The sequence below is a fragment of the Pseudomonas sp. P8_229 genome (assembly GCF_034008635.1).
Taxonomy (GTDB): Bacteria; Pseudomonadota; Gammaproteobacteria; order Pseudomonadales; family Pseudomonadaceae; genus Aquipseudomonas.
In genome coordinates this window covers 5,607,428-5,663,844 of record NZ_CP125378.1, presented here as the reverse complement: position 1 = coordinate 5,663,844, position 56,417 = coordinate 5,607,428, and the positions used below count along the sequence as shown (strand labels likewise).

At 57.5% G+C, this 56,417-nt stretch carries 56 protein-coding genes and 2 pseudogenes (2 of these 58 running past the window's edge); 30 read left to right on the top strand and 28 right to left on the bottom strand.

Annotation, left to right across the window (positions count from 1 at the left end):
* The 3 genes from gspI to QMK55_RS25600 all read left to right on the top strand — a co-directional run.
* A protein-coding gene (gene gspI / locus QMK55_RS25610) for a type II secretion system minor pseudopilin GspI (RefSeq protein WP_320328061.1) crosses the window boundary here: on the top strand, positions 1–253 show its 3' portion. The gene continues 122 nt to the left of window position 1, outside the view; 253 of the gene's 375 nt are visible here — the last part of the coding sequence; the start codon falls outside the window, past its left edge; its stop codon occupies positions 251–253.
* 323 nt (positions 254–576) lie between these two features.
* Positions 577–1,680 carry a hypothetical protein gene (locus QMK55_RS25605; RefSeq protein ID WP_320328060.1) on the top strand — a complete coding sequence of 368 codons (1,104 nt, stop codon included), beginning with the start codon at positions 577–579 and terminating at the stop codon, positions 1,678–1,680.
* A gap of 3 nt (positions 1,681–1,683) precedes the next feature.
* A complete protein-coding gene (locus tag QMK55_RS25600) occupies positions 1,684–2,253 on the top strand; it encodes a LemA family protein (protein ID WP_320328059.1) in 570 nt (189 codons plus the stop codon).
* 165 nt (positions 2,254–2,418) lie between these two features.
* Here QMK55_RS25600 and QMK55_RS28670 read toward each other — a convergent pair.
* Positions 2,419–2,576 (bottom strand): annotated as a pseudogene (locus QMK55_RS28670) (DUF6124 family protein); the annotation flags it as partial.
* 242 nt (positions 2,577–2,818) lie between these two features.
* Here QMK55_RS28670 and QMK55_RS25595 point away from each other — a divergent pair.
* On the top strand, positions 2,819–3,301 hold the full coding sequence (locus tag QMK55_RS25595) for a GNAT family N-acetyltransferase (RefSeq protein ID WP_320328058.1): 483 nt from the start codon (positions 2,819–2,821) through the stop codon (positions 3,299–3,301).
* 125 nt (positions 3,302–3,426) lie between these two features.
* On the opposite strand, the gene QMK55_RS25590 is transcribed toward QMK55_RS25595, so the two are convergent.
* The 3 genes from QMK55_RS25590 to QMK55_RS25580 are packed head-to-tail and all read right to left on the bottom strand — an operon-like array spanning position 3,427 to position 6,496.
* Positions 3,427–3,843, bottom strand: coding sequence for a hypothetical protein (locus QMK55_RS25590; protein ID WP_305438259.1), 417 nt, complete (start codon positions 3,841–3,843; stop codon positions 3,427–3,429).
* Positions 3,843–4,469: a pesticin C-terminus-like muramidase gene (locus tag QMK55_RS25585; protein ID WP_320328057.1), complete on the bottom strand. Its 627-nt coding sequence runs from the start codon at positions 4,467–4,469 to the stop codon at positions 3,843–3,845. The genes QMK55_RS25590 and QMK55_RS25585 overlap by 1 nt, the downstream gene beginning before the upstream one ends.
* 44 nt (positions 4,470–4,513) lie before the next feature.
* A complete protein-coding gene (locus QMK55_RS25580; protein WP_320328056.1) occupies positions 4,514–6,496 on the bottom strand; it encodes a hypothetical protein in 1,983 nt (660 codons plus the stop codon).
* A 245-nt stretch (positions 6,497–6,741) separates the two neighbouring features.
* On the opposite strand from QMK55_RS25580, the gene QMK55_RS25575 reads away from it, so the two are divergent.
* The gene (locus QMK55_RS25575) at positions 6,742–7,131 is read left to right on the top strand and encodes a hypothetical protein (RefSeq protein ID WP_320328055.1); all 390 of its coding nucleotides are present in this window, start codon (positions 6,742–6,744) and stop codon (positions 7,129–7,131) included.
* A gap of 157 nt (positions 7,132–7,288) precedes the next feature.
* Here the strand turns inward: QMK55_RS25575 and QMK55_RS25570 are convergent, their stop codons facing one another.
* A complete protein-coding gene (locus QMK55_RS25570; RefSeq protein ID WP_320328054.1) occupies positions 7,289–7,648 on the bottom strand; it encodes a DUF6124 family protein in 360 nt (119 codons plus the stop codon).
* Between the two features lie 533 nt (positions 7,649–8,181).
* On the opposite strand from QMK55_RS25570, the gene QMK55_RS25565 reads away from it, so the two are divergent.
* The 3 genes from QMK55_RS25565 to QMK55_RS25555 all read left to right on the top strand — a co-directional run bounded on the left by QMK55_RS25565 (position 8,182) and on the right by QMK55_RS25555 (position 10,168).
* The gene (locus QMK55_RS25565; protein WP_320328053.1) at positions 8,182–9,378 is read left to right on the top strand and encodes an S-type pyocin domain-containing protein; all 1,197 of its coding nucleotides are present in this window, start codon (positions 8,182–8,184) and stop codon (positions 9,376–9,378) included.
* A 17-nt stretch (positions 9,379–9,395) separates the two neighbouring features.
* Positions 9,396–9,734, top strand: coding sequence for a DUF6572 domain-containing protein (locus tag QMK55_RS25560; protein WP_102359158.1), 339 nt, complete (start codon positions 9,396–9,398; stop codon positions 9,732–9,734).
* Between the two features lie 80 nt (positions 9,735–9,814).
* A complete protein-coding gene (locus tag QMK55_RS25555) occupies positions 9,815–10,168 on the top strand; it encodes a DUF6572 domain-containing protein (RefSeq protein WP_102359159.1) in 354 nt (117 codons plus the stop codon).
* Positions 10,169–10,236: 68 nt separating this feature from the next.
* Here QMK55_RS25555 and QMK55_RS25550 read toward each other — a convergent pair.
* A protein-coding gene (locus QMK55_RS25550; protein WP_090175779.1) for an IS3 family transposase occupies positions 10,237–11,399 on the bottom strand; the annotation gives its coding sequence in 2 pieces (ribosomal slippage) (positions 10,237–11,144 and positions 11,144–11,399; 1,164 coding nt in all).
* Positions 11,400–11,485: 86 nt separating this feature from the next.
* Positions 11,486–11,917 carry a type II secretion system protein N gene (locus QMK55_RS25545; protein WP_320330224.1) on the bottom strand — a complete coding sequence of 144 codons (432 nt, stop codon included), beginning with the start codon at positions 11,915–11,917 and terminating at the stop codon, positions 11,486–11,488.
* Between the two features lie 120 nt (positions 11,918–12,037).
* Here QMK55_RS25545 and gspH point away from each other — a divergent pair, with 120 nt between their 5' ends.
* The gene (gspH, locus tag QMK55_RS25540; RefSeq protein WP_064392940.1) at positions 12,038–12,484 is read left to right on the top strand and encodes a type II secretion system minor pseudopilin GspH; all 447 of its coding nucleotides are present in this window, start codon (positions 12,038–12,040) and stop codon (positions 12,482–12,484) included.
* Positions 12,481–13,089 (top strand): prepilin-type N-terminal cleavage/methylation domain-containing protein, encoded by a 609-nt coding sequence (locus QMK55_RS25535; protein WP_320330223.1) that lies wholly within the window; start codon positions 12,481–12,483, stop codon positions 13,087–13,089. Before gspH ends, QMK55_RS25535 begins: the two co-directional genes overlap by 4 nt.
* A gap of 555 nt (positions 13,090–13,644) precedes the next feature.
* Here QMK55_RS25535 and QMK55_RS25530 read toward each other — a convergent pair.
* The 3 genes from QMK55_RS25530 to QMK55_RS25520 are packed head-to-tail and all read right to left on the bottom strand — an operon-like array spanning position 13,645 to position 15,828.
* On the bottom strand, positions 13,645–14,583 hold the full coding sequence (locus QMK55_RS25530; protein WP_320330222.1) for a FecR family protein: 939 nt from the start codon (positions 14,581–14,583) through the stop codon (positions 13,645–13,647).
* Positions 14,584–14,614: 31 nt separating this feature from the next.
* Positions 14,615–15,166, bottom strand: a complete 552-nt coding sequence (locus tag QMK55_RS25525; protein ID WP_027613107.1) for an RNA polymerase sigma factor — start codon at positions 15,164–15,166, stop codon at positions 14,615–14,617.
* Positions 15,163–15,828 (bottom strand): secretin and TonB N-terminal domain-containing protein, encoded by a 666-nt coding sequence (locus QMK55_RS25520; protein ID WP_320330282.1) that lies wholly within the window; start codon positions 15,826–15,828, stop codon positions 15,163–15,165. The genes QMK55_RS25525 and QMK55_RS25520 overlap by 4 nt, the downstream gene beginning before the upstream one ends.
* A gap of 207 nt (positions 15,829–16,035) precedes the next feature.
* Here QMK55_RS25520 and QMK55_RS25515 point away from each other — a divergent pair, with 207 nt between their 5' ends.
* The gene (locus QMK55_RS25515) at positions 16,036–16,350 is read left to right on the top strand and encodes a hypothetical protein (RefSeq protein ID WP_102356507.1); all 315 of its coding nucleotides are present in this window, start codon (positions 16,036–16,038) and stop codon (positions 16,348–16,350) included.
* Positions 16,351–16,479: 129 nt separating this feature from the next.
* Here the strand turns inward: QMK55_RS25515 and QMK55_RS25510 are convergent, their stop codons facing one another.
* Positions 16,480–16,920, bottom strand: coding sequence for a carboxymuconolactone decarboxylase family protein (locus QMK55_RS25510; protein WP_102356508.1), 441 nt, complete (start codon positions 16,918–16,920; stop codon positions 16,480–16,482).
* A gap of 433 nt (positions 16,921–17,353) precedes the next feature.
* On the opposite strand from QMK55_RS25510, the gene QMK55_RS25505 reads away from it, so the two are divergent.
* The 4 genes from QMK55_RS25505 (at position 17,354) to QMK55_RS25490 (ending at position 20,802) form a co-directional block, all read left to right on the top strand.
* Positions 17,354–18,787: a PLP-dependent aminotransferase family protein gene (locus QMK55_RS25505; RefSeq protein ID WP_320330221.1), complete on the top strand. Its 1,434-nt coding sequence runs from the start codon at positions 17,354–17,356 to the stop codon at positions 18,785–18,787.
* Between the two features lie 123 nt (positions 18,788–18,910).
* Entirely contained in the window at positions 18,911–19,204 is a 294-nt protein-coding gene (locus tag QMK55_RS25500) for a putative quinol monooxygenase (RefSeq protein ID WP_102356511.1), read from the top strand.
* 239 nt (positions 19,205–19,443) lie between these two features.
* Complete coding sequence (locus tag QMK55_RS25495; protein ID WP_320330220.1) at positions 19,444–19,848, top strand: cupin domain-containing protein; 405 nt, start codon at positions 19,444–19,446, stop codon at positions 19,846–19,848.
* Positions 19,849–20,088: 240 nt separating this feature from the next.
* Positions 20,089–20,802, top strand: a complete 714-nt coding sequence (locus tag QMK55_RS25490; RefSeq protein ID WP_102356513.1) for an ATPase — start codon at positions 20,089–20,091, stop codon at positions 20,800–20,802.
* Between the two features lie 165 nt (positions 20,803–20,967).
* Here the strand turns inward: QMK55_RS25490 and QMK55_RS25485 are convergent, their stop codons facing one another.
* Complete coding sequence (locus tag QMK55_RS25485; protein ID WP_320330219.1) at positions 20,968–25,863, bottom strand: NAD-glutamate dehydrogenase; 4,896 nt, start codon at positions 25,861–25,863, stop codon at positions 20,968–20,970.
* Positions 25,864–26,558: 695 nt separating this feature from the next.
* On the opposite strand from QMK55_RS25485, the gene QMK55_RS25480 reads away from it, so the two are divergent.
* Together QMK55_RS25480 and cui are read left to right on the top strand one after the other, a co-directional pair.
* Complete coding sequence (locus QMK55_RS25480; RefSeq protein ID WP_320330218.1) at positions 26,559–27,749, top strand: colicin-like pore-forming protein; 1,191 nt, start codon at positions 26,559–26,561, stop codon at positions 27,747–27,749.
* An 85-nt stretch (positions 27,750–27,834) separates the two neighbouring features.
* A complete protein-coding gene (cui, locus tag QMK55_RS25475; RefSeq protein ID WP_320330217.1) occupies positions 27,835–28,410 on the top strand; it encodes a colicin immunity protein Cui in 576 nt (191 codons plus the stop codon).
* Between the two features lie 54 nt (positions 28,411–28,464).
* On the opposite strand, the gene QMK55_RS25470 is transcribed toward cui, so the two are convergent.
* Complete coding sequence (locus QMK55_RS25470; protein ID WP_320330216.1) at positions 28,465–30,027, bottom strand: hypothetical protein; 1,563 nt, start codon at positions 30,025–30,027, stop codon at positions 28,465–28,467.
* A 191-nt stretch (positions 30,028–30,218) separates the two neighbouring features.
* Between QMK55_RS25470 and QMK55_RS25465 the strand changes: the two genes are divergently transcribed.
* The 10 genes from QMK55_RS25465 to QMK55_RS25420 all read left to right on the top strand — a co-directional run bounded on the left by QMK55_RS25465 (position 30,219) and on the right by QMK55_RS25420 (position 43,308).
* The gene (locus QMK55_RS25465) at positions 30,219–30,572 is read left to right on the top strand and encodes a hypothetical protein (protein WP_102356517.1); all 354 of its coding nucleotides are present in this window, start codon (positions 30,219–30,221) and stop codon (positions 30,570–30,572) included.
* Between the two features lie 268 nt (positions 30,573–30,840).
* A complete protein-coding gene (locus QMK55_RS25460; protein ID WP_003218556.1) occupies positions 30,841–31,800 on the top strand; it encodes an AAA family ATPase in 960 nt (319 codons plus the stop codon).
* Positions 31,801–31,805: 5 nt separating this feature from the next.
* Positions 31,806–32,750, top strand: a complete 945-nt coding sequence (locus QMK55_RS25455) for a DUF58 domain-containing protein (protein ID WP_102356518.1) — start codon at positions 31,806–31,808, stop codon at positions 32,748–32,750.
* Positions 32,747–33,244 (top strand): DUF4381 domain-containing protein, encoded by a 498-nt coding sequence (locus tag QMK55_RS25450; protein WP_064587858.1) that lies wholly within the window; start codon positions 32,747–32,749, stop codon positions 33,242–33,244. Before QMK55_RS25455 ends, QMK55_RS25450 begins: the two co-directional genes overlap by 4 nt.
* The gene (locus tag QMK55_RS25445; protein ID WP_102356519.1) at positions 33,237–34,316 is read left to right on the top strand and encodes a vWA domain-containing protein; all 1,080 of its coding nucleotides are present in this window, start codon (positions 33,237–33,239) and stop codon (positions 34,314–34,316) included. The genes QMK55_RS25450 and QMK55_RS25445 overlap by 8 nt, the downstream gene beginning before the upstream one ends.
* The gene (locus QMK55_RS25440) at positions 34,313–36,049 is read left to right on the top strand and encodes a tetratricopeptide repeat protein (RefSeq protein ID WP_320330215.1); all 1,737 of its coding nucleotides are present in this window, start codon (positions 34,313–34,315) and stop codon (positions 36,047–36,049) included. Before QMK55_RS25445 ends, QMK55_RS25440 begins: the two co-directional genes overlap by 4 nt.
* Positions 36,046–37,683 carry a BatD family protein gene (locus tag QMK55_RS25435; RefSeq protein ID WP_102356521.1) on the top strand — a complete coding sequence of 546 codons (1,638 nt, stop codon included), beginning with the start codon at positions 36,046–36,048 and terminating at the stop codon, positions 37,681–37,683. The genes QMK55_RS25440 and QMK55_RS25435 overlap by 4 nt, the downstream gene beginning before the upstream one ends.
* A gap of 161 nt (positions 37,684–37,844) precedes the next feature.
* Entirely contained in the window at positions 37,845–39,089 is a 1,245-nt protein-coding gene (locus QMK55_RS25430) for an exonuclease SbcCD subunit D C-terminal domain-containing protein (protein ID WP_320330214.1), read from the top strand.
* Positions 39,086–42,727, top strand: coding sequence for an SbcC/MukB-like Walker B domain-containing protein (locus QMK55_RS25425; protein WP_320330213.1), 3,642 nt, complete (start codon positions 39,086–39,088; stop codon positions 42,725–42,727). The genes QMK55_RS25430 and QMK55_RS25425 overlap by 4 nt, the downstream gene beginning before the upstream one ends.
* Entirely contained in the window at positions 42,724–43,308 is a 585-nt protein-coding gene (locus QMK55_RS25420; protein WP_320330212.1) for a glutathione S-transferase, read from the top strand. Before QMK55_RS25425 ends, QMK55_RS25420 begins: the two co-directional genes overlap by 4 nt.
* Before the next feature lie 7 nt (positions 43,309–43,315).
* Here QMK55_RS25420 and QMK55_RS25415 read toward each other — a convergent pair whose 3' ends face one another.
* From QMK55_RS25415 to QMK55_RS25405, 3 genes are all read right to left on the bottom strand, one after another.
* Positions 43,316–43,573: a hypothetical protein gene (locus QMK55_RS25415; protein WP_242206075.1), complete on the bottom strand. Its 258-nt coding sequence runs from the start codon at positions 43,571–43,573 to the stop codon at positions 43,316–43,318.
* Positions 43,570–43,782, bottom strand: a complete 213-nt coding sequence (locus QMK55_RS25410) for a hypothetical protein (protein WP_150652182.1) — start codon at positions 43,780–43,782, stop codon at positions 43,570–43,572. Before QMK55_RS25410 ends, QMK55_RS25415 begins: the two co-directional genes overlap by 4 nt.
* 348 nt (positions 43,783–44,130) lie before the next feature.
* A complete protein-coding gene (locus QMK55_RS25405) occupies positions 44,131–44,310 on the bottom strand; it encodes a hypothetical protein (protein WP_242206079.1) in 180 nt (59 codons plus the stop codon).
* Between the two features lie 394 nt (positions 44,311–44,704).
* On the opposite strand from QMK55_RS25405, the pseudogene QMK55_RS25400 reads away from it, so the two are divergent.
* Both QMK55_RS25400 and QMK55_RS25395 read left to right on the top strand, forming a co-directional pair.
* Positions 44,705–45,076: pseudogene (locus tag QMK55_RS25400) on the top strand (autoinducer binding domain-containing protein); the annotation flags it as partial.
* The gene (locus QMK55_RS25395) at positions 45,059–45,325 is read left to right on the top strand and encodes a helix-turn-helix transcriptional regulator (protein WP_279636296.1); all 267 of its coding nucleotides are present in this window, start codon (positions 45,059–45,061) and stop codon (positions 45,323–45,325) included. The pseudogene QMK55_RS25400 and the gene QMK55_RS25395, both read left to right, overlap by 18 nt.
* A 50-nt stretch (positions 45,326–45,375) precedes the next feature.
* Here QMK55_RS25395 and QMK55_RS25390 read toward each other — a convergent pair whose 3' ends face one another.
* Genes QMK55_RS25390 through QMK55_RS25355 form a run of 8 tightly spaced genes read right to left on the bottom strand, consistent with a single transcriptional unit; the run spans position 45,376 to position 51,728 of the window.
* Entirely contained in the window at positions 45,376–45,927 is a 552-nt protein-coding gene (locus QMK55_RS25390; protein WP_320330211.1) for an N-acetyltransferase family protein, read from the bottom strand.
* The gene (dapF, locus tag QMK55_RS25385; RefSeq protein WP_320330210.1) at positions 45,920–46,783 is read right to left on the bottom strand and encodes a diaminopimelate epimerase; all 864 of its coding nucleotides are present in this window, start codon (positions 46,781–46,783) and stop codon (positions 45,920–45,922) included. The genes QMK55_RS25390 and dapF overlap by 8 nt, the downstream gene beginning before the upstream one ends.
* Complete coding sequence (gene argC / locus QMK55_RS25380) at positions 46,780–47,739, bottom strand: N-acetyl-gamma-glutamyl-phosphate reductase (RefSeq protein ID WP_320330209.1); 960 nt, start codon at positions 47,737–47,739, stop codon at positions 46,780–46,782. Before argC ends, dapF begins: the two co-directional genes overlap by 4 nt.
* A 20-nt stretch (positions 47,740–47,759) precedes the next feature.
* On the bottom strand, positions 47,760–48,839 hold the full coding sequence (locus tag QMK55_RS25375) for a pyridoxal phosphate-dependent aminotransferase (protein WP_320330208.1): 1,080 nt from the start codon (positions 48,837–48,839) through the stop codon (positions 47,760–47,762).
* A 26-nt stretch (positions 48,840–48,865) separates the two neighbouring features.
* The gene (locus QMK55_RS25370) at positions 48,866–49,669 is read right to left on the bottom strand and encodes a ThiF family adenylyltransferase (protein WP_127652265.1); all 804 of its coding nucleotides are present in this window, start codon (positions 49,667–49,669) and stop codon (positions 48,866–48,868) included.
* Between the two features lie 16 nt (positions 49,670–49,685).
* Positions 49,686–50,375, bottom strand: coding sequence for a 2OG-Fe dioxygenase family protein (locus QMK55_RS25365; protein WP_134173681.1), 690 nt, complete (start codon positions 50,373–50,375; stop codon positions 49,686–49,688).
* 11 nt (positions 50,376–50,386) lie between these two features.
* Complete coding sequence (locus tag QMK55_RS25360; RefSeq protein WP_320330281.1) at positions 50,387–51,421, bottom strand: iron-containing redox enzyme family protein; 1,035 nt, start codon at positions 51,419–51,421, stop codon at positions 50,387–50,389.
* A 37-nt stretch (positions 51,422–51,458) separates the two neighbouring features.
* On the bottom strand, positions 51,459–51,728 hold the full coding sequence (locus QMK55_RS25355) for an indolepyruvate ferredoxin oxidoreductase subunit alpha (protein ID WP_102356528.1): 270 nt from the start codon (positions 51,726–51,728) through the stop codon (positions 51,459–51,461).
* Between the two features lie 264 nt (positions 51,729–51,992).
* Between QMK55_RS25355 and QMK55_RS25350 the strand changes: the two genes are divergently transcribed.
* The gene (locus QMK55_RS25350; RefSeq protein WP_102356529.1) at positions 51,993–52,661 is read left to right on the top strand and encodes a glutathione S-transferase family protein; all 669 of its coding nucleotides are present in this window, start codon (positions 51,993–51,995) and stop codon (positions 52,659–52,661) included.
* 96 nt (positions 52,662–52,757) lie between these two features.
* On the opposite strand, the gene QMK55_RS25345 is transcribed toward QMK55_RS25350, so the two are convergent.
* The 4 genes from QMK55_RS25345 to araD1 form a co-directional block, all read right to left on the bottom strand.
* Positions 52,758–53,933 (bottom strand): lactonase family protein, encoded by a 1,176-nt coding sequence (locus tag QMK55_RS25345; RefSeq protein ID WP_320330207.1) that lies wholly within the window; start codon positions 53,931–53,933, stop codon positions 52,758–52,760.
* Positions 53,920–54,231 carry a DUF5629 family protein gene (locus QMK55_RS25340; RefSeq protein ID WP_102356531.1) on the bottom strand — a complete coding sequence of 104 codons (312 nt, stop codon included), beginning with the start codon at positions 54,229–54,231 and terminating at the stop codon, positions 53,920–53,922. Before QMK55_RS25340 ends, QMK55_RS25345 begins: the two co-directional genes overlap by 14 nt.
* Before the next feature lie 167 nt (positions 54,232–54,398).
* Positions 54,399–55,979 carry an aldehyde dehydrogenase (NADP(+)) gene (locus QMK55_RS25335; RefSeq protein WP_102356532.1) on the bottom strand — a complete coding sequence of 527 codons (1,581 nt, stop codon included), beginning with the start codon at positions 55,977–55,979 and terminating at the stop codon, positions 54,399–54,401.
* A gap of 9 nt (positions 55,980–55,988) precedes the next feature.
* Positions 55,989–56,417 carry the 3' portion of an AraD1 family protein gene (gene araD1, locus QMK55_RS25330; RefSeq protein WP_320330206.1) on the bottom strand. Its footprint extends 564 nt past the window's final position, so only the last 429 of its 993 coding nucleotides appear in the window; its start codon lies beyond the right edge, outside the window; the stop codon is at positions 55,989–55,991.

Sequence of the window (56,417 nt, the reverse complement as noted above, 5' to 3'; positions counted from 1 at the left end):
GATTTTGCGGGATCGCTCGGTGGCGCTGATTGCGGCGCAGAGTCGGATGGCGGAGTTGCGGTTGGAAGGCAGGTTGCCGATGGGGATGAAAGTGCAGGATTGTGATCAGGGGCGATTGTTGCTGCGCTGTGAACAGCTGATCGCAGCGGCTGAGCATGGTCGATTGCTAAAAATCGGCATCCAGGTATTCGACCGCAACCAGGATGCGCCGCCCCTGGCAAAACTCGAAACCCTACTCACCCGCCCCCTGTAGGAGCTGCCGCAGGCTCGGGCCGCGATCGGACGATCTTTTGATCTGGCTTTTAAAAGGCAAAATCAAAAGATCGCAGCCTTCGGCAGCTCCTACATGAATATTTCGGGCAGCGGAAACAGCGCATGTGCTTCGCTTTAACAGGGGATTGCCTGTCGCAATGCTCGACCATTGCCAATGCCTGCTATCCGCCAGAAGCAGTGATGGCACAACAATGGTATCGTCCACTCCTTTTCAACATTTCTGACAGTTTATGAACAAAGCCGAATCCTCAATCCAGGCCGTTGCTCGCGCATCAGGCATCCCTGAATCAATGGATACCTGACATGGCCAACACATCGCAGAACGCGAAATTAAACAAGTTGCTGGCTGACAGCGAAGCCAGTCTTGCCACGGCTCAATCCAATACCGACCTATTGAAGACGATCCAAGAGTTCGTCTCGTACAACGGCCCGCTCAAATTCAGTTTCACACGCGCATGGTGGTTTTTCGGCGCGGGCCTGCTATTGATCGCGAGCGCTGTGGCCTTTCCCAAGTATGCGAACACCTACACCGTCGCTTCTTTTTTTTACCGTCTGCAAATTGACCCCGACTTGTTCCCCGTGATCCTTGGTGTGCTCGGCATCGTTTCTACCGGTGGAAGTCTGGCATGGATGAAGACCAAATCTGATCGTTTGCCTTCACTCAGTAGCAGAATCGCTCGCCTGTCATCCTACTTCCACAACGGATTGACCCGCCTGGCAGAAGACCCGCGCTATACCCTCAGCAAGTTGGATGCGCAATTTGCTGATTACCGGCGGGGCAACTACAGCCGCGAGTTGCTGCAGTCGATGCAGGGTGTATTTACCGGCCCGCTGCACAACCTCGCTTACGAGTACCACCGCCTGCACTACGTCGACAAACGAAAGGTAAAAACCACTGTTAACGACGGCAAGGGAGGCACCAAAACAGAGACTCGAGTGGTGTATGACCACTACGACCGCTACAGTCTGGTCATCGACTTTCCGTGGGTCACCGGCGTATCGGTCAGAACTGACGGGCAATCACAAAACGACTATCCGAGCCGCATGGACACGGCGTCTCCGGATTTTAATAAAGCGTTTCGTTTGACCGGGCGCAGCGAGATGACCTGTGCGAAGTTCATCAAACCTTCGACGGTGCTGCACTTGTTGAAGGTATTCAACGTACTCAAGGTTCCGAACCTGGAGTTCGCCGACAGTGGAAAACTCTGCCTCAGCTTCGCCAACAGCGATCTGCTCACTTACGGTACTCAATACTCGCTGTCTTCGCCCAACGAGTTTTACGCAGAAATTGCTGCGGGTGTCGAACTGCCGGGCCTGGTGTCTGCACTCCAATGGAGCCATGCACTCGGTGAACTGCACGATGACAACTTTGCCGCCTCTCCCCTAACAAGCCGCCAAGAGAAGTAAGACATGGACACTACACTCACCCTCGCCATTGTTATCGCTGTAGTCATCATCGTAGCGGGCGTCGTCATCTATAACGGCATTGTTGGCGGTCACAACCGAGTTCAACGTGCCTGGTCGGACGTCCTCGTGTACGAACGCCAGAAGACAAAGGTGCTCGACCAACTGCAAAAAGTGCTCGCAGACTTCATGGTCTTCGAGTCCAGCCTCCTCGAAAAAATCGCCGGCCTGCGCAGCGCGATCCACAGCCTGCCTGCTGGAGCGGACGGCAATGCCCTCGCGACAGTAGAAACCGCTTCAAGGGAGCTTATGGGTGGCTTGCGCGTCACCTTCGAGGCATACCCTGACCTGAAAGCATCTGAATCGGCGAACAACATGATGCGTGAAATTACCGAACAACAAGAAAACGTCGGCGCGGCCATCACCATCTACAACCGCAACGTCGAACTGTTCAACAACTCCATCGAAATGTTCCCAGGCTCCGTCGTCAATGGCCTGTTCAACAAGAAATCGCCGGTAATACCGTTCTCCGATACCGAAGCGTCGCAAGGCTTCTCCTACACCCCAAATTTCTAATTCGCACAATGCGTCGACCATCACCCGTAAAGGAGATGGTCGACCACTCCCCCCCTTATCCGAACACAATACCCGTGCCCCACCCAAAACCCCTGTAGGAGTGAGCTGCTCGCGAAAGCGCCAGAACCAACACCGCTCAATCACCCGGTGATCCCGCCCCCCGCATCACTCCGGCAACTGCAAATTATCCAACGCCCGATTCACCGCCAAATCCCCAAGCATGATCAACTGCGCAACCCCCAACACGCCCGACGCTACGACGCCGGCAACAGACCGGTGACGTTCTACGCAATGGTCTTGGCCGAAGCGAGCATTTCGCTGGCGGCTTCGTGGTATTTTTTTGAGTCGGGAGATGTCTTTTTAACCATTGGCATCTATCGGAATCTTCATTGCGTCTCGACCCCCACCACAGATCCGTCCCCTTGCCTCAACAGACGTAAGCGTCCGGCGAACACATCCCCCTGAAGCTAACAAGGAGCCATCGCCTCACCTGAAACGAGGCAGTAGTGGTTATGCGGATTCTGTTCTCTATAATCACCGACCGGCCATGTTTAGGGTGCCTGTTATGCCAGCCTCCGCTGATCAAAACTCCGCTGTCGTTTTATGCGCAGCTTCCAGTAACGACCTGGAAGATCTGGTAACCATCAGGATTGAGGCCATGCGCGAGAGCCTTGAACGGCTTGGACGATTTAACCCGGATCGCGCGCGCGAACGATTTATTGCTGGGTTCGACGCTAACAGCACACGCCGCATAGAAGTATCAGGTGATCTGGTCGGTTTTGTCGTAATCAAAGACCAGCAGAGCGAGCTCCTGCTTGACCACTTGTATGTGATACCCAGTGCTCAAGGAGCAGGAATCGGCTCTGAAGTGCTTACTCGGATGTTCAGAGAGGCAGATGAGGTCGGGCGTCCCATCAAGGTGGGTGCTCTCAAGGAAAGCGCTTCAAATCGCTTTTACACTCGCCATGGCTTCGTGTTCGTCGAAAGCGGTGAATTCGATAATTATTATGTCCGGGCTAGCGGTCATGCCGTTGATTTGGGCGACTAGGCAGATCTTGATACGGTGCCCCCGTCAAAGGTTGCACCGTTAGATGGACATCCACCTGTGCGGCAGATGGGACGGATCTATTTTTCAAAAATAAATTCGTCCCCTTTTCCTCCAGAGCTTTCAACTCACGGCGTTATCGTTTCACAAACAAGATCCTGAGGCGCGCCATCCTTAAATGGAACAGTACATTTTTTTAAAAACTCAGGTGCTGGCTCAAGTGGCATTATCTCAAACAAGAAAGTCAGCTTCTCTTCCTGAAACTCTCCTTTTTTCAATTCGACTTGGGTGTATCCGTCGAGAAAGCTTTTGCCGTCAATGGAGCAAAGCTCTTTTTCCTTAACTATTTTCCCATTACCCCCAGGCAAGAGCGATTGCACCCGTATGCACGGGGAATCGAATGTCCTCAAATACCTGACGATATATTTACCTATTTTCCCTGCATCTGCTTGGTAGACCCGTTTGTAGTCAAACTCAGCCGCTGTCGCAGATGAAAGACAGGCCAGTCCAAAAACCGTGTACGCTGCCAGACGTAAAATACGCATTAATTACTCTCCAAGTAACTTTTTCTTTCGGCGAACCTATTTGGTGGCACACCTACCCAATTACTATGCTTCGACATTTCTACTTTTATTTTCGCCAGATCATTATCAGTAAAAGGCCTTTGAATGAATTTTCTGGATTCCACGTGATAGTCTCCTCGATATCGAAGATCTACAATGACGTCTTGAATTTTTTTATTAACACCTTCCCATTGCAAGGCACCATATTTCTCTACGTTGCTGGTTGTGCCCGAAATCCTAAAAATGTCTTTTTTCATGAACTCATAAACAGATATGAATAACATATATTGCTGCTTTCTTGTTATTACATGTTTTCTGATTTCTTGGCTCGCATTATCTAAATATGTTTTTGCGGCTTGACCATGCAAGCCTTTCGCCCCAACCAACCACGACAAGAGAGGCTCTTTTACTCCGGCATTAATTAAGTCCGCCCTTGGATCAGCCTGTTGACCCAAGTCGTATCCTCGACCAATCGTCACGCCTGACACACCTTCTGGCCAGTGCACGACTCGGCTGAAATAGCGATGAGCAGGATGTCCAGCATCTTCAAAGTCGTTCCCCTCGACATTGAATGTTAGTTGTCCGTAAGGCACCTTCAGCCATTTCAAATCATTATCATCGGTCGGATATGTAAAGTTCCCGAGCAATCCCATTAGATGAAAGTGCCATGCTTTCCCATCAGTCGATAAGCCAGCGTTTTTCCACCACGACAACTTTTCGATTCTTTTTTCTCATTCACCCAGTTTTGATTCGGCTGTGATGGCGAATGGTTGAGCAGAGGGTCAAGCTCGTCCCATTTTTCAGCGTTCCAAAACCACTCACTTTCATAACGTGTCATGAGTTGTGATATTGATTGAGCATGCCAGAGTTTAGCTAATGCAGAGTGAATCTCTTCGACACTAAATTTATTATCCTTGTTAGTATCTACGATATCGTAAAGCCTTTGCTTGACTGGGCCGTTATCTGCCTGGCTAATTTTGGCACGATAGTTTTCTCGTTCTTCGTTACTGAGTAAGCCTCGTGTATCCAGAAGATGGGCAAGATGCTCAACCGGCTTCCCGCTCTCCTCGATGAATTCAAAACCCTCCCACTCCCAAGGACTATGACGAGTAGTAATCAAGTCCTGCTCACCAAGCCAGCCATTGATCGGATGACCTTCTGCGTCTTCGAGTAAGTTGTCCAAGCGCCACCAGCGAATAGTTTGGGCCGGCGTGCTCGCGGGAAAGGTTTTATTATCTGACAACTGATAGGTTGCAGGCAGATCCTCAAGAACCCGCTGAGGAATTATAAGATCGGCTCCAACAACTGCCCCTTCCTGACATATATCAGGTGGGTTTTGGGCATTAATACCGTCCTTATGCTTAATCAGCCGACTCGCACCCTTGTGGATTTTTAGTAGTGTTTTTTGTGTCTCAGCCAAAGCTTTTGCATGATTTCGACTTTTAGCGATAAACGTTGGTACGTCATCACAGCTAAAAATCTCTAAATGCAGGAGCGACTTTGATTCACTGTCAGTGACGTTTTGATAAGGTCCTAGATGTCCGACTACTTCCCCCGCCTTGACTTTGTAAGGTTCTGGCAAAAGATGAAAAGAATCAGTAACCGGCTTGCTTGGCTGTGCTTGCAAGGCACTAATGGCTACGTAACCATGAATATTTTTGGCACTGTCAGCTGTAAGCGGGAAGGTATCTACGCCCTCGGTGAGACTGCTGATTTTCCGAAGATCTCCGCTGCCGTCTTCCAGAGTGAGCTTCACCCCTAAAGGCAAGACGCCTGTTATCGAGTTTTTTTGTTTCCCCTTTGAGGTTTTATAGACATTCAACCCTTTCCCAGGCAGCAACCCCGTATTCAAATCATTGGACCGTACGGACACTAAATAGGTGTCGGGACCAGCAGCCTCAAGCTCTCCGGTGTAAACCCATGCCTCACTAATCGTTTGGGGAATGGAGTTCCCTTCAAGCACGGCGCTCAGCTTCTTCCATTTTTCATTGGGGGCGGCCGCTGACTCCGCGGTTCTGATTTTTACACCTTTGGGCAAAATGGCATTTTTGACGCTGTGTGCAGCAGTTCCGGGGGCTCCAGCCCTAGTGTTCAACCCGAGGAAATTATCGGCAGATTTCTCTGCTTTTGGGCTATAGGTCAACGGCCCAAAAAGAGCCGGAGGCAGAGGCGCATCGTGTTTCTGGTAGCCAGCCCAGTCAAGCAAGTGCATGTAGAGGCTGTAAAAAATCAGTTCCCCAACTGGTGGTGCGTTCTCATCTTGATCACTATTTTGGCTCGGTATCTCGAGTCGGTGCCGGATAAGTACGAGTCCTGTGGAATACGGGGCTTGTACAACACGCATATGCTCACCGAAATACTCTGTGACGGGGGCAGTCTCGTCGACTCGATATGCGATTACCTCTCCGTCTGCGATACAGCGCACTGAGGATTGATCGAGGACATCTCCCGTTCCTCCATCAAAATGAATTCCACCATGCCATGAACCATTAGTAGCCATCGGGTAGAACCCGCCGTGGGCCTTCGCCAATGCTTCATAGTATTGCTTGGGATCCTGTGCCTCGACGTGCTGGTTACCTGCTCGCTTTAGCTTGAACGGATATGCCCAGTGTTCGACCTTGCTTTGCTTTTCCATAACTTACTCTTGCTTTCCATTTCCTTTGGCCTGCTCGGTTTTGTATCAAGCTGTTTTGACCGTGACATTTGTGAGGGGCGCCGATAGTAAAGGCATTGGGAAACCCTGAATACCCCTCGTCAAACCATGCTCCACCGACTTAATCGTATAGGATTATCTTTCGCTGGCGATGCCGGGGGATTATGAGAAGCCAGGCAGAAGAAATCACCATTGTCGAGCTAAAAAGCGGCTATAGGAACGATCAAATGAAGGCTTCGACCCTCGCATTTTTCGCACTTTATTGCATGGGTATCAGCGCAACGTTTGCCGATGCCTCACAGGCGCCAAACGACCAGCGAGGGCCAGCAGGCATCGTCGTCGGTGAGCGTTTGGCTGCGGCCAAGTCCAAGCTACTCAAACAAGGATGGAAGCCGACGCGGATGCGTACCAACGACGGCTATGAATACAGTGGTGTGGAGAAGGAGCTGGCTACACGCAGTTTTTTCGAACTGGATACCTGCTCGTTTGATAGCTCGCGCTGCATCTTGTACTACGCGAAGAAAGGAACTTGCCTACGCGTCGATACCATCGGTGAGCAATTCAATGACATGACCGTGACACGATGGACCCGCGAATGTCCTGAAGCGCCTCAATAACCACACGAGGATGGCACGGTAATAATCAACTGCTCCCACAGGTTTCAGCGTCGCACACAACATCTGCCATCAGCATAAAACCCTGTGGGAGCGAGCCTGCTCGCGAAGGCGCCAGAATGAACACCCGATCAATCACCAGGTGATCCCGACACCCGCATCACTCCGACAATTGCAAATTATCCAACGCCCGATTCACCGCCAACTCCCCCAGCATGATCAACTGCGCAATCCCCAACAACGCCCGACGCTGCGACGCCGGCAACAGACTGGCGACGTTCTGGGCAATGGTTTTGGCCGAAGCGAGCGTTTCACTGGCATCGATCAGCAGTTCTTCGTTTTTGTTGTCCGCAGTTACGGCGTACATCCCGCGGGTTTTACGTGGGGGCGGCGTGGAACCGGGTGGGCAGAGGTAATGGTCGAGGGCGCGGTCGGCGGCTTCGTGGAGTTTTTTGGAATCGATGGATTCGTAGGGAGACGTGCAGTTAGATTCGGGCGGGTTGGGTGTTGGTTTGATCATGGTGAAGCTCCTTGATGACTGGAGCCGCCACCGTTCGCGGTCAAACAAACAGGGTGGCAGCTGTACGCGGGTTGACCGACCGGACATCAAGGACTCCGGCACACCCGAAGGTGTCCCACGCACAGCCACCGCGACATGATTTCAGACAATGCCTGAACACGTGCAGAACGCTGGCGCGCCTTGATGTTGGGCGGACGGTCAAATCCGATCGCTGATTCGTCAGCGACCGCACCACAATAGAACTCGCCCCCAAGGCGCACAAGCCGGCGGATTCTGGCGTAGCTGTAGGCAAAGGCGCAAGGATATGTAGCCTGAGAGAGTGTCTGGTGATGTCTTTTTAAACGTTGACGTTATCGAGACCCTCATCCAGTCACGGTTCCCTCAACAGATCCGCTCCCTTATCCCGCAGACAAAAGAAAATTGCTGCGGAACACACGCTTATCTTTATAGGGTCAAAGTGCCACTTATTGCCACCCTCAATCCTACCTGTCAACCTGCGCCCCGTTCAAAGGATCAGGACAAGGAATCAAGGATTGAGTGGCTACGTCCCCAACCCACCCAAGGGTTACCGCAACACCGGCGTCGATCCAGTCGACATCAACGCCCAACACTGGGCGCAGTACAAAGACCTCCCACCAGTGCCAGACACAAAACCCACCCCCATGGGCTGCGTCTTCGCCAAAAGCTGCAACCTGCCCGACGGCGAAATCAACCACACCAACCCCGCTGGATTCGTCCCCGTTGAAAAACTGGCGGACTACGGTCTATGGGCCGTACTGGCCACTGGCGCAGCAATCACCGCTGAAGGCACCTCGCTCCAGTTAGTCGGCGGCTCCACAACCGGCAGCGCCATAGCCCAACGACTAGGCGGCTCCCTCGCGCTAGGTTTGCTTGAGAGTGCAGGTACATTGGCAGCAGGCGCCGCCGTCGGCACCGTCGCGCTATTAATGCCCAACACCAGCCTCGCCCCCGACAGCGTTTTCTACAAAACCGACCAATACGCCACGCTCGAAACCGGTCGCACGCGTGTCCGCGTCAATGTAAAAACCTTGCCCGATGGCTCCGTCAACGCCTACGGCTTCTACACCGGCGGCAAGAAGGACTGGGAAAATGTTCCCGTCATCAGGGCAGACAAAGATGGCGAAAAATTCGTCGCCGACATAGGCAACGGCATAGGCCTCACCTGGACGCCCGCAGCAAACCCAGACGGAGTACTGGGTATCCCTGCACTCGAAGGCGCGCCCCAATTACCCCCGGTATGGGTATACCCGCCGACAGCACAGTCAGACACGCTTCTGGCCAACCCGGCACACCCGCCCGAATTCCAGGACGCAATCATCTGGTTCCCCGATGACGCGGGCCTAGAACCCATCTACATCGTGCTCAGCACGCCACTAGAGAAAAACAAAATAGCAGGCGCCGCCTTCGAAGAAGAGGCGTACAGCGGCTTTTCCGAAGAAATGGAAGAGTCCGGCCAACAAGTCACCATAAAAACAGAGAGCGGCACCCGAACCCGCCTCGATATGATAGGCAGAGATGCAAACGGCGACATCGCATGCGTCGAATGCAAAGCTTCTGACACAGCACCACTGACCCGCAATCAAAAGCGGGCATTCCCGGAAATCGAACAGAGCGGTGGGCGCATCATGGGCAAGGGCAAACCCGGCTTCCCCGGCGGCACCCAAATCCCACCCACCCGAGTAGAAATCTTGCGGCCGCTGCAAAAATAACGAACCAAGGAACTCAAATGTCCGTAACAGACGCCAAAACCATCGACATGTGGGGCATCCCAAAATGGGACAACACCAAGATCATCCTCGGCATCGCTGACCACCTCGAATGGGGCGACAAGACACAACAGGGCGAGCACCTGCTGGTACTTCAAGAGAAAATCAACAACTACATCGCCTTCATCGAAAGCGGTGAAATCTACACCGAGATACCCGGCGCACTCGGCAAATCACCCGTCATCCGTGTTCAAGGCAAATACGAGTTACCCGAGCAAGGCGAGTTGTTCATAGATCGCGTAGCCGAGACGCTTAAGGAAGTCGGTATCGGATTCGAATTTGTGCTCAAAGCGGAGTAACAAGCGCGATCATTAAGCAGTGCTTCATTGCTCACCGAGTCCAGCCCAGTACGCAATGGCATCCCATTGAGGGAGCAGACATGTCCATCACCGAAACAAAAGTCGTCGACATCATCGCAGTACCCGAGTGGGAGCCAGACAACGTCGTACTCGTCATCACCGATCACTTGGAGTGGGGCGACAAGGTCCAACAGGGCGAGCACCTGCTGTTGCTTCAAGAGAAGATCAACACTTACATCGCCTTCATTGAGAGCGGCGAATTGCTGGATAGCTACCCGCCAGCCAAGGGCAAAAACCCGAAGATCCGCATCAATGGCCTTTACCAATTGCCTGAGCAAGGTGAGTCCTTCATCGACCGCGTCACAGAAGTGCTCAAAGGCGTGGGCATTGGAATGGAATTTGTCCTCAAGGACGAATTGGCATTACGCCACTAGTCGTCAGGAGGGTGAGAAGGAATCGCGCTGGCGCATTCATAGTCCAGTGCAATACCTTACTGTAGTGGTCAACTAATCCCGGACACGACGTTAAGTTTTTCCTCGGCCCGCGCTGGCGCCAACCCATCGTTGAATTGGTGAGGCCGAATCCAGTTGTAGCGATGCATCAAAAAATGGCTGATATCGCGCTGTGCTTCCTGCGCAGTTCGATAGCCCACGGTCGGTATCCATTCTGTTTTCAAGCTGCGAAATACGCGCTCCATCGGTGCGTTATCCCAGCAGTTTCCTCGTCGACTCATGCTCTGGCGCATGCGGTATCGCCACAACCGCTGGCGAAAGAGTCGGCTTGCATATTGCGATCCCTGGTCCGAGTGGAATAGCAGATCCGAAGGCCTGCCACGCTGCTCGTAAGCCATATCCAGCGCTTTGATCACCAGCTCAGCGTCTGGCTTTTCCGACAGCGCCCAGCCCACGATCCGACGCGTACAAAGATCCAGGACGACAGCCAGGTAATGCCACTTTCCTTGCGCCCAAATGTAGGTGATATCGCCGCACCAGACTTGATTGGGCGCTGGCACGTCGAACTCGCGGTTCAATGTGTTCGGGATATCCAGTCTTTCTACTGTTGCTCGCTTGTAGGCATGGGAGCCGGGTTGTTTGCTGACTAAATCAAGCTCGCGCATCAAGCTACGCACTTTGAATCGACCGAGTTGCTCACCGTCTTCACGCATCAGCGACAGGATGCTGCGACTGCCCGCAGAGCTGCGACTTTGCGAGAACAGCTCACTGACGCGACTACGCAATCGAAGCCGTTCAACATCCGGCGTGCGGCGCCGCAGGCGCTGGGCGTAGTAACACGAGCGAGTGACGTCAAACACCTTGCACAGCCAATCAACCGGCTCATGGGCGCTCAACTGGTCAATCAGCGCGAACGCTCGTGATCTTCCGACATCAAGAGCGCAGTAGCCTTTTTTAGTATTGATTTCTCTCGCTCAAGCCGAGCAATCCGGGCTTCCAGCTCCTGAATTTTTTGCTGTTCCGGAGTCAGTGCCTTGCTCTGCGGGGTAACGCCTTTATGTTCTTTCTGAATCTGGTCAACCCAGCGGCGCAATGCCGATTCACCAATGCCGAGTGAACGGCTGGCTTCGATGTAGCTGTAGTTTTGTTTGAGCACAAGGTCGGCAGCCTCGCGCTTGAATTCAGGAGTAAAGGAGCGGCGTTGTTTGGTCATCTGACACCTCGATCTGGCGAGCATTCTCGCCTAAATGGGTGTCCGATTTCATTAGACCACTACATTACTCACTTCAGCCCAACAAATCACGGCCTCACCAACCTAGGCAACACCACCTCCTCCCCCAACCTCTCCACCCCCAACCGCACCCTCTCCCCACCCTGCTCAATCACCACCCCATCCCCCTCCACCGCCAGCAACTTCACCCCAGGCCCCACCTTCTCCCCCTGCAAAAAACTCCTCGGCGGCCCATCGTTCAAACTCAGTATCGCCACTGCCCCCCGACTCCCCGCCATCACCCCGCTCACCTTGATGTCCATCGGCGCCGTTTGATTGGAAAACCACTGCAACGCCGGGCTATCACTGCGTCCCGCCAGCAACTGCGGGGCCGCTGCCGGGGTGTGTGATTCGGCGGAGGTCAGCAGCAGCGACGACCACGTCGCCACGCCGACCAGCGCTGAGAGTAGCGCGAGTGCCTGAACCATTTGTGGCGGGGAAACGCGTGCGGTGAAGGTCATGGGTTGAATCTCCTTTTTATCCCTGCTGTCAGCCTACGCGGCAATTCTCTCCGTTTTATTTCACACGCCTTACATGTTGGCCGTGCACGATGGCGCAGGACGCAAAGGAGCGCGCGCGCGATGAACAGGCAAGAGGGTTTTACGCTGATCGAGTTGATGGTGGTGCTGGTGATCATCGGCATCGCCAGTGCGGCGATCAGCCTGAGTATCAAGCCCGATCCGTTGCAGTTGCTGCGCAAGGATGCCGAGCGTGTGGCGCAGTTGCTGCAGGTGGCGCAGGCGGAGGCGCGCGCGGATGGCCGGCCGATTGTGTGGGTGAGTGATGCCAAGGGGTTTCGCTTTAGTCGGCGCAGTGACAGTGGCAAGGGGTTTGATCATTTCGCGCAGGATCCGCAGTTGCGGCCGCGTGCCTGGCAGAGTCCAAAAATGGAGGTGCGGGTGGAGCCGAAACAGAGGGTTGTGCTGAACGCTGAGTGGATCAATCCGCCGCTGCAATTGACGTTGTCGGATGGGTTGAATCGCTTGAGTGTGCTGCGTGATGGCAGTGGCAGGATCAGCCTGCAATGAAGCGCCAGCAAGGGTTTACGTTGATTGAGGTGATGGTCGCGATTTTGTTGATGGCGGTGGTGAGTCTGATTGCCTGGCGGGGGCTGGACAGTGTGACGCGGGCGGACAGTCATTTGCAGGCGAGCAGTGAGCAGAGTGACGGTTTGTTGCGGGTGCTGAATCAGTTGCAGCGGGATGTGGAGATGCGCGCGGGGGTTGAGTTGACCGAGCCGAAGAAGGTTGGGGTGGATGATGAGCCAGTGACGGCGCCGGCTGCTCTGACTGTGCGCAGCAGCGACAGTAAGGGTTTTCGTCTGGACATCATTCGCACGGCGGCGGATCAGCCAGGGGCGTTGCAGCGGGTGCGGTGGTGGGTCAAGGGTGACACGTTGTATCGGGCGGTGGCTGAGGCGCGGAGTCGCTATCCGTTGCCGGCGCCTGGGAATGGGGTGGCTGTTTTGAGCGATGTCAGTGATGTGCAGGTGCGGGTTTGGGAGGTGGATAAGGGGTGGCGGCAGTTGAGCGGGAATCGGCGGGAGGATCCGTTGGGGTTGGAGATTCGATTGAGTCGGGGGACGGCGCAGGGGGTGGAGAAGTATCGGCAGGTGATTGGGCCGTTGGAGTAATTTGCTGGCCATGAATTAAATGTGGAAGGGGGTTTGCGACCGAATGTGGTGGGTCAGGCGATATTGTTGTTACTGATAGAGCGCTTTCGCGAGCAGGCTCACTCCTACAGTTGGATCGGGTGCATCAGCAAGAGATTCGTTGGCTGTGAGGCCGTCTTCGCGAGCAGGCTCGCTCCCACAGTTTTTAATTTGCGTACAACCCAAGCGGCAAAGCCGCCCCACTCAACAGGATGAGCGCAAGCTCGGCTGCAGCTTTTGATCTTGATCCATGGGCGACGTCGGAAGGCCTCGTTCCGGGATTCATCCGGGGGGTGGGAGCGCAGCGACCGTTTGGCGCAGCCAAATGCATCGAGAGGAGGTGCAGCGAAGCAAACCGTAGGCGATGCGCCCGGATGGATCCCGGAGCGAAGGAACCCCGAGCTTTAGCGAGCGGGCCGCACGTAGGAGCAAGCCTTTTGGGTTACCTTTTCGGCGTTTGGAAAAGGTGACCCGCCGTCAGGGCGGAACCCTAAGCCGCCGTTACCGCAGCAACGGATATGTACCCAATAAAACCCACTAACTCAAAACGACAACGCCCCCAGGCAACTCAGTGCATTTGACGCCATAAGCATCACGAATCAGCAATGCAACGCCAGCAAGTTGATCAAGGCTAAAGCGCGCCTGCACCCGCCGCTGCCCAAGCTCACGGTTGAGCAGCAACAACATCCCCGGCCGATACCGATTGATCTCATCAATCATCTGGCTCAGCGTAGCGCCGTTAAACACCAACACTTGCTGACGCCAATTCATCACCGCCGCCGTGTCGACACTCTGCACACTGCCAACCTGCCGCGCGTCATAGGTCACCTGCTGCCCCGGTTCAAGCCGCAAACTACGCCCCTCAACATCAACTTCAACCGCACCATCAAGGCAAGTCACGCAAACTTGCTGATCCGTGTTACGCAAATTGAAACGCCCCTGACTCGCACGCAACCACCCTCCCCCAGCCTGCATCGCCAGCGGCAACCGCGCCGTCTGCACCTCAACTTCACCACTGACCAGCTCAAAACCCTGCACACCGTCAGACACCACACGCTGATTGATCCGCGTCTGAGTGTTCAGCTCCAGGCTCACACCCTGCACCGGTTCAAAGCGGCGCTGCTGGCCAACTTCGGTGATGTAGTCAGCACCCAGCCCTCCGAAGCCACCAGGAATCGTCCCGCGCACCAGCAAAAACGCCGCCGACGCAGCAATCGCGCCACCGAGAAAGGCGCGGCGACCGAAACGACGCGGCGCCTGCATTTGCTCCACAGCCGGTTGCAGTTGTTGCCACAACCGCTTGGCATCTTCAAACGCGCGGGCATGTTCGGCGCTCTGGGCGCACCATTCGCGCAGCGCGCGGGCATCGGCCACGGTGGCGCGGCCGGAGGTCAGCAGGACCAGCCAGTCGTGGGCTTCGTTGTGCAGAGGGTCGGCCGCCGATGGCTCGGAGGGTGTCAGTCGAAAGATGTTCAAACGCGCAGGTTCTCAACGAATTGATCGGGCACTATTCAGAAGACGGTTTTCCGGCCCCGCGACCGAACCGCTGAAACACTTTTCTTTCCAGTTTCGCGGCGCAGAAGCCCAATGCGGCTTTGATTTCCTTCTCGACCATGCGTGTGGAAATGCCGAAGCGCTGGGAGATTTCCAGGTGCGGCGCCTCTTCCAGGCGCGCGGCGATGAAGATTCGGCGACGTCGTGCGGGCAGTTCGTAGAGGGCACTGAGCAGCGACTGGATTTCCTTTTGCCCGCCCACCACCCGCGCCGGGTCGAGGGCTTCGTCACCGATTTGCAGCAGCTCTTCGACTTCCTCGCCGGTGAGCAGGCGCGCATCGGCCTGACGGCGGTCGGCGGCGATGTTCAGCGCCATGCGATAGAGGTAGGCATTGGGCCGCAACAGGTTCGGCGGCGTCTCCATGCGGTCGACCCGCAGGTAGGTTTCGTGCAACACGTCGTTCGCCAGGTCTTCCGAACCGAGACGCCTGCGCAAGCGCACCCGAAAGTCCTCGTAGGACGTCAGGAACAGCTGGACCATCGAACCTTGTCCGGTGTCTTTCATCCCCCGGAAACTCCTTCCCATTTGGTGCATTCCATGCGTTTCCCTGACGACTCCGGTAACAACAGCAACGTGACCGGCTGACGCAAGGCGCTGGGCGTCGGCCGGTCGATCTTGAGATTGCGAAAACTTTCCACTAGCGCGTTGTCGCGCCGTACATCACCGGTCGAAGTGACCAACCGGTTGTGCTGCACCACGCCGTCGCGGCCGACCCAGACCTGCAACACCGCGCGATAACTGCCCGGACGGGTCAATGGCGAACGGCACAGGTTGCGCTCGATCGCCGCTTGCACGGCGGTGGCGTAGCTGCGACTCACGGCGGCGCTGGCCGGCGTGGGTTTTTCCATGGCCGACGGCACGTCCTCGACCTGCACCACCTGCAAGGTGAACGCGTCGTCGCGGGCGTAGCGCGCCATCAGCCCGCTGCCGCCGAGCAAACGGCGCAGCGCATCGGCAGCGGTGTATTCGCCATCGACCGCCAATGAGCGTCGGCCGCGACTCAACTGGCTGTCGACCAGCACCGCCACCCCCGTGGCGTGGCTGTACTGATCCAGCGCCCGAGCCAGGTCCTGTGCCGGAATGTGCAGCGTCATGCGCAAGTCCGCCGGCACCGCGTCGGCCATCGCCTGGCCCGCCGCACAGCCAAGCAGCAACCCCAGACACATCCGGCGCACAAGCCTCGTTGAACGCTGAAAACCGTCCCTGGAACTGCCTCGCTGCACGGCTGACGAATCCTTGGAAATCGTCATCCTGAGGGCTGTTTATGAATCTGGTGTGACGGGCGGTGCAAAAAAACCATCACGGGAATTGCGCAAGGCTTGCACTAGACTCCAGACAACGAACGGCCTCTTCGGGCCGGCCAGGAGGCCTGGATGAAAACACTGTGGATAATCGCCCTGGGCGGGTTGCTGCTGAGCGCCTTCGCCAATGCGCACGCCGAGCAGCCGTTGGGCTGCGTGGAAGTCACCGTGGGTGGCTACAAGGCGCCGAATTACGACTGCCTGAGCCAGCAGATGGGCAACAACCCCGAAGGCGCGGCAGCCGCACAGAAGAATCAGGAAGCGCTGAACGTGCCGGTGAACAAGCGGCCACCGAATCAGGTCGGGCTGGCGACACCGGCGGGGACCAGTACACGAATGGGCAATACCTTCGGCACCTCGGTGAAACCACAACGCCCACCGCAATGACACCCCACCGATCGTTCCCACGCTCCGCGTGGGAATGCCTCAACGGACGCTCCGCGTTCGGCTCTGGAGGGGACGCGGAGCGTCCCGGGCTGCATTCCCACGCAGAGCGTGGGAACGATCAGGGCGGGCTCATTCGCTGGGGGTTTGGCGGAAGCTTACTGCGAGGCGATTCCAGCTGTTGATGGTGGTCACGGCCATTGTCAGGTCGACCAGTTCGCCTTCGCTGAATTGCTCGCGCGCCAGCTGATACACCTCATCAGGCACGCGGCTCTCCGCCAGCAACGTCACCGCCTCCGCCCAGGCCAGCGCCGCACGCTCACGCGGGTTGAAGAAGTTGCTGTCGCGCCACACCGCAATTGCATACAAGCGTCGATCACTCTCCCCGGCCCGTCGCGCGTCCACCGAATGCATGTCGGTGCAGAACGCGCAGCCGTTGAGTTGCGAGGCGCGGATCCTGATCAGTTGCAACAGCGGCGCTTCGATGCTCAGGTTGCTGGTGAGCGCTTCCATGGCGATCATGGCCTTCATCGCCTTGGGCGATGCGCTGTAGTAGTCCAGACGCGGGGACATGGCAGGTCTCGGGAAGCGGAATGATGAGTTCACGGTAAGCGCAGAGCTGCCGGCGTTACAGCCCCAATTCCACGGAAAACCGCTACACCAATAACCCCGCGAACTGATCGTTCCCACGCGCAGCAAAGGAATACAGCCATGGACGCTCTGCGTCCACTGTGACGCAGAGCGTCACGGGAGGCGTTACCACGCGGAGCGTGGGAACGATCAACAATAACCATGAGCCGAACACAAATACCTGTAGGAGTGAGCCTGCTCGCGATAGCGGTGTATCAGCCAACATTTTTGTCGGATGTGCCACTGTGATCGCGAGCAGGCTCACTCCTACAGGGATCTAGGCCAATTTCGGGTTTTTCGGGTAGGCAACTATTGCCAATCAAACAACAGCGGTAATCTGGCAGGCACGCCAAATAGCCCCGGGAGCCTCGTCGGTATGGAACTTCACGTCGTGATCAACGGCCGCAAGGACCTGGCCGGTCAGTTGTACAACCAGCTGCGTGGCGCCATCGAGTCCGGACGCCTGGCGGCAGGTACGCAATTGCCGCCCAGCCGCCTGCTGGCCGAGCAACTGGGGATCTCGCGCAAGACCATTTCCGACACCTACGCGCAGCTGACGTACGAAAATTTCCTCACCGGGGTGATCGGCAAAGGCACTTACGTCAACGCCCGCCCTGCGCAAGTTCAGCGCAAGCAAAGCCACACCGAACTGGCCAGTGCCGAGGTCATCGAAAGCTGGCGCAACCTGCCGATGTTTCTGCGGCATCCGACGCTGGATGGCTCGTTGCGCTACGACTTCATCGGCGGCGCCACCAGCAAGGGCCAGTTCCCCCATGACGACTGGCGCCGCTGCGTCTCGCACGCCATGCGCCAGATGGCCGCGTCCAAGGGTTTCTACAGCGTGCCCGAAGGCCTGCCGGTGCTGCGCAATGCGATTGCCCGGCACATCGCGTTCTCGCGCGGAATCAACTGCCAGGACGAAGACATTGTGGTGTGCAACGGCGCGCAACAGGCGCTGGACCTGATCACCCGCGTGCTCATCAGCCCAGGCAGTCGGGTGGCGATGGAAGACCCGGGCTACCCGCCGGCCCGCATGTTGTTCGGCACCCACGGTGCGGAAGTGGTCGGCGTGCCGGTGGATGCCGAAGGCATTGTGGTCGAGCAGATCCCCGAGGGCACGCGGATGATTTACGTCACCCCGTCGCACCAGTTTCCGCTGGGCATGTCGATGAGCCAGGCGCGTCGCCACGCTTTGCTGGCCAGGGCTTATGAACTCGACGCGATCATCATCGAGGACGACTATGACAGCGAATTTCGCTACGAAGGTCGCCCGACTGATTCGCTGCACAACCTCGATCAGCGCGGCATCGTTGCCTACGTCGGCACCTTCTCCAAGACCCTGCTGCCAGAGCTGCGGCTCGGCTACGCGATCCTGCCGCCGGCGATCCTCGAAGCGGTGATCCGCGCCAAACAGCTCACCGACCTGCACGCCTCGACCCTGCCGCAATGGGCACTGGCCAAGTTCATCGCCGAGGGCTGCTTGCTCAAGCACATCCGCCGCTGCCACACCATTTATGCCCAGCGTCGCGAGCGGATCCTGGCGCGCATGGCCACCGACCTGTCGCCGTGGCTCGATGCGGTGCCGGCCAGCGCGGGCTTCCACATGGCGGTGTTGTGCAAGGTCCCGATCGATCTGCCGCTGGTGATCGAACTGGCAAAAAAGGTCGAGGTCGGGCTGTATTCGATCAAGGGTTTCTATCACCAGCAACCGGCGAAAAACGGCCTGTACTTCGGCTTCGGTGCGATCGAAACGCTGGACATCGACATCGCTCTGGATCGCCTGCGCGACATTCTGCAACAAGTCGCGTGAATGATTGGTCTGGGCGATTAACCGCCGATTGGTTATTGGTGATCACGGGGTGCAGGCCTATTCTGCACTGGCGTTATCCCTCAATGAGCGGGATTCGTCCGGCCTGATTCAGGAGTGTGAGCAATGTCCAACGAAGTGATCAACACCGTCGAGGTGCGAGCAGCAGCCGGGCGTTCGGAAGAACTCGGCCGGCAGTTGCAGAAGATCGTCGACACCCTGCGCGAATCCCCGGGCTGCGACTCCTATATGGTCGACCGCTGCCCCGAGGACAGCCACCGCTGGACCGTGAGCGCACACTGGCAGTCGGAAGCGGCGATGAAGGCGCACTTCAACCGACCCGAGGCGCAGGGTTTTATCGACCTGATCGACAGTCGACTGACCAACAGTGTGGATTTCAACAGCTTTCCCATCGTCTGATCTGGCCCCTTCGCGAGCAAGCTCGCTCCCACAGGTTCTGCGATTGCTCACCTATCTTGTGAGCAACAGATAACCCTGTGGGAGCGAGCTTGCTCGCGAAGGCGTATTCCGCCACACCGATAACCTTTCTGACGCCCCGCAAATTGGTCACCCAACCTTCCCGAATATTGGCCGTTTGAATGCCTCGCCCTGCGGATTACTGTGATTAGCAACACCCCGATCATCACAGGTAACCCGCCATGAAAGCCCTGCCCTTCTTCGCCGCCGCCCTCGCCCTGAGCCTTTGCTCCTCGTCCGCCTTCGCTCACGATCCCTCGGAAAAAGTCACCGTCCTGCAAGACCAGACGCTGAAAAACGCCCCCGGCAAAAAGGCCATGATGATCGAAGTCGACTACAAACCCGGCCAGTCCTCCATAGCCCACAAACACGACGGCACCGCCATGGCCTACGTGCTGGAAGGCGAAGTGATTTCCCAGGTCAAGGGTGAACAACCGATCACCTACCAGAAAGGCCAGTTCTGGTACGAACCGGCCGGTTCCGAACATCTGGTGTCAAAAAACGCCAGCAAAACCAAACCGGCCAAGTTGTTGGTGTTCATGGTGCTGGCGCCGGACGAGCAAGTGCTGATCCCTTTGAAAAACTGATGGTTGTTTACACAGCCATAAATAAAAAGGCGCAAAACCTTGTTTTGCGCCTTTTTATTTCCCTACGAAATTAGCCGTTCTGCCTTAAAGCCAATAAAACTATTGCATCGCCATCACCAGGAAAATTGTCAGCTTATTTACAGCTTGGCGGGTTTAGTCTGAATTAACTGTCGTGCGCCCGTCACCAAGAGCCACGACAACCAGACTTTCCGACTGAAGTTGTTTCACGGGAGACTCACCATGAAACTTGCGTTTGCCAGCACCTTGGCGATATCGGTTTTAGCCCTGTCCGCCTGTTCAGTACCCACCGCGCCGACAGCGGTTTCATCCCTCGACACGCTGTTCACCCAACCGGTCGGCCGTAGTAGCGCCGCCCAGGTGAAAAGCGGCCCCGGCGTGTCACTGGGCGTGGTCTACAGCCCAAGCACCCAGACCAACCGCGAATACCTGCGTGACTACCAGGCCAATGCCGGCACCGGTTTCGGCCAGAGCCTGCTGGTCCAGCCGATCCACGACGCCTACGTCGCCACCTCGAAACCCGACATGGCGGTGGACTGGGTCAAGTCCTCGCTGCAACGGCAGTTCGGCTCGGTCACGGTGTATCCGGACATGCAAAGCCTGCGCGCAGCGCAGCCCGACATGGTGGCGATCGTCGACACCCACAGCCAGTTGATCACCTCGCGCAGTTCCGACATCAAGGCCGATGTCAGTGCGGATTTCTATGATGCGAAGTTCAACTACATCGGTACGGCGAAAGGTTCCGAGGCAAAAGAACTGACGCCGGTGTGGGCAGACTTCAAACGCTCGGAGGAGATTGTTGCCGATATTAATCAGCAGCAGGATGTGCAAGTTCGGGCGCTGCAGAAGTTTGACCAATCGCTCAACAATTTAGTCGCTAGACCTGCGGACAAAGTGTCGATGCTCGATAGTAAACAAGGTCAGAAGTTGTATTGATATAAAGGACGCCATCGCGAGCAGGCTCACTCCTACAGGGGGAACGCATTCCAACTGTAGGAGTGAGCCTGCTCGCGATGGCGCCGCAACAGGCACCAAAAACCCCTCAGACATAAAAAAGCCCCGGCATCTCACGACACCGGGGCTTTTTCATTCAACCACTACTTACGCCAATTCAAGCTCGGCATTCGCAGCAGCCGCAGGCACTACCGCCTGACCGCTCAACGCGAGGTCGAGCAGCTCACGGTTGGCCACCGCATACATGGCGTAGTCCGTGCCGCTCGCAGCACGGATTTCCACCAGCATGGCGCGCCAGCGCGAGATCATGCCTTCGTGCTGTTCCATCCACAGCGCCAGACGTGCTTCCACGTCCAGCGTGCCGTCGCCCTGTTGCAGGACGGAGATGGTGATCGCACGTTGCTGCCAGTCGACGTCATCACGGAACGCTTCACGGGCCAGAGCCTGCCAGTTGTTTTCAACCGGCAGTGCGCTGATCTGTTGCAGGTACCAGGTGATGTCCAGCGCACTGCCCACGGCGAAGTAGGCCTTGGCCACTTCTGCAGGGTCCTGGCCAGTCACGTCGGACGCTTCGATGATCGGCAGCAGGGTGTACAGGTGCGAGGTGCCCGCAACCATACGCGCCAGCAATTCCGGTACACCGGCCGCGACGTAAGCCTGATAACGCGCCTGCCAGTTTTCACGGATTTCGCCGCTCAGCAGTTCGTCCAGCTTCAGACCCAGTTCTTTCAGATGCGGACCGAAGTGCGCGACGTCACGGGCAGCGTTCTGCTCGTTGCGGCGGGCACGCAGGAACCAGCGTGTAGCACGGCGGCCCAGACGCATCAGCTCGTCCATCAGCTCCAGTTGCACGTCAGCGCTGACCTGGTAGTCCAGCGCTTCAATCTGACGGAACCAGTGTGGGAGGTGGAAGATGTCGCGCACAATCACGTAGGCGCCCGCCACGTTCGCCGGGCTCATGCCGGTCGACTCTTTGAGTCGTTGAACGAAGGTGATGCCCATGTGGTTGACCAGGTCGTTGGCGATCTGGGTGCTGACGATCTCGCGCTTCAGACGGTGACGACGCATGGCTTCGGAGAACTTGCTGACCAGGGTCGGCGGGAATGCCGTTTCCATGTCGCGGGTCAGATAGTCATCGTCCGGCACCAGCGAGCCCAACAGCTGCTCCTTGAGGTCGATCTTGCTGTACGAGATCAGCACCGACAGCTCGGGACGGGTCAGGCCATGGCCGGCCGCAACGCGCTCGTTGATCTGCTCTTCGGTCGGCAGGAACTCGATGGCACGATCCAGCTTGCCACGGCCTTCCAGATCGCTCATCAGACGCTTGTACTCAGCGATGCGCGCGTAAGCACGACGCGCCGCCAGGGACAGGGCCTGAGTCTGCTTGTAGTTGTTGCCCAGCACCAGACCGCCGACTTCGTCGGTCATGCTCGCCAGCAACTGGTTGCGTTGCTTGTCGGTCATGTCACCGGCCTGAACCACTTCGTTCAGCAGGATCTTGATGTTCACTTCGTGGTCGGAGCAGTCCACGCCACCGGCGTTGTCGATGAAGTCGGTGTTGGAACCGCCGCCATTGAGACCGAATTCCACACGACCCAGTTGGGTCATGCCGAGGTTACCGCCCTCGCCCACGACTTTGCAGCGCAGTTCGTTGCCGTTCACGCGCAGTGCATCGTTGGCCTTGTCGCCCACGTCTGCATGGCTTTCGGTGCTGGCCTTGACGTAAGTACCGATACCGCCGTTCCACAGCAGATCCACTGGCGCCTTGAGCAAGGCGTTCAGCAGTTCGGTCGGGGTCAGTTTGTCGGCCTTGATGTCGAAGCGTTCCTGCATCTGCGGGGAGATCGCGATGCTCTTCGCGCTACGCGAGAAGATACCGCCACCTTCGGACATGATGCTGGTGTCGTAGTCGGTCCAGGCCGAACGCGGCAGGTCAAACATGCGCTGACGCTCGACGAAGCTGGTGGCCGGGTTCGGGTTTGGATCGATGAAGATGTGCATGTGGTTGAAAGCCGCGACCAGTTGCAGCTTGTCGGACATCAACAGGCCGTTACCGAACACGTCACCGGCCATGTCACCCACGCCGACCACAGTGATGCTGTCTTCCTGAACATTGATGCCGCGCTCGCGGAAGTGACGTTGTACGCCAACCCACGCGCCCTTGGCGGTGATGCCCATTTTCTTGTGGTCGTAACCGGCCGAACCACCGGACGCAAACGCGTCACCCAGCCAGAAGCCGTAGTCGATGGCGATGCCGTTGGCGATGTCGGAGAAGGTCGCAGTGCCCTTGTCCGCGGCCACAACCAGGTACGGGTCATCGTCGTCATGACGCACGACGTTGGCCGGCGGCACCAGGGCGCCGTCTTTCAGGTTGTCAGTGATGTCCAACAGACCCGAAATGAAGATGCGGTAGCAGGCGATGCCCTCGGCCGCGATCTCGTCACGGCTGCCGCCCAGTGGCAGGCGACGCGGCAGGAAGCCGCCCTTCGCGCCCACCGGCACGATGACCGAGTTCTTCACTTGCTGGGCTTTTACCAGGCCGAGGACTTCGGTACGGAAGTCTTCTTCACGGTCGGACCAGCGCAGACCACCACGGGCGACGTTACCGAAGCGCAGGTGCACGCCTTCGACGCGTGGCGAGTAAACGAAGATTTCAAACTTCGGTACCGGCTTCGGCAGCTCAGGGATTGCGTGCGGGTTGAACTTGAAGCTGAAGTACGACTTGTTCTGGCCGTTGGCATCAGTCTGATAGAAGTTGGTGCGCAGGGTGGCTTTGATCAGGTCCAGGTAACGACGCAGGATGCGGTCTTCGTTGAGCACCTGAACGTCGTCCAGTGCGGTCAGAATCGCTTGTTCCAGGCGCTGCTGCTTGTCTTCCAGATCATCGCTGCCCAGCTTTCGTGCCAGGTAGAAACGGGTCTTGAACAACCGGGTCAGCTCACGAGCGATGTCGGTGTGGTTGTTCAGGGTGCTGGCGATGTAGCCCAGGTCAAAGCCCAGACGGATCTGCTTCAGGTAACGGGCGTAAGCGCGCAGCAGCGCCACGTCGCGCCATGGCAGGCCGGCAGTCAGCACCAGACGGTTGAACGCATCGTTCTCGGCATCGCCACGGACGATGTGGACGAACGCGTCCTGCAGGGTGTCGTTCAACTGCTGGATGTCCAGTTCCAGGCCTTCGGCAGCGGTGAACGCGAAGTCGTGGATCCAGAACTCGCGGCCGTTGGTGTGACGCAGACGGTACGGGAATTCACCCAGCACGCGCAGGCCGAGGTTTTCCAGGATCGGCAGCACGTCGGACAGCGCCAGCGGGGTGTCGGCGTGGTACAGCTTGCAATGCAGCTCGCGCTGGCCGGACACCTGGCCCAGCGGCTGATAGAAGCTCATCACCAGCGGATTTTTTTCGTTCAGGCTCAGCAGGTGCTGCATGTCGACCACGGCCGAATGCGCCGCGAAACGCTCGCGGTAGCCGGCCGGGAAGCCTTTCGGGAAGTCTGCCAGCACGTTGGTGCCGTGGGCTTCGCCGAAGCTTTCGACGGTCAGTGCGGCGTAGTCGTCCTGCCAGCTGCGGCAAGCCTGTACCACTTCCTTTTCCAGCAGCAGCGGGTCGATGTCGAGACGATTCTTCGGATCGACACGCAGGATCAGTTGCACGCGAGCCAGCACGGACTCGGAGAAGAACGTCCAGAACTCGCAGTCGGTGGCCTTCAGGCGCTCCATCAGGACTTGCTGGATCTTCTGGCGCACTTCGGTGGAATAGATGTCACGCGGCACGTAGGCGAGGCAGTAGCAGAAGCGACCGTACGGGTCTTTGCGCAGGAACACGCGGATCTTGTTGCGCTCCTGGATCTGCACAATCGACATCACGGTGCTGAACAATTCGTCGACCGGGGTCTGGAACAGGTCGTCACGCGGCAGCACTTCGAGGACCTGCGCCAGTTCCTTGCCCAGGTGAGCCTTGGACTGGAAGCCGGAGCGACGCTCGATTTCTTCGACCTTGCGGCGGATGAACGGGATGACCCGCACGCTCTCGCCATACACCGAGGAGGTGTACAAGCCCATGAAGCGGTGTTCCTTGATGACGTTGCCGTCAGCGTCGATTTCACGGATCGACACGTAGTCCGGGTAGGCCGGACGGTGCACACGACTCGGGTGCGCGGCCTTGGCGAACGACAGCAGGGTCGGTTCGCGCAGGTAGTTCACCGCGTAGTCTTCGATGTGACGGTCTTCGTTGGTCAGACCGGTGCGCAACAGTTTGGTCAGACCGAGGAAGGAATTCTGGTCGTATTCGATATGGCCACCATCGGCCTGATCGACAACGGTGAACTCTTCATAGCCGAGGAAGGTGAAGTGGTTGCCCACCAGCCATTCCAGGAAGCTCTTGATCTCGGTCTTTTCGTCGGCATCGACGGTGAATGCGCTGTTGTCGAGCTTGGTGAGGATCTCCTGCACCTTGGCCTTCATCGGCTCGAAATCGGCAACCGCGACGCGCACTTCACCGAGCACCTGCTCCAGCTCTTTGCTCAGCACGTTCAGTTCGGCCGCATTGGCGCAGCGATCGATTTCCAGGTACATCAGCGACTCGTGCAGCACGCCTTCGCCGGTGCTGCCTTTTGGCAGGATTTCCAGCAGCTCGCCCTTGCTGCCACGGCGTACGCTGAGCACGGTGGTTTGCAGGGTGTGGATGCTGTAGCCGCGACGGTTCAGCTCGGTGCGGACCGAGTCGACCAGAAATGGCAGGTCATGGTGCAGGACTTCGACCGCCGTGTGGGTCGACTGCCAGCCATGACGCTCGTAATCGGGGTTGTAGACGCGCACTTGCGGTTGCGCGTGATCGAAGCGCTCAAGCAGGCGCCACGCGGAAAGAGTACAGCCAGCGAGGTCGGAGAGGCGACGTTGGGTCAGCTCGTCCAGGGAAATGATGCCGAAGAATTGTTCAGCGAACAGCGCCACTTGTGGCAGTGCCTGTTCACTGATGTGCTGCGCCAGTGCCGCTTGCAGTTGGTGCTGGAAGTCGGCTTTGCTGGCTGCGGTGAAGAACGCCATCTGTGGTACTCCGCTTAAGCTTGTTATTGATGGAAAGCGTCGCGTGCAACACCCCTTTCGGGGCTTGTGTCGCCCTGCTCCTGATTCTCGGGCAGAGGAAACAGGGGGACAGGTGGGTGAAGCTGGACGAGACACTCAGGTCACATTCACCTTCCATTGAATGGGCATCTGCAAAAACGACTGCCGGGGCTGCCGACAATGTCTTTACGGGTGCTCATCCGTTGCGCAGCTTAATGGGTGCGACAATGTGTCTGCTTGCGGTGCTGCGACATATTCGGTCATTGGCACGTAAACGCAGGCCCGCGCACTGGTAAACATTAGCAGTCAAAGAGAAATCTCGCGTTTCAGGCATCCATTCAACGCGCAAGCGCACCTGAAATGACCGCTCACCCGAAATTCGTTCCCGTCGCGCCCTTGCGCTTCGTGCAACCACCCGTCATTACCCCGCCAAAGATTACACTTCTTCCGATTACTCGCACAAAAAAAGCCAATAAAAACAACAACTGGAAACACACTAAAGAATCCTTACAAACTGACAAGAAATGTCTCACACAATTTAAAGACCGAATTCCTACAGCACGATTTGAATGCGCAAACCGGCAGTGCTATCTATATAAGACCAGCCCAATAAACAGAACATTGCTTTTTGACCGAACCCACGGAAAGGGTTCCCCATCACAGAAAGGAATCATCACATGCGACAACTCGAACTCCCGGCAACCATATTCTATGGTGACGGTACATGGGAGATAGTCAACTTAAGCCCAAAAACTATCCGGGGAGACATTCTCAAGAACTATCCACTTGGCAATCCGATGCATGGATTCACACTGGCAATAGAAAGCGATTATCTCGCAAGAAAGCACAATCTCGAACATGGCTTGCAAACAGAGTTGAACCTTATAGATAGCAGGCACCCACCACTCACCAACCCTACACCCGACACATGGCTGAACAAAGCCACGAACATTGTCAACGAATTACTTTTTCAAAAAAACGCGGAGTTGCAGCAAAAACTAAGGGACGTTCAAACGGCGCGACAACATTCGAAGTTACAAGCCACTTATGACGCCATGCTTCTGAACGAGCAAATCGCAAACCTCCAGAATCGGCAGACAAAACTGTATGCCGAAATAGCCCGGCGCCAGGCCGAGGCACTCGCCCAACAACAGGCAGCCGAAGCGGCGCGGCAGGCTGAAGAGGCACAGAGACGAGAGCACGTTCATCAGGCAGCTCTGGCAGAGGCCAAACGCCTGCAGGAAGAAAAAAACCGGATCGCTGCCGAAGCAGAAGCCAAGCGCATTGATGATTACAAACGCGCAGTGGCTTACGTCGCCGACGCGAACAAATACATCCTTGAGAAATACGGCGCAAACCTGCACCAGGTCGTGATGGATCTTCAAAAGGATGTTTCAGGGAAGAAGATCAGAAGCTACAACGATGCGTTGCAGACGTTCGAGCAGGTGCGGACCAACCCGAGGGCAAGGCTCAGCGCGCAGGATACTCGCGCGGTCGTCGATGCACTGAACGCGCTGGATAAAGCAACCTATGCGGACAACGTCAACCGATTGGCCAAGGGGTTTGGCGTAACCGGCAAAATTGTGCAAGCGCACTCGGTGATCGATAAAACTGTTGTCGGGTTCCGGGAAGGCAATTGGAAACCGTTGATGCTGGAGCTTGAGAGTATTGCGGCTGGAATGGGGGCAGGCGCACTACTGGCAGTGATCGCCGCCTATTCTTTCCCGGCACTGGCCATCACCGTGCCCGGCATCGTGGTAGTCGGCTTATTGATTGCCTTGGCAGCAGCCTATTTGAGTGCTGATAACGTGGAAAAAATAAATACACTAATCCTGGATCAGTTCAATAGCGCTTCCACAAAAGGATAGCAAACATCTGTAACGGGCCAGTCTCTAACTTCCGGCTGGCCCAGTTAAGCAGACAACACAGCCTTGCCTACTGGAGAACACCAAGATGAATAAAAACCCACCTGAACTGACTGTACCCCCATTATTAATTTGCCTTTTCTGCGCCCCGATCTTTTTTATAAATCTTCTCCTCCCTGCACTCCCGCAAAGCAGCCTGGATTTCGCCATTAACGACTTTCTTGACAATCAGCTTTTCAGCTTGAGCGGATTCTGGTCTTCCTTATTCCCCTTCAGCTCAAAAGCAACCGCAAACTATGTAGCGGCGATCGGGCCAATATTTGCGCTAACGCTATTCTACAAAGTGCACAAAACAATGAAAATCGACCCTGCCCAGTACAAAAACAAGATTTTAACGCGATTCATCACTGGGATATTCTTTACAGCCTTTATGATTATGTTTTTTACATTGGCTTTTTATTTAACCGACACAGACCTTGGAAAAGGCACCGGGAAATATGGAAACCTGTTTGGACAAAACATATTGTTCTACTCGATATTCTCTTCAGGCATGTTGATAATTTTCTTTGTTATCCCATTCATGATTCACCGAGTCTTTTTTTATTTCCCGTTCTTGCTGATCAAGAACTGGAAGGAAAAAAGGGAACGCAGCCACCCTCATTGAGCGCTACGCCCTCCCTTTTTCCCTGGACCATTTACGGCCATCACCCCATCAACATCAGTCAGGCAGTTCCTCGAACGCCCTGAATTTGCTCACCGTGGCACAGTCGTAACACATGGTTTTCAGGATCAATTTGTCCATGCTGGCGTCGATATTGCTGGAGTCACACTCTCGGCAAAACAGCTTCAAATGACCGAGCAGGTCGCAGTCAAAAGCTGCACCGGAAAAGAACTGCGGCACCAGTTCATCGCGCCAGTACATTCCCGGCGACTTGGAAAACCCGGCACCGCTGTCCTTGAGCACTACGTCGTACAACAACCGATGCAACGCCGATTGCGGTACCCGCGAATCGCGGTGTGCGTTTTTGCGCCAGTTTCGTGTCAGGGCATCCTGGGCGGTCCCGAGCATGTTGCGCGGGATGGTGTTGGATGCGTGATTGCGCCCCTTGGAATTGCCGGTGGCGTAGAAGTGCGCAGCGTTTTTTACTGCCAGACGAGCAAAGTAGTAGAGCTGACTCACGGAAAAATCCTGCAGGAGTTGCCCCACGACCGTTTCAGCACGAGCCTGGGCCGTGAACGTAAAACTGACTTCATTGGCCAGCACATGGATGTACTGCAGCGACTCTTCTCGGGCCAGATCAAAGATCAACCCGTAGAGCTCACTCTTCCAGGCGGCCTGAACGTCGCCGGACAACTCCTGATAGAGGGCCAGGTACAAGCTTTCCCGATTGCAGCGCGCAACCCCGTCGAGTGCCACATTGGGCTGCCAGCGCACCGCAGAATAGTCACTGATACTGCAACCCTCAGTGCGATCGAAGGCCTTGATATCGGAACTCGTCGCGACCGTTAACACGCCGGCCTCGTGCAGACTCTTCAGCCGTTCCTCACTGGCCTCAACGGTCGGTGCCAGATGTTCGCTTCGCGAAGGTGCGTTCAACGGAGCAATCCATTCGGGATGGCTGCCGTTGCCATCGTCAAGCAAGGCCAGCAACGTCAGTTTCTGCACAAACCCAAGGGCCGAATACGGTACAGCGACACAAGGCATAGCGTAGCGCGATTCAAGCTCCCGTCGATCAAGCTCGGCCTGCGCCGCCAATTGTTGTTGATGAGCCTGAAAGCATGCCTGGCAAGTACACACGGTACGTCGACCATGGCGGGCAGACGCAGAATATCGGTGCTCGCACCGTACGCACTTGAACGGATGACGCTGCGAGACCGAGGTGCCCCGAGCGTGCCGACGTACCCACATGGGCAAATCGCAATAAGGGCACATCAGATCCTGACTGACGATTGGCGGCAACACCTTGAGCAAGCTGCGAACAGTGGCAGGGATCTGATACTCGACCAAAAGTGCAGCGCTTTTTTCCCCGTCCAGATATCGCTGATAAATCTGCTCGATCTGATCGTCGGACAGGTGCGCGATTTCCTGAGCGCGTTCGAAATACTGATGCATTGAAAGAGGTCCTTTTTTCAGTTTGGATTGACGCACTCCTTTGCGCTCGAGCGGCCAAAATAATGGCGATTGCGTCGATAAAACAAGCGAAAAAGCAGAAAACACCAGACAAGTTCCAACAAGGAATTTTTCCTTCGGCGTCCTCGGAAATTTCAGTCCCAGTCTCAAGACTCAGCTGCGGGAATTATCCTTCTTCATTGATTCTGCCAAGTTTCCTGCGAGCCATTATTGCGAGCATCAATAAGACAAAATCGTTTCCCAGCCGCCTGTGTCGACGCAAGAGAGCAGCGCAAATGCGCCAAGGCTGGCAAAATCGCGTTTTCGATTGCACTCAGCGCCCGTCGGCCAGGAATTCCCCCATGCAAATGACCACCGCCCTACTGATCGTCAACCCGTGCGATGACGAAGAAGACAACATGGCCATGCTCTGCTGCCACAGTGACAAGGGCGATATGTTTCTGATGAGCCGTTATCCGGACGAGGACGAACTGGAAATCACTCTGGATGGCGAGCCTTCGACGCTGGACGGCGTCAAGGTGACCTTGAGCAAGACGCTGCTGAAGATCGAAATCGCTGCGGCGGACGCCGATGCGTTGAATGGGGATGATGTGCTGGAGATCAGCTTCAACCCGGATATGGTTGATCTGGATGAGGTTGTTGAGACCTTGAAGAATATCCTTGATGGGACGGGTACCTTCATTAACGAAGTGTGATGGCGCCCAGACTGGCCTCATCGCGAGCAGGCTCACTCCTACAGGTCGGTGTACGACGATCCATTGTAGGAGTGAGCCTGCTCGCGATAGGGCCGGCACAGGCAACCAATCACTCCCCGGCTACAAAAATCCAACAATTACCCCAGTCATTTCCCGCACTTTGCGCAAAATGCCGTTAGTCGCCACCCCCCTCGATGGATTAAAGTAACGCCCCCAGCCCCGGCGTTATCCGAACGCCTGGGGCCACCCTTTCCAGGAACAGTCACCGATGGAACATCGTGAAGCGCTGCTGGCGCTGCGAACCTTTCTTTCAACGCAGATTCTCGGCCAGGAAAAACTCATCGAGCGCTTGCTCATCGCCCTGCTCGCCGACGGCCACATGCTGGTCGAGGGCGCTCCGGGTCTGGCCAAGACCAAAGCGATCAAAGAACTCGCCGAGGGCATCGAAGCCCAGTTCCATCGCATCCAGTTCACCCCCGACCTGCTGCCGGCCGACATCACCGGCACCGAGATCTATCGCCCGGAAACCGGCAGTTTCGTGTTCCAGCAAGGGCCGATCTTCCACAATCTGGTGCTGGCGGACGAAATCAACCGTGCCCCGGCCAAGGTGCAATCGGCACTGCTCGAAGCCATGGCCGAGCGCCAGGTCAGCGTCGGGCGCAGCACTTACGAGCTGTCGCCGCTGTTTCTGGTGATGGCCACGCAGAACCCGATCGAGCAGGAAGGCACCTACCCGCTGCCGGAAGCGCAACTCGACCGGTTCCTGATGCACGTAAAAATCGGTTTCCCGGACGCCGCCGTCGAACGCCGGATCCTCCAGCAGGCCCGTGGCGAAGCGCTGAATGGCGAAACCAAGCCTGAACGCCGGGTCAGCCAGCAGGCGATCTTCGCCGCACGCAAGGAAATCCTCGGCCTGTACATGGCCGACGCCGTGGAGGAATACTTGGTGCAACTGGTCATGGCCACGCGCACCCCGGCCAAGTTCGACCCGGAAATGGCCGAGTGGATCGCCTATGGCGCCAGCCCGCGCGGTTCCATCGCTCTCGACCGCTGCGCCCGGGCCCACGCCTGGCTGGCCGGTCGCGACTTCGTCAGCCCGGAAGACATTCAGGCGGTGCTGTTCGACGTGTTGCGTCACCGCATCATTCTGTCGTTTGAAGCCGAAGCCGCCGGCATCGATCAGGATCGGGTGGTGCAGCGGATTCTCGACGTCGTAGCCGTCGCTTGACCCCCATGAACGCCCCCCTGCCGTCCGAACCGGGCATCCGCATCAGCCTCACCGACCTGATCGAGATGCGCCACCGTGTGCGCGAAGTGCAGCTGTTTTCCACGCCGAGTCAGCGCAGCCCGCTGATCGGCCTGCATCACTCGAAATTCCGTGGGCGCGGGGTCGACTTCGATCAGGTGCGGGTCTATCAGGCCGGCGACGACGTGCGCACTATCGATTGGCGGGTGACGGCGCGCACTCAGGAGCCGCACACCAAGCTGTTCCATGAAGAACGCGAGCGGCCGATTTTCATCATGGTCGAGCAGAGCACACGGCTGTTTTTCGGCTCCGGGTTGATGTTCAAGTCGGTGCTCGCGGCGCAAGCGGCGGCGCTGATCGGCTGGGCCGCGCTGGGGCACAACGACCGGGTCGGCGGGCTGGTGTTTGGCGACAACGAACATTACGAAATCAAACCGCGCCGCAGCAAACAAAGCCTGTTGCAGTTGCTCAACCGCCTGGTGAAGGTCAATCAGTCGCTGCACAGCGAACGCGAACCGGACCGCGACGCCCTCGGCGTAGCGCTGCGCCGGGCCCGTGAAGTGTTGCGCCCGGGCAGCCTGGTGATCGTGATCTGCGATGAGCGTGCGCTGTCCGACAGCGCCGAGCAGCAACTGAGCCTGCTGTCGCGCCATTGCGACCTGCTGATGCTGCCGCTGTCCGATCCGCTGGATCACGCGTTGCCCGCCGCGGGGCTTTTGAGGTTCGCGGAAAGAGGCGCGCAACTGGAGCTCGACACGCTCAATTTCGATCTGCGCCAGACCTATCGCGCCCAGGCCGAAGCCCGCATCGCCCGCTGGGAATTGCTCGCGCAAAAACTGCGGGTGCTGTTGATGCCGTTGAGCACGCAAAGCGAGATGGTCGAGCAGATGCGGGAGTTCCTCAATCCGCAGCGCTCGGGGAGCGGTCGATGAACGGCCTCGAGCAACTGCAACCTCTGATCTCCCCACCCCCAATCGACTTCTGGCCACCGGCGCCCGGTTGGTGGCTACTGCTTTTACTGCTGCCACTGCTGGGTTTCGCGGCGTGGCGTCTGCGTCGGTTCATACCGACCCGCAAACGCCCGATCGTGCGCGCCGAGCAACCGCTGGACCCGGTGCGCATCGCCGCGCTGGCCGAACTGGCACAAATGCCCAAACCCTACGACGGCGCGCCGGCCGGGGCCTGGCTGCAACAGCTCAACGGCCTGCTCAAGCGCCTGTGCCGTAACCACTACCCCTACAGCCAGAGCCACACGCTCAATGGCCGCAAATGGCTGGCATTTCTCGACAACCGTTGCCCGGCCGCTGGCCTGACACGCTGGATGGTGCTGGTCGAAGGCGCCTACAAACCCGAATGCAAACTCGACGACAAAGCCATCGCCGGCCTGACCCAAGCCGTTGAAACCTGGATTCGCAAACATGTTTGAGTTCGCCTGGCCGTGGATCTTTGTGCTGCTGCCGCTGCCGTGGCTGATGCGCCTGGTGCTGCCGGTGGCCGACAGTGGTGAGCCAGCATTGCGTGTGAGCTTTCTGTCCGACCTCGAAGGCCTGGCGCGTCGACGCGCCCGGGCCAACCTGCCGGCGTGGCGTCAGCAGGCACCGTTCCTGCTGCTGTGGCTGTTGCTGCTGAGCGCCGCTGCCCGCCCGCAATGGCTCGGCGAACCGCTGCCGATTGCCGCCAGCGGACGTGATCTGCTGGTGGCGGTGGACGTGTCCGGCTCGATGGATTTTCCCGACATGCAGTGGCAGGACGAAGACGTCAGCCGCTTGTCGCTGGTCCAGCACTTGCTCGGCGATTTTCTTGAAAGCCGCGACGGCGACCGGGTCGGTTTGATCCTGTTCGGCAGTCAGGCCTACCTGCAGGCACCGCTGACCTTCGACCGCCACACCGTTCGCGTCTGGCTCGATGAAGCGCGCATCGGCATCGCCGGCAAGAACACCGCGATCGGCGATGCCATCGGCCTGGCGCTGAAACGCCTGCGTATGCGCCCGGCACAGAGCCGGGTGTTGATTCTGGTCACCGACGGCGCCAACAACGGCGGCGAAATCGATCCGCTGACCGCCGCCAGACTGGCCGCCAGCGAAGGGGTGAAAATCTACCCGATCGGCATCGGTGCTGATCCTGAGGACAGTGGCAGCACCGGCCTGCTCGGGATCAATCCGAGCCTCGACCTCGACGAGCCGGCACTCAAGGCGATCGCTGCAGCCACCGGTGGCCAATACTTCCGCGCCCGCGACGGCAAAGAGCTGCAAGCGATCAGGGACACCCTCGATCAACTCGAACCGGTGACCCAGCAACCGACCCAGGCGCGCCCGGCGCAAGCCTTGTATCAGTGGCCACTGGCGTTTGCGCTGCTGCTGAGCCTGTTGCTGGTCGCCCGTGAATTGTGGCCGGACAACCCGCTGCAACGCCTGTTTACCAAGGAGCTTTATCTGCAAAGTCCGTTGCCTGACTGGCGTGAGCGACTGAAACGCCTGCGTCTGCGGAGGCGCCGATGATCGCGCTCTGGCCGCACTGGTTCCGTCCCTGGTGGCTGCTGCTCCTGCCGCTGCTCGGCTGGCTGATCTGGCAACTCTGGCACCGACAGAAACGCGCCGGGCGCTGGCAGATGATTTTGCCGCCGGCGTTTCACGCCACCTTGCTCAGCGGTGGCAGCGGGCGCGCCAGCAAACTGCCATGGGTCGCCCTCGGCGTGGCGTGGCTGCTGACCATCATCGCCCTGCTCGGACCGAGTTGGGAGCGCGTCGAACAGACCAGCCAGAAACCTGCCGATCCATTGGTGGTGGTGCTGGACCTGACCCCGGAAATGCTCGCCACTGACTCGCCACCAACGCGGCTGGAACAGGCCCGGCGCAAACTGTTCGATCTGTTGCAGGCACGCAGCGACGCGCAGACCGCGATTGTCGTCTACGCCGGCAGCGCACACACGCTGGTGCCGCTGTCGGACGACCTGGCGACCAGCCACAATCTGCTCGACGCGCTCAAACCGTCGCTGATGCCGGAAAGCGGTCATCGCGCTGATCTCGGCGTGAGCAAAGCGCTGGCCTTGCTCAAGCAAGGCGCGCTCGGTCAGGGGCGGATTCTGCTGGTCGGCTCCTCACTGAGCGAAGAAGAACGCCAAGGCATTCGCCGCGCCCTCGGCCAACAATCGGCGCAACTGCTGATGCTCGGCGTCGGCACCGCCGAAGGCGCGCCGATTGCCCAGGAAGACGGCAGTTTCCTCAAGGACGAACAAGGCGCGATCCGCGTGCCGCAACTCGACAGCCCGAGCCTCGGCGCCTTCCTCGCCAGCGTCGGCGGTGAATACCACAGCGCGCGGCTGGACGAGACCGACTTGCACGCCCTCGGCCTGCTCGATGGCCCGCGCAGCCTACGCAACGATGGCCAGACCGTGCGCCTCGACACCTGGGCCGATCAGGGCTACTGGCTGTTGTTGCCACTGTTGCTGCTGGCTGCCTGCGCCGGTCGGCGTGGCTGGCTGTTCTGCCTGCCGCTGCTGCTGTGCCTGCCGCAACCGAGCTACGCTTTCGACTTCGAAGACTTGTGGCTGCGCCCCGATCAACAGGGCCTGCATCTGCTCAAGCAGAAACGCGCGGCCGAGGCCGCCGATCACTTTGAAGATCACCAGTGGCAAGGGGTGGCGTTGTACGAGGCCGGCGATTACAGTGGCGCCGCTCAGCGTTTCGCCGAAGGCAGTGATGCCCGCGCCCACTACAATCGTGGCAACGCGCTGGCGAAAAGTGGTGAACTGGAAGCGGCGATCGATGCCTATGAACAGGCGCTGGAACTGCAACCGGACCTGCGCCCGGCGCAGACCAACAAGGCGCTGGTGGAAAACCTGCTGAAGCAGAAAAACACCCCGCCACCGGCCGAGCCGCAGCCGCAAACGGCGCAGCCGAACGTGCCCGGCGATGAACCACCGCCAGCGACCGCACAGCCACCAGCGGTGAAAAGTGACACCCCGAGCGAGGCCCAGCCCGGCGAATCGGCCAACCAACCGCCGCCGACCACGCCACCGCCACCAGGGCCCAACGAAGTGCCGGGCAACCCGCCGGACGAAACAGCGAATACTGCACCGACGCTGCAACCCGGCGAGGACAACCTCGAAGGCGAACAGCGTCAGGCACTGGAACAATGGCTGGGCAAGATTCCGGACAATCCCGGGGAATTGCTGCGACGCAAATTCTGGTACGAACAGCAACAACATCAGGATCAGGAAAAAACTCGATGACCCGTTTCACCGCTCTGTTGCTGCCCCTGCTGATCTGCACGGCCACCGCCCAGGCGGCCGAGCTGACGGCCAGCGTGGATCGCAGTCGCCTGAACTCCGGCGAGACGGTCGAACTCACCCTCGAAACCAACGACGTCACGCAGTTCGGCAAACCCGACCTGACCCCGCTGGAGCCGTTGTTCGAGGTGCGCGGCACGCGCCAGGTCAACCAGTTGAACACCCTCAATGGCGACAACCGCGCCACCACCCGGTGGATCATCACCCTGCTGCCGAAAGAAAACGGCAGCGTGATCATCCCGCCGCTGCAACTGGGTGAGGTGCAGAGCCAGCCGATCACCGTGCAAGTGGTCGAGAGCGACACCCGCGAAGAGAAAAACAACCCGGCCCCGGTGTTCATCGAGGCCAGTCTCGACCAGTCCAGCGTGTATGTGCAGGCGCAGGCGATCCTGACGTTGCGCATCTACCACTCGGTGTCACTGTACGACGACAGCAGCCTGACCCCGTTGCAGATCGCCGATGCACGGATCGAGCAACTGGGCGACACGCGCACCTACGAGAAAGACATCAATGGTGTGCGCCATGGCGTGATCGAGATGCGCTACGCGATCTACCCGCAGCACAGCGGCTTGCTGCTCATTGCCCCGCAGACGTTCAGCGCCACACTGGTCGACACCCAGCCCAGCCAGGACGCCACCGCGCAGGGGCCGAAACCGGGCAAACTGCTGCGCGTGAATTCCGCCGAGATTGCGCTGACGGTCAAACCAAAACCACTGACCTACCCGGCCGATGCGCCGTGGCTACCGGCACGCAGCCTGAGCCTGAGCGAAAGCTGGAGCCCGGAACCGGAGCACACCCAGGTCGGTGACTCGCTGACCCGCAGCCTGACCCTGAAAGTCGAAGGCCTGGCCAGCTCACAGTTGCCCGCCCTGCCCGCCACCGACGCCAACGGCCTGCGCCGCTACCCGGATCAACCGGTGCTGAGCAACCAGAGCGGCGAGCGCGGCCTGATCGGCAGCCGTGAAGAACGCGAAGCGCTGGTACCTGGTCGCAGCGGTAGCATCGAGTTGCCGACCGTCGACGTGATCTGGTGGAACACCTTCGAGGATCACCTGGAACACACCAGCCTGCCGGCGCGCACCCTGCAAGTGGCGAACAACCCGAGCCTGCAAGTCGACACTCCGGCCGGCACCCTGCAGTCGGCCAGCGCCGACAGCGACACCCTGTGGTGGTGGAAACTCAGCACGCTGATCCTCGCCTGCACCACCCTGCTCGGCTTCGGCCTGTGGTGGCGTGCGCGCTGGCAACCGGCGGTGCACCGCGCCGCACAAACCGGCCCGAGCCCGCGCACTTTGATGGACGATATCAAACGCGCAAGCCAGGCCAACGACCCGCAAGCGACCCGTCAGGCACTCGACGCCTGGGCCCGTCAGCAGCCGGAAACGTTGGCGGACATGGCGGCGCGCTTCGTGCCGCTGTCCGACGCCCTCGATGGTCTCAACGGCGCGCTCTACAGCGAGACCGGGCAGCATTGGCAGGGTGAGGATTTGTGGCGGGCAATCCGCACGATTCCGGCGGCGGAACGCGTGCAGGATCCTGTGGGTGACAGTGGGTTGCCGCCGCTCTACCCGAAGTAACCCTCTCCTGGATGTAGTGAAACCCTGTGCCACCTGAATCTCCACTCCCAAAAGACTGACTTCGACCACAGCCCGCGCATTTGCCAGTAAACTCTCCCCCTCTTTCGCCGCCCCCTCATTTCCCTGCGGCCATCACCTCTTTATTTGATGCGGAGTCCGCCTTGCGTCTGTTTCACACCTCCGACTGGCACCTTGGGCAAAACCTGCACGGCCAGGAGCGCGATTTCGAGCATGCGTGCTTTCTCGAATGGCTGCTGCGCCAACTGCAACTGGCGCAGCCGGATGTGCTGCTGATCGCCGGAGACATCTTTGACACGGTCAATCCGCCGGTCAAAGCCCAGGAACGCCTCTACGATTTCATCGTCAGCGCCCACGAGCAGCAGCCGTTGCTGACCATCGTGATGATCGCCGGCAACCACGATTCCGGCTCGCGCATCGAATTGCCTGCGCCATTGATGCGCCGCCTGCGCACCCATGCGCTGGGTCGGGTGTTGTGGCTGGATGACGGCCAGCTCGACGCCGAACGCTTGCTGCTGCCGTTGCCGAATGCCCAAGGCGAAGTCGCTGCGTGGTGCCTGGCGCTGCCGTTCCTGCGCCCGGCCGAAGTCACCGGCGCGCATCTGGGCGACAACTATTTGCGCGGTATCGGTCAGGTACACGAATGGCTGATCGAAGCCGCCAACGCCAAGCGCAAACCCGGTCAAGCGTTGATCGCCATCAGCCACGCGCACATGGCTGGCGGCTCGGTTTCAGAGGATTCTGAGCGCAGCCTGATCATTGGCAACGCCGAAGCCCTGCCCGCCAGCCTGTTCGGGCCGAGCATCAGCTACGTCGCCCTCGGCCATTTGCACAAGCCGCAGAAGGTCAACGGTGAAGAACGCATCCGCTACAGCGGCTCGCCGATTCCGCTGTCGTTCTCGGAAATCGGCTATCAACACCAGATCCTCGACGTTACGCTCGATGGCGAAACCCTGGTCAGTGTCGAGCCGAAACTGGTCCCGAGATCGGTCAACCTGCAACGGATCGGCCCGGCGCCGCTGGCGGAGATCCTGCTGCAACTGGCAGACCTGCCGAACATCGACCTGCTCGCCGAAACCCAGCGGCAACCGTGGCTGGAAGTGCGCGTAACCCTCGACGAGCCACAGCCGGATCTGCGCCATCAAGTCGAAAGCGCCCTGCAAGGCAAGGCCGTGCGCCTGGTGCGTATCGCCGCTGAATACGCCGGTAATCGTGGTGCTGACGGGGTCGAAGACGGCGCCGCACTGATCGAACTCGACCAGCTCACCCCGCAAGAACTGTTCAGCCGCGCATGGCTGGACAACTACGGCAGTGAGGTCGATGAGCAGACGTTGAAGGACTTCGGCGAACTCTTGCAAGACGTGCAACTGGAGGGCGAGCAGCCATGAAAATTCTCGCCATTCGCTTGAAGAACCTCGCCTCGCTGGCCGGCCCGTTCGAGATCGATTTCACCGCTGAGCCGTTGGCCAGCGCCGGTTTGTTTGCGATTACCGGTCCGACCGGCGCCGGTAAAAGTACCCTGCTCGATGCATTGTGTCTGGCGTTGTTTGGCGCTGTGCCGCGCCTGAACAACACCGGGCGTGACGCCAAAGTCCCCGATGCCGACGGCGAAATTGCCACTGGCGACCCGCGCACTCTGCTGCGACGCGGTACCGGCGAAGGTTATGCCGAAGTGGATTTTGTCGGTGTCGATGGCCGGCGCTATCGGGCGCGCTGGGAAGCCAACCGCGCCCGCGAGAAGGCTGGCGGCAAGCTGCAAGCCAGCCGTCAGAGCCTGCGCGATATTGATCAGGATCAACTGCTCGCCAGTCAGAAAGGCGAATACAAAACTCAGCTGGAAGCCGCACTCGGCCTGAACTTCGAACAGTTCACCCGCGCTGTGTTGCTGGCGCAGAGCGAGTTCAGTGCGTTCCTGAAAGCGGACGACAACGACCGCAGCGAACTACTGGAAAAGCTCACCGACACCGCGCTGTACACCCGCCTCGGCCGCCGCGCCTTCGACAAGACCAAAGAGGCTCGCGAAGCGCACAAGCTGTTGCAGGATCAAGCGACTGGCGTCACCCCACTGGCGCCCGAAGCCCGAGCCGAACTGGACGAGCGCTTCAACGCTGCGCAACAACAGCTGAAACGGCAACAGGCGCAGCTCAAACAGCTTGAGCAACAGCACGGCTGGCTCAAGGATTTGCGGGTGTTGCAGGATGCGCAGCAAGCCGCCACCGAGCAATTGCACAGTGCACAGCAGCAATCGGAAAGTCTGGCCGGCGAACGGGTGAAACTGACGCGACTGGAACAGCTCGGCCCGCAGCGGCATCAGTTCGCGCGTAAAACCGAACTCGACGCGTTGTTGGCGCCGTTGGCTGCACAGATTGCTGCGCACACGCAGCAACACAGCGAGCTGACCGAGCGTCAGACACAACTGGAGCAGAATCTCGAGGCGGCGAAAGTCGCCCTGAGCGAAGCGCAGCAGCGCCAGTCGGAAAACGCGCCGCTGTTGCGTCAGGCCTTTGAAGAACAAAGCACCCTCGCCCGCCTGGCCAAAGAAGTCGCCGCGTGCGCTGAAGCCAAAGCCAATGCGCGGCAGGCTTGTACCGAGGGCCAGAACGCAATCCAAGCCTTGCTGGAAAAACAGACCCAGGTCGGCGAGCGCCTGCAACGCATCGCCGCCGAGCTTGAGCAAAGCACTCATCTGGCGCCGTTGAGTGACGCGTGGAATGCCTATCGCGATCGCCTGCAACAGTTGATGCTGATCGGCAATCGCCTGAACAAGGGTCAGGCGGAACTGGCGAATCTCGAAGAGAACGCCGCGCGCAGTGCCTCAGAACTGACCACGCAGAAACAGCAGCTTGAGGTGCTGTTCAAAGAGGCTGGCGCCGAACCGGATGCGGTCGCCGAGCAGATCGGTATCCTTGGCACGCTGCTGCAGGACAACCGCAAACAACTGCGGCTGTTCGAGGATCTGTCGCGCCTGTGGGCCACGCAACAGGATCTGGACAAACGCAACGCCGAGTTGCAACAGCGTCAACTCAACGCCCAGCAGGAACGCGAGCGCCTGACCCAGGACGGGGTGAAAAGCAAAGCCGAACTGACCATCGCCGAACAAACCCTCAACGTCACCCGCGAGCTGCTTGAGCGCCAGCGGCTGGCGCGCAGTGCCAGTGTCGAAGAATTGCGCGCGCAGTTGCAGGACGATCAGCCGTGCCCGGTCTGTGGTAGCAACGAGCATCCGTATCATCAGCCCGAAGCGCTGCTGCAAAGCCTCGGTCGGCATGATGAAAGCGAGCAGGCCAATGCTCAGCAGGTGGTCGATCAGCTCAAGGAAAAGCTCATCGAGCTGCGTGCCGAAGTCGGTGGCGTCATTGCTCAGCAGAAAGAACTGCTGCAACAGCAAGAACAACTGGCGACCCAACAGCAAGCGTTGGCACCCAGCCTCGATGCCCATCCGCTGTCCGCGCAGTTATTCAATCAGGACGCCGCCCAGCGCGATGGCTGGCTCGCGCGGCAAAACGAGCAACTGAACCAGAGCATTACCCAGGACGAACAACGCCAGAGCGCCCTGCTCACCCTGCAACAGGATGCCGCGCGTCTGACCCAGCAATTGCGTCAGGCCGAAACCGCACATCAGCAGGCCGCGCAGAACCTCAATAATCAGCAACGCGAATTGAGCAGCGACCGTCAGCGCCTCGACGAAGAACTGACGGCGTTCGGCAATGTGCTGCCGGCCGAGACCCTTGAGGCCTTGCGTCGCGAGCCGGCGGCGACCTTCATGCAGCTCGACCGACAGATCGCCGAGCGTCTGGCGCAACTCGAGCAGCAGAAGGAAGAACTGAGCGAGCAGCAACAGCGTCAGCAAACGCTGGAGAAAGAGCAGGACCGTCAGCAGACCCGCCTCCAGCAAGCGCAAACGGCTGAGCAACAGTTCAATGCGTTGGCCGAGCAGCAGCAACTCTGCCAGCAGAAACTTGCGCAATTGCTTGGCGACCACAGCAGCGCCGAGCACTGGCAGCAGCAACTGGAACAGGCTGTGGAACAAGCGCGCGCGGCGGAAACTGGCACGGCTCAGGATCTGCAAAACGTACGCACGCAGATTGTGCAGATCGCCGCTGAACTCAAGGCGCAGCAACAGCGTTTGCAGGCGCTGGACAGCGAGGAAAAGGATCTGGCGAGCAAGATTGCCGACTGGCGCGCTCGTCATCCAGAGCTGGATGACGGCGGCCTCGAAGATTTGTTGCGAATCGACGACGGGCAAGTCGCCGAACTGCGCCAGCGCTTGCAGCACAACGAAAAAGCCATCGAACAGGCCAAGGTGTTGTTGCAGGAACGTGACCAGCGTCTGCTCGATCATCAGGCGCAGCACAACGGCAATCTTGATGCCGAACAACTGGCCAGTGCCCTCACAGATGTGCAGAACCAGTTCACCGTCAGCGAACAGCAGTGCGCCGAATTGCGCGCCGAACAGGTCGAAGACCAGCGTCGGCAAAACGCCAATCAGGCGCTGGCGCAGCAGATCGCCGAGGCCTACGCCGAGTATCAACGCTGGGCGCGACTGAGTGCCTTGATCGGCTCGGCCACCGGAGACACCTTCCGCAAGATCGCTCAGGCCTACAACCTCGACTTGCTGGTGCATCACGCCAATGTGCAACTGCGCCAACTGGTCAAACGCTATCGCCTCAAGCGCGGTGGCAGCATGCTTGGCCTGCTGGTGATGGACACGGAAATGGGCGACGAACTGCGCTCGGTGCATTCGTTGTCTGGCGGTGAAACGTTCCTGGTGTCGCTGGCCCTGGCGCTGGGTCTGGCGTCGATGGCGTCGAGTACGCTGAAAATCGAATCGCTGTTTATCGACGAAGGCTTCGGCAGCCTCGATCCAGAGTCGCTACAACTGGCAATGGACGCACTCGATGGTTTGCAGGCGCAGGGCCGCAAGGTCGCGGTGATTTCCCACGTGCAGGAAATGCACGAACGGATTCCGGTGCAGATTCAGGTGCAGCGCCAAGGCAACGGTTTGAGCACGCTGGAGGTGAAATGAACACGCTGTATTCCTTCCGCCGCTGCCCTTACGCAATGCGGGCGCGGATGGCGTTGCGTTATTCGGGCGTACCGGTAGAGATCGTTGAAGTCAGCCTCAAGGCCAAACCGGCCGAGATGCTGGCAATCTCGCCCAAGGGCACGGTGCCGGTGCTGGATGCCGGTGGGCAGGTGATTGATGAGAGTCTGGAGATCATGCACTGGGCGTTGGCGCAGAATGACCCGCAGGGTTGGTTGCTTGCTGGCGACTCGCGGATTGCTGAATTGATCGAGGCGAATGATCAGGGGTTCAAGGTGCAGTTGAATCGCTACAAGTATGCCGAGCGTTATCCCGAGCAGCCGATGGAGGTTTATCGGGCTGAAGGCGCGGTGTATTTGCAGCGGCTGGAAGTGCTGCTCAACGATCGCGATTATCTTCTGGCCGATCATCCGAGCCTGGCGGATATCGCCCTGCTGCCCTTCGTTCGGCAGTTTGCCCATGTGGATCGCGAGTGGTTTGCGCAGACGCCTTATGTTCGCTTACAAGCCTGGTTGCAGCGCTTCCTCGAATCCGAGCTCTTCACTTCGATCATGAAGAAGTAACTCAGGGTCAAGCCAGCGCATTGCACATGCCGAGTGCCATGCAATCCACTTCGAACGGGCCGAGAAAATCGGCCGAGACTTTCACCGGTGGATTGCCGGCCATCAGCCCCAATGTGTTCGCCCTTTCGATGTTGTGCGCAATGCTGTGATTGGCCTCTATGGCCCGGGCCAATGCTCCCACCGAGCCTTGGCCGATACCCAATAGTGAAGCGCCGTTGGTGAAAAACGCCAAACCGGCGACTACCCAGAGTCTGTAGCCTTTCATGCTCCGCCGACTCCCGCGAGTTCAGCCCGGTCGACCATCACGCTTTGTGAGCGGACTTCGAACTGGATGCCGGGATGGGCGACTTGAATCGGTGCGTCGAAGCTGTGTTCCATTTGCGAGGCGATGCTGACGACCAGCACCACGGCCAGGTAAAGACCAATGGCCAGGTAGGCGCCGCGTTTGGCTGAATGAAGGATTGCGCTGGCCATGGTCTTCTCCCGTGGGCATGTTTCGATGCCCACAGAATCGATCAAAAAAGCCGTGGCAACCACTCAGGGTTTTCCATAGTAAACATCAGCTTCGTTGATTATTTAGCCAGTCTATTTGCGCGTTTGAAGAAACCTATCGGTTTGCGAAAAACACACGTGTAGGCGCTGCCGAAGGCTGCGATCTGATCGTTCCCATGCTCAGCGTGGGAATACCTCTTGGGACGCTCTGCGTCCAGTGACACGGAGCGTCACGGGCTGCGTTCCCACGCGGAGCGTGGGAACGATCCCAAGGGCAAGATCAAGACTGCAGCCTTCGGCAGCGCCTGCAAGGGCGTTGTGTGCAGACTTTCAGTGTTGGGCTTTGTGATCCAGGGCGGCGTAGAAGTTGGCGCTCTGTTGCAGGTATTTCTGAGTGTAGCTCTGGGTGTGGGATTTTTTGCTGGTGATTTCAACGTTGGCGCCGGCTGGCAGTACCACGGCGGCAGAGATGGCGGAAGCGGCGATGACAGAGAAGAGATTGAAGTTCATGGCGGTATTCCTCGTGTTCGGTTGGCTTGCTTGCCCGGGTGGGCCGTGAAGCAAACTTAACGCTCAGGGGTTGCTCGCTTGAAATGCTTTGTAGCAGTAGCAGTTATCAACGGGATTGATAACGCACCGCGCACGCCTGGGATCACGAGACGGGAACCGTGAAAATTCCACGAGCGCACCAATATGGTGCGTAAATCTATACTCATGAAAATAAATTCATAAATGCGACATAAAACATCTTTATAACGACAAAATTATATCAGTATAATTCCGGCGCTTTTTTCTGGCCAGAATAACAGGACGTTTGAATGTGCGAGTGTAACTTTGAGCTAATGGATGCTGTAAAAAACAGGAACATTGAATGGGCTTTTGAAGTACTAAAAAAAAATCACGCCTTTTAGGCTTCGACTACATCAACTATCACTTCAGATACGCCCTTCCCATCACCGCTCCAAGATCATTTTCGAAAAACAACTACGACCCCCGCTGGAACGAACATTATGAAACTCATAACTTTGTAGATTCCGACCCGGCGTTGCAACGGGCACTCAAAAGCAATGAACCCTTGCTCTGGTCGGAAGATATCTTCAAAGACCACGCATTGCTTTACGCTGAAATGAAAAAATTCAACCTGAATCATGGTTGGCTGCAATCATCCTGGTACAACTTCGCAATCAAGGGCGTGGTCACTCTCAGTCGATCAACCGATGCAATTACCCTGCAGGAACTGGACGCCAAGGAGGCAAAGATGTCAAAACTGGTCAGACTGACTCATGCTTGTCTTTCCGAAATAATCACACTGAGTTCACCCTACCAATCCAATGAAAAGCTCAGCCCCAGAGAGGTTGAAATCCTCAAGTGGGTGGCGGATGGTAAAACCGGCGAGGTCATCGGAAAAGTGCTCGGTGTGACAGAGCGAACCGTGACGCATCACACCGTTAACATCATGCAAAAATTGAACACCACCAATAAAACAGCGGCGGCCGTGAAAGCCGCGCTGTTAGGTCTCATCTAACGTTAACCGGGGAGTATCGATCACTCCCCGTCTGTTGCCACGCGACATCATCAGGCAGCGCCAACGACCGCTTCGTTGCCGTAAAGTTTTTTGCCCACCATCACCAGATCAAAATCTTCTCCCCGCACCCGCGCAACGCCTGGCATGAATCCCCAACGGGTAAATCCCCACTTTTCGAACAGCCGCAAACTTTGTTGATTATGCGCAAAAATTGTCGTGGCAATCACTTCGATATCCAGCAGTGCCGCGGACTCCATGATTGACTGCAACAGGAAAGACCCAACACCTTTTGATTGATGGAGCGGATGAATATAGAGCCCGAGATCAGCGGTTCGGAAATATCCCGGACGCTCATTCATGAAGTAGGAAAGCGACAAATAACCGATGACGCCACCACCCGGATTCGAGGTGTCTTCCGCGACCCAGACAGGTCGCCGGCTGCCGACATGCTTCAAAAACCACGGTTTCCAGGCTTCAACACTGACCGGTTCGACGTCGCACGTGCTGTTCCCCGCTTCAATTGCGCGGTTGTAGATATCAACGATAGTGGGGAGGTCTGCCAGCGTGGCCGCGCGACAGGTGTAGCGCGAGGACTCATACATTTTGCATGCCCTTCTCGAAGTCGTAGGAAAACATGCCGGAAAAAACATGCGCAACCGAACCGACCAGATTCAAGGTGCAGTCGGGATCAATGAACACCGACATTTTGCCTCCGGGCATCACCACCGTCACATCAGCGTCTACCAGTCCCAGGGTATGACAAACCGCTGCCGCCGCACAGGCACTGCTGCCCGACGCCAGGGTATATCCAGATCCCCGCTCCCACGTTTCGACCTCAATGCACGAAGGGTCGACGATGTTGACGAATTGCACATTGGTTTTGTTGGGGAACATGGAGTGCTGGGAAATCAGTGGCCCCAGCAGTTCCGCAGTAGCCCTGTTCGCGGGTTGACCAAAAACCACACAATGCGGATTACCAATATCGACACATGAAATGGACATATCCTTGCCCGCAATGTGAAAAGGCTCGTTCAACACGGTTTTCTTTTTATCCATGATCACCGGGACCTTTTTGCTCTCCAGACAAAAAGAACCCAGGCTGACGAGAAACTGGTTGTGTGCCGGCAAGCGTTGCACGGCAACACTTTGCGCCAGACGAATCAGCCAGATATTGAAACTGTCGGATTGCACATAATCGTTATCGACAAGATAACGCGAGAACACGCGCAAACCATTGCCACTTTTACCGCACGCCGAACCGTCCGAGTTATAGACCTCCAGGCCAAGCTTCCCGTTAACCAGATGCGGGCCATATAACACGCCATCGGCACCAATGCCGGTACGGCGATCGCAGATCTTGCGCACCCATTCAATATCAAAGTTGATCGGCGCCTTGTTGGGATCGATGACAATGTAATCATTGCCCTGCGCGGAGTACTTTACAAAGTCCATTTTCATACGGCTCCTGTCGATTCGAGCAAACCCAGAGACTCGGGAAAACCCAACATGATGTTCATGTTCTGCACCGCGGCGGTTGATGCACCCTTGCCAAGATTATCCAGCCTGGCCACCAACAAGGCACGGGACCGATCATTCCCCGAAGCATCGCCGAACACATACAGATCTACCGTATTGGAACCGGCTACCACCTGCGCCTCCAGCCTACTCTGACTGGCCGCGCTGGACTCCTGTGCAGAAGCAACCCTGACAAAGGGTTCGTCGGCATAACATTGCGCAAGGCATTCACGTAGCTGTTCAGGTGTCACGCCCGGCGCCAGGAACAACGGAATGGAGACCAGCATGCCACGATGGAAATTACCCACTGCCGGGATAAAAATCGGCGGACTTTCAAGGCCGGAGTACACCGCCATTTCCGGCAAATGTTTATGATTGAAGCTCAAACCATAGAGGTGATGAGCAAAAGGCGGGGATTCACTTTCATACTCCCGGACCATTGCCGCACCACCGCCCGAATAACCGGATATCGCATTAATGGTCAACGGCGCATGAGCCGGGACCTTGCCGCTGCGAATCAAGGGCCGCAATAACAGTATTGCGCCAGTGGCGAAGCAACCGGGGTTGGTAACCCGCCGCGCCTGCCTGATGTTCTCGCGCTGAGCGCCAGATAATTCCGCGAGCCCATAGAGCCACTGCGCGGCGGTACGGTGCGCTGAACTTGCATCGATCAAGCGGCAATCGATTGACTGCACGGCAGACACGAGTTCTTTGGCGGCCAGGTCAGGCAGGCACATTATGGTCAGGTCTGCTTCTGCGATCAGACGCTTCTTCTCATCGAGATTTTTTCTGGCGTTCTCGTCGATGCTGATCAGCGTGACTTCTGGATGCGCTCTTAGATGCTGTCGAATCTGTAATCCGGTGGTTCCAGATTCGCCATCAATGAATATTTTTTTCACGACCGGTACTCTCCGAGCAATCAATACATAGACAAGATATACTTGAACTCGGACTTGATCCGCCCGAGTCCATCCCGCAGTTCATCCACGGGCCTGGCAAACGTAATTCGCATTCCATTGCGCTGACCAAACACTTCGGCGGGCATAGTCAGTACCCGGGTGTGGTGCAATACCCTTCGACAAAAATCCAGCGAGCTTTCCGAGGAAGTCAGGTGAACCCAACAAAAGGGTGTTCCCTCTGGTGCAACAAGTTCGAGCATCGGGAAACAATCCCGGGACCATTGCTGAAGCACCTCATAACCGTTGTGGCACAGTTGCAGGTAATTATTCAGCAACCCGTCGTAGTTGAGCAAAATGCGCTCTGCAATTTTTTCGCAGATAACCGAATTTGAAATGGTGGTCAAATGCTTGTAATCCATAGCCCTGGCCACGATATTGCCGGGTCCGCACATCCACCCAACCCGGATGCCGGGGGCGCCAAAGATTTTCGATACACCTGACACGGCGATGACATTATCCAGATCGAAATGGACCACCGACGACTTCATATCGGTCAGGTATTCTTCATCGGCGATAACACATATATTCCGTTCCCTGGCCACTCTAACGATTTGTCTTAATTGATCGGCATCGATCGACTTACCGGTCGGGTTGCAGGGATTATTAAGAATGATGACACGGGTATTCGTCCTCAGTGCGTCCCGAACTGCCGCAGCAGAAACTTTGAAGTTCGCGTCATATTCAAGAACACTGATCGAACACCCTATTTCCTCTGGCACCTTCCAGGACTGTTGCCAACCCGGAGAAAATGTAATGACATGATCACCGACGTTGAGCAACGTGCGATACAAGAGATAAAGCGCTTCCTGCGCACCGTGAGCGATGCCAACATTACAGCGTTCGATACCATAGAGTTTCGCGACCTGCATCGCCAAGGCGTGGCTGCCGCGATCCGTTCCATAGTCCAATACCAAATCTTCAATATCGGCACTGAAAATCCCTGCTTTGATGCAAGGAGCATTACTGTCTCCCAGATCAATGTCGTACTTGCCATGGGCTTCTCTAAACACCCATTCCTGCATACTGTAAGGCTGGCTCACCCACGTTCCCCTTTTCCGTCCTGGAATCAGTTTTTCTTGTTTTCGGTAAACATCAGTGCTCTGAGATCAAATTCGTAGCTATGTGGCACAGCTTTGACGTTTGAGGTCTGCCCCAAGAGCAACGTGTGAGCCAGCATCGAGCCGAATGAAGTCGCCATCAGACAGGTCGCACTCAGCGATGATACTTTCTGCTTCTCGAAATCCAGTTTCGGCGAATCAATGTATTGTTTGTATAGTTTTGACGGCGCGAGTTTCCCACCAAACTTCTGCAGGCTTTCAAGTTCGCTGTCCTGATCCGAAATATCGAAGAACTCTTCGAACGTCGGGCCATTCGGCAGAAAAACATGCACTGTTACCCCATACGCGACCGGACAGCAAAGTACGACAGGAATATTTCGACGACGAGCCTCTTTATAAAGCAGTTGGCGTGGCTTGATCACAAAGAAGTCCAACGTGTCGCACACAACGTCGACACCGCTGAGGTAGTCGCTGACGTTGAACTCATCCAGATAATCGATGGCTTGCACGGAAACTTGTGGGTTAATCGACAGCAGTCGCTCCGACAACACTTCAGATTTTTTTCTGCCGATGGTGTGCGTCGAACAGCCGAATTGTCTGTTCATGTTTTCCGGGCCAAATGTGTCAGCGTCGGCAATATTTACGCCGCCAACGCCCATGCGCACCAGGCACTCCGCATAGGTATAACCGGTGCCTCCACAGCCTGGTACTGCGACTCGTTTTCCGGCAAGAACATTGAGTTCCTCCTCGGACACCAGACCCACCATGCGACTAAACAAAACATCCCGGGAAAAATCATGTGGCTGTTGCATCGTTATCTCCAACTAATCAGGCTTGTACGGATTCAATGACTTTCTTTTCAAACTCATCGCCATGCCAGCGATCCGTCCATGGGGAAAACGCCACGACAAAAATGTCGCGATAACCCTCTTCATTGACTGGAATAATTTCAGTCACGTCATGGAACATATTCTGGTCATCAAGCAAGGCCGCCTGGCCCTCGAGCAGCGTGCCGGTATAGAAAGGGTCGGTGTCCCTGGCATTGCGATACAGGCTCATTTCAGCGCCGCTGATATCTTTGCGGGTCACTACACCGATCATGACAAACGAATGTCCATCACGATGGCGCCCTTCCGGAACGGTAACGCCCTTCAACTCCGAGTTAACGATCACCCGATATTGATGAACGTTGATTTGCCATTCCTGCGTTGCATCCAGGCCGATATCCTTCGCCCCACGCTCGATGAATGGCGTGAAGTCGACCTCGATAGGCTCATAAAACCGCTGGATTCCGCCTGCAACAGGGTTGTATTTGGAAAACGTCATGTACGGACGATGGGCCAGCAATTCAAAGTTCCAGCCCGTGGCGCTGGCAATCATCTTGTACTGGGAAAAGCGCCGGTAGCGGTTGCCACCCCCCATGTATTGATCGAGTGCCAAGCGTGAAAAACTGTCGATTACATCGGCGGGTATTACCCCAAGATCGACAATACTGAAGCCGTCCTGATTGAAAGGCATCGACTCACTCCTTAAGCCGGTGTCGTTGCGTTGCTGCCCAGACGAACACTCAGTTCGTCCAGATAGCGCGCGGAAGAGTTGATGCGAATAAGTGCGCCAATGGCGATTTCGCGACCGATACGCGGATCGTGATCCACCAACGGCACAACCACATTGTTAAACCAGCCATTGGCATGTTCCGTGTCGATGTAGACATGGAGCTTGTGATATTCAATCCCGTGCGCGGGCATGTTGTTTCGCTCCCAAGCCTTGATCACATGCTTGAATCGGCGTGGTGCCAGATATTCAGTCACACCGAAATAGCCAACCGCTTTGAAGTAATGCCGACGAGACAATGCGAGGCAGGAACTGACGTTGCCGGAAACGATCGATTGCAGCAGCATCGCGCTGGACATATCGGAATCGTCCACACCCGCAGCCCTCAGTGTCTGTGCAAACATTCTGGAATGTACGTCGGCCTCGACGCCATTACCCATTTCATCGAAGTAATTCTTCGCCAGTTCGAGCTTTTGCCCAACCGGCAAACCGATCTGCATAAACGCCAGAATATCGTCGAACTTCGGATCAAGATTGGTCTCTTGAATCAAGTAGTACTTAACGTCCGTCGCTGTTGCTTCCTCACTGAGAAAGTGCGTGTAAAACGGATGCACACTCGATGGGCTCTTTGACACCAGTTTTTTCAGCCATTTGACATATTCCTTGCCATTGGCCGGAAAACCGCTGACGTCGGCATCCGACAGACCTTGCATTTCATACTGGAGCATGGCGCCCTCCAGCACCGACTGAACGTCGCTGACAATCGGTCGACGGTCCGCATTGACTTGTTCAATACGGGTGCACTCGAACTCGTTTCGATAAATGATCGCCAGGCACTCATGCAACGTGGCGAGCGCATCCTGGTTTTTATTGACATAGGCGTCGTGCACCAGCAATCGAGCCAACTGATTAACGTTCCTGCGAATATCAAAATCTTCGTTAACGAAGTTCCATTCATCAGGGTTGCGTTCCATCGCAACAAACCATTCAAGCAGGTTCAACCCTTCCACCTTCACTGTGAACATCCTTATAAGTTGTTTTCCGTAGTTACTGTGCAGTGACTGATTTAAAAATCACCGGCGACGTTTTCGACAACTCTGAATTCAGGGTTATCACGTCGTGGTTTTCACCCGAGTACTCTTCGGGATTGATTATTGCGTCGACAGGACACTCAGGCTCACATACACCGCATTCGATGCAGGTATCCGGACAAATGACCAGTTGGTAGTCGGCATCGCGAAATGCGTCGACAGGACAGACATCTACACAGACTGTAGATTTGCACGAGAGACACTCTTTCCCAACTACGTATGGCATCTGGACGTTCCTTCGTCGTTCATCTTCGAATCACGCCAACCTGGAAAATCCGGCAATTGCCAAGATCTCTGGAAAGCGCTGCCATTTAGTCGTTATTTCAACTTTATGTACACTGTAGGAAACTACAGGTGCATAAAATTCTTGTTCGTGCCTTCAACGTTTTCTGCAACTATCGCGGCGCCTTACCCGCACCTCTGGAACAGTGATAGACTCGGCCGCGATAGGGATTTCCATTAAAAACAACGACGTTTACCCGAGGCCTGTATGTACCTTCTTTATTACTCGCCGGGCGCCTGTTCACTGGCCGCCCATATCCTTCTTGAAGAATTGGCACAGCCGTTCAAACTTGAATTGCGCTCGGCCCTGAAGGGCATTGGTACCCAAACACCCGAGTACCTGAGCATTAATCCGAAGGGACGAGTCCCTGCCCTGCTTTGTCTGGACAGTCCGATTGGGGAAGAAGCCGGAGTGTTGACGGAGTTACCCGCCATCCTTGCCTATCTTGCGCTTGAAGAAAAAACCGGGCGTTTTATTCCCGGCACGCCTGGGGAGTTGGGCCGTTGCCTCGAATGGCTGAACTGGTTATCCGGAACAGTGCACAGTCTTTCTTATGGTCAGGTCTGGCGACCACAGCGGTTTGTTGACGATGAAAATCTATTCCCCGCCATTGTCGAAAAGGGCCGGCGCAATGTCATGGATAACTACAGGTTTATCGAGCAGCACATTGTCGAGGCACAGGGCCCATCGGTATTACGTGGATATAACGTTGTCCACCCGGTGTTGTTGGTTTTCTGGATCTGGGGTAAGTGGATTGATCTGGATATGAATAAGTCGTTTCCCGCCTGGCATCGCCTTGTGCAATCGGTGATCGAGCGACCTGCGGTGCAACGTGCCTTGGCGACAGAGGGCATTGATTTGAAGTTATTCGATTAGTAGTCAGCTTCTGCGGTATTTCACGTGCAATAAAAACGGGCATCAACCCATCAGTTGATGCCCGTTTTGCTGTGTCTACAATCTTGGCGCGAGCGATTACTTGCCGAGCAGAAATTTCAGATCGCTCGGCGCGTCCATCGGCAGTTTTTGCACGGTTTTGCCGAGCAGACCGGTCTTGCCATCGCGCTCGACGACGACAATTTCGTTGCTCTTCTGGTTGGCAATCAGCAGAAATTTGCCACTTGGGTCGAGGCTGAACTCGCGCGGGTGATCACCTTCCACCGAGCGTTTTTGCAGCTCTTTGAGCTGGCCGCTCGCCGGATCAATCGCAAACACCACCAACTGATTGGCAGTGCCACGGTTGCTGACGTAGAGGAACTTGCCATCCGCCGAGGCGTGTAGCGCCGCACCGGCCTTGTCCGAAGTCGGCTGACCGGCTGCCAGATCGACCAGCTGCGTCTGGGTCAGCACGCCGTCGTTATAATCGAAAACCGCGACCTGCGCGCTCATCTCCATGGTCAGCCAGGCGTGTTTGCCATCAGCGCTGAACAGCAGATGGCGCGGGCCGCTGCCGGCGGGCATGGCGACGGAAGCGGTTTTCGCCGGGGTCAACGGCAGCTCCGGGTTGGCTTTCGGGTCGAACTGGTAAATGAACACCTTGTCCGCGCCCAAGTCATTGGAGAACACGTAGCGACCGTCCGGCGAGGAAACAGTCGAGTGCACGTGGTTCGAGGCCTGACGCTCGGGATTGACCCGGCTCGCCGGGTGCGCGCTCATCTGTACCACCGGTTTGAGTTTGCCGTCAGCACCGACCGGCAACACCGCGAGGGTGCCACCCGGATCTTCCACCACCGAATAGTTGCTGACGAACAGATGGCTGGCATCGCCGCTCAGGCTCGAGTGGGTTGGCTCGTTGCCCAGGCTCTGCACCTGATTGATCAGGCTCAGGGCGTGAGTCTTGGGATCGATCGAATAGCTGCTGACGCGGCCGACCGGGTCTTTCTGGCCCGGGCCGTTTTCATTGACCACAAACAGACGATGCTGGTCTTTGGACAGGGTCAGCCACGACGGGTTTTCGCTCTTCACCACCTGCAGCGGTTTGGAGGCGATCTGGCCTGTGGCGCTGTCGAAGTTCATTCGATAGAGGCCCTGGCTGGTGTTGGCGGTGTAGGAACCGACCAGCAACTGGAAGCTTTCTGCAGAGGCCGTGGACAGGCCCATGGCGCCGACGCTGCCGGCCATCAGCAGCGGCCAGAATTTACGCATTTTCATCGGTATCGTCCTCGTCGTCGCTGCTGCTGACTACATCGCCGAGACAGACCAGGCGGTGTTCGCCAGTGGTCTTGGTGTCGCTGGCAAAACCAATGATCAGCCAGCTCTGCAGGTCTTCGTCAAACGTTGCTGCCTCAACCTGAGCCGGGGTGAACTCCCAATGCTTGGCCGCTCGGCCGTCGATGCATTCGATGTGCAGGTTGTCATCTTCGTCGAGGGCGAATTCGAAGGCGTGCAAGCCATCGATTTCGACCATATCGCAGTGTTCGAGGACGTCGAGAAGGGTTTGGGCAGTCATGGCAAACAGTCTTTCTTAGGGGGGAAAGGGCAAATGATAGCTCATTGTCGCTGGAGATCCTTGTGGGAGCGGGCTTGCTCGCGAAAGCGGTGTGTCAGGCAATGAATCACTGACTGAAAGAATGCCTTCGCGAGCAAGCCCGCTCCCACAGGGGGGGGCGGCGCGATTTACAGGGCGTCGCGTGACGGCTTGCCATCGACCAGCCGCTGGATGCGCAATGGATTGCCATTCTTCAGCGGCTCGGGAAGCATAAAATCCGGGTAGTTCTGGAAGCACACCGGACGCAGGAAGCGATCGATCGCCAGGGTCCCCACCGACGTGCCACGGGCATCGGACGTTGCCGGATACGGCCCGCCATGCACCATCGAATCACACACTTCGACTCCGGTCGGGTAACCATTGAGCAGGATCCGCCCGACCTTCTGCTCGAGTAACGGCGTCAGTTCCGGGAAGCGTTCGAAGTCGGCCTGCTCACCGATAATCGTCGCCGTCAGCTGTCCATGCAGCCCCTGTAGCGCCGAGCTGAGCTCGGCATTGTCCGCCACTTCGACGATCACCGTGGTCGGGCCAAACACTTCTTCCTGCAGCACTTCATCACCGTTGATCAACAGGCTGACATCCGCCTTGAACAGTTGCGGCAATGCCTGATTGCCTTGCTGCGTCTGGCCTGCCAGATGTTCGATGCCGGGATGCGCCAGGAGCTTGTGCAAGCCTTTGCCGTAGCTGTCGAGGGTGCCGGCGTTGAGCATGGTCTGCGCCGGTTGATCGCCGATCAGCCCGGCGACTTGCTGCACGAAGGCGCTGAATTGCGCCGAGCGGATACCGATGACCAGTCCGGGATTGGTGCAGAACTGACCGCAGCCCTGCACTACCGAGGCAGTCAGGTCACGGGCGATGGACTCCGAACGCTCGGCCAACGCCTGCGGCAAAACGATCACCGGGTTGATGCTCGACATCTCGGCGAACACCGGAATCGGTTGCGGCCGCGCTGCGGCCATGTCGCACAGCGCCCGACCGCCCTTGAGCGAACCGGTGAAGCCCACTGCCTGAATCGCCGGATGCTTGACCAGCCATTCGCCAACGCCCCCGCCATAGATCATGTTAAACACCCCGGCCGGCATGGCGGTTTTTTCCGCCGCGCGAATCAATGCATCAGCGACCAGTTCTGCTGTAGCCATATGGCCGCTGTGGGCCTTGAACACCACCGGGCACCCGGCCGCCAACGCCGAAGCCGTATCGCCGCCAGCGGTGGAAAACGCCAAAGGGAAGTTGCTCGCACCGAATACCGCAACCGGACCGAGGCCGATGCGGTATTGGCGCAGGTCCGGGCGCGGCAACGGCTGGCGATCCGGCAACGGCAGGTCGATTCGTGCGCCATAGAAATCACCGCGCCGCAGGACTTTGGCGAACAGGCGCATCTGGCCGCTGGTGCGACCGCGTTCGCCCTGAATCCGCCCCGCTGGCAGCGCGGTTTCGCGGCAGACCACGGCAACGAAATCATCGCCCAGCGCATCCAGTTCATCGGCAATCGCGTCGAGAAACTGCGCACGGCGTTCGGCGCTGAGGCTGCGATACGCCGGGTACGCGGCGGCAGCGGCCTTGGCGGCGGCGTCGACTTCTTCAGCGGTGGCCTGGATGAAATCGTGCGGCAACTGTTCGCCCGTGGTTGCGTCGACAGATTGCAGTTTGACGTTGCCAGCGGCACTGCGCTGACCGCCGATGTAGTTGTGGCCGAGGATCTGAGTCATGGGATCTCCTTAAAGGGTGCCGATGCTGTCCGGTTGAAAAACCGCTGCTGCCGGAGCAATGCCGTTGACCAGCGGTGCGCCGAATTCAGCCTGGCTGATCTCGAACACGTCGCCCGGTTGTGTGCGAATGCCATCGGCGAACGACAGGGTAGCGGTGCCGAAAAAGTGAATGTGCACGTCGCCCGGACGCAGGAACTGGCTGTACTTGAAGTGGTGATATTCAAGGTTGGCGAGGCTGTGGCACATGTTGGCTTCGCCGCTGAGAAACTCGTTCTGCCACAGCACTTCGCCGTCGCGCAGGATGCGGCTGGTGCCGGCCAGATGTTGCGGCAATTCGCCGGTACGAAGTTCCGGGCCGTAACTGCAACTGCGCAGTTTCGAGTGCGCCAGGTACAGGTAATTCTTGCGTTCCATGACGTGGTCGGAGAACTCGTTGCC

Coding starts and splice junctions, on each gene's coding strand:
- QMK55_RS25605 (WP_320328060.1), top strand. CDS start 577: ATGGCCAACACATCGCAGAACGCGAAATTAAACAAGTTGCTGGCTGAC.
- QMK55_RS25600 (WP_320328059.1), top strand. CDS start 1,684: ATGGACACTACACTCACCCTCGCCATTGTTATCGCTGTAGTCATCATC.
- QMK55_RS25595 (WP_320328058.1), top strand. CDS start 2,819: ATGCCAGCCTCCGCTGATCAAAACTCCGCTGTCGTTTTATGCGCAGCT.
- QMK55_RS25590 (WP_305438259.1), bottom strand. CDS start 3,843: ATGCGTATTTTACGTCTGGCAGCGTACACGGTTTTTGGACTGGCCTGT.
- QMK55_RS25580 (WP_320328056.1), bottom strand. CDS start 6,496: ATGGAAAAGCAAAGCAAGGTCGAACACTGGGCATATCCGTTCAAGCTA.
- QMK55_RS25575 (WP_320328055.1), top strand. CDS start 6,742: ATGAAGGCTTCGACCCTCGCATTTTTCGCACTTTATTGCATGGGTATC.
- QMK55_RS25570 (WP_320328054.1), bottom strand. CDS start 7,648: ATGATCAAACCAACACCCAACCCGCCCGAATCTAACTGCACGTCTCCC.
- QMK55_RS25560 (WP_102359158.1), top strand. CDS start 9,396: ATGTCCGTAACAGACGCCAAAACCATCGACATGTGGGGCATCCCAAAA.
- QMK55_RS25555 (WP_102359159.1), top strand. CDS start 9,815: ATGTCCATCACCGAAACAAAAGTCGTCGACATCATCGCAGTACCCGAG.
- QMK55_RS25545 (WP_320330224.1), bottom strand. CDS start 11,917: ATGACCTTCACCGCACGCGTTTCCCCGCCACAAATGGTTCAGGCACTC.
- gspH (WP_064392940.1), top strand. CDS start 12,038: ATGAACAGGCAAGAGGGTTTTACGCTGATCGAGTTGATGGTGGTGCTG.
- QMK55_RS25535 (WP_320330223.1), top strand. CDS start 12,481: ATGAAGCGCCAGCAAGGGTTTACGTTGATTGAGGTGATGGTCGCGATT.
- QMK55_RS25525 (WP_027613107.1), bottom strand. CDS start 15,166: ATGAAAGACACCGGACAAGGTTCGATGGTCCAGCTGTTCCTGACGTCC.
- QMK55_RS25520 (WP_320330282.1), bottom strand. CDS start 15,828: ATGTGTCTGGGGTTGCTGCTTGGCTGTGCGGCGGGCCAGGCGATGGCC.
- QMK55_RS25515 (WP_102356507.1), top strand. CDS start 16,036: ATGAAAACACTGTGGATAATCGCCCTGGGCGGGTTGCTGCTGAGCGCC.
- QMK55_RS25510 (WP_102356508.1), bottom strand. CDS start 16,920: ATGTCCCCGCGTCTGGACTACTACAGCGCATCGCCCAAGGCGATGAAG.
- QMK55_RS25505 (WP_320330221.1), top strand. CDS start 17,354: ATGGAACTTCACGTCGTGATCAACGGCCGCAAGGACCTGGCCGGTCAG.
- QMK55_RS25500 (WP_102356511.1), top strand. CDS start 18,911: ATGTCCAACGAAGTGATCAACACCGTCGAGGTGCGAGCAGCAGCCGGG.
- QMK55_RS25495 (WP_320330220.1), top strand. CDS start 19,444: ATGAAAGCCCTGCCCTTCTTCGCCGCCGCCCTCGCCCTGAGCCTTTGC.
- QMK55_RS25490 (WP_102356513.1), top strand. CDS start 20,089: ATGAAACTTGCGTTTGCCAGCACCTTGGCGATATCGGTTTTAGCCCTG.
- QMK55_RS25485 (WP_320330219.1), bottom strand. CDS start 25,863: ATGGCGTTCTTCACCGCAGCCAGCAAAGCCGACTTCCAGCACCAACTG.
- QMK55_RS25480 (WP_320330218.1), top strand. CDS start 26,559: ATGCGACAACTCGAACTCCCGGCAACCATATTCTATGGTGACGGTACA.
- cui (WP_320330217.1), top strand. CDS start 27,835: ATGAATAAAAACCCACCTGAACTGACTGTACCCCCATTATTAATTTGC.
- QMK55_RS25465 (WP_102356517.1), top strand. CDS start 30,219: ATGCAAATGACCACCGCCCTACTGATCGTCAACCCGTGCGATGACGAA.
- QMK55_RS25460 (WP_003218556.1), top strand. CDS start 30,841: ATGGAACATCGTGAAGCGCTGCTGGCGCTGCGAACCTTTCTTTCAACG.
- QMK55_RS25455 (WP_102356518.1), top strand. CDS start 31,806: ATGAACGCCCCCCTGCCGTCCGAACCGGGCATCCGCATCAGCCTCACC.
- QMK55_RS25450 (WP_064587858.1), top strand. CDS start 32,747: ATGAACGGCCTCGAGCAACTGCAACCTCTGATCTCCCCACCCCCAATC.
- QMK55_RS25445 (WP_102356519.1), top strand. CDS start 33,237: ATGTTTGAGTTCGCCTGGCCGTGGATCTTTGTGCTGCTGCCGCTGCCG.
- QMK55_RS25440 (WP_320330215.1), top strand. CDS start 34,313: ATGATCGCGCTCTGGCCGCACTGGTTCCGTCCCTGGTGGCTGCTGCTC.
- QMK55_RS25435 (WP_102356521.1), top strand. CDS start 36,046: ATGACCCGTTTCACCGCTCTGTTGCTGCCCCTGCTGATCTGCACGGCC.
- QMK55_RS25425 (WP_320330213.1), top strand. CDS start 39,086: ATGAAAATTCTCGCCATTCGCTTGAAGAACCTCGCCTCGCTGGCCGGC.
- QMK55_RS25420 (WP_320330212.1), top strand. CDS start 42,724: ATGAACACGCTGTATTCCTTCCGCCGCTGCCCTTACGCAATGCGGGCG.
- QMK55_RS25415 (WP_242206075.1), bottom strand. CDS start 43,573: ATGAAAGGCTACAGACTCTGGGTAGTCGCCGGTTTGGCGTTTTTCACC.
- QMK55_RS25410 (WP_150652182.1), bottom strand. CDS start 43,782: ATGGCCAGCGCAATCCTTCATTCAGCCAAACGCGGCGCCTACCTGGCC.
- QMK55_RS25405 (WP_242206079.1), bottom strand. CDS start 44,310: ATGAACTTCAATCTCTTCTCTGTCATCGCCGCTTCCGCCATCTCTGCC.
- QMK55_RS25395 (WP_279636296.1), top strand. CDS start 45,059: ATGTCAAAACTGGTCAGACTGACTCATGCTTGTCTTTCCGAAATAATC.
- QMK55_RS25390 (WP_320330211.1), bottom strand. CDS start 45,927: ATGTATGAGTCCTCGCGCTACACCTGTCGCGCGGCCACGCTGGCAGAC.
- dapF (WP_320330210.1), bottom strand. CDS start 46,783: ATGAAAATGGACTTTGTAAAGTACTCCGCGCAGGGCAATGATTACATT.
- QMK55_RS25370 (WP_127652265.1), bottom strand. CDS start 49,669: ATGCAACAGCCACATGATTTTTCCCGGGATGTTTTGTTTAGTCGCATG.
- QMK55_RS25365 (WP_134173681.1), bottom strand. CDS start 50,375: ATGCCTTTCAATCAGGACGGCTTCAGTATTGTCGATCTTGGGGTAATA.
- QMK55_RS25355 (WP_102356528.1), bottom strand. CDS start 51,728: ATGCCATACGTAGTTGGGAAAGAGTGTCTCTCGTGCAAATCTACAGTC.
- QMK55_RS25350 (WP_102356529.1), top strand. CDS start 51,993: ATGTACCTTCTTTATTACTCGCCGGGCGCCTGTTCACTGGCCGCCCAT.
- QMK55_RS25345 (WP_320330207.1), bottom strand. CDS start 53,933: ATGAAAATGCGTAAATTCTGGCCGCTGCTGATGGCCGGCAGCGTCGGC.
- QMK55_RS25340 (WP_102356531.1), bottom strand. CDS start 54,231: ATGACTGCCCAAACCCTTCTCGACGTCCTCGAACACTGCGATATGGTC.
- QMK55_RS25335 (WP_102356532.1), bottom strand. CDS start 55,979: ATGACTCAGATCCTCGGCCACAACTACATCGGCGGTCAGCGCAGTGCC.